The organism is Nitrospirales bacterium, assembly GCA_031315865.1.
Lineage (GTDB): Bacteria > Nitrospirota > Nitrospiria > Nitrospirales > UBA8639 > JAGQKC01.
Window position 1 is genome coordinate 1320686 of record JALDRJ010000002.1, and the last position, 57671, is coordinate 1378356.

The 57671-nt window shown below is 50.5% G+C and carries 53 protein-coding genes, 2 tRNA genes and 1 other RNA gene (1 of these 56 cut by a window edge); 24 read left to right on the forward strand and 32 right to left on the reverse strand.

The window, feature by feature from the left end:
• Positions 1-39: 39 nt before the first annotated feature.
• Positions 40-357 carry an RNA-binding protein gene (locus tag MRJ96_06130; GenBank protein ID MDR4501013.1) on the forward strand — a complete coding sequence of 106 codons (318 nt, stop codon included), beginning with the start codon at positions 40-42 and terminating at the stop codon, positions 355-357.
• A gap of 158 nt (positions 358-515) precedes the next feature.
• Here the strand turns inward: MRJ96_06130 and typA are convergent, their stop codons facing one another.
• Both typA and MRJ96_06140 read right to left on the reverse strand, forming a co-directional pair.
• Complete coding sequence (typA, locus tag MRJ96_06135; protein MDR4501014.1) at positions 516-2351, reverse strand: translational GTPase TypA; 1836 nt, start codon at positions 2349-2351, stop codon at positions 516-518.
• A gap of 336 nt (positions 2352-2687) precedes the next feature.
• Positions 2688-3047 (reverse strand): hypothetical protein, encoded by a 360-nt coding sequence (locus MRJ96_06140; GenBank protein MDR4501015.1) that lies wholly within the window; start codon positions 3045-3047, stop codon positions 2688-2690.
• A gap of 404 nt (positions 3048-3451) precedes the next feature.
• Between MRJ96_06140 and MRJ96_06145 the strand changes: the two genes are divergently transcribed.
• Positions 3452-4738 (forward strand): DEAD/DEAH box helicase, encoded by a 1287-nt coding sequence (locus MRJ96_06145; GenBank protein ID MDR4501016.1) that lies wholly within the window; start codon positions 3452-3454, stop codon positions 4736-4738.
• A 50-nt stretch (positions 4739-4788) separates the two neighbouring features.
• Positions 4789-6132 carry a hypothetical protein gene (locus MRJ96_06150; protein ID MDR4501017.1) on the forward strand — a complete coding sequence of 448 codons (1344 nt, stop codon included), beginning with the start codon at positions 4789-4791 and terminating at the stop codon, positions 6130-6132.
• Positions 6133-6184: 52 nt separating this feature from the next.
• Here the strand turns inward: MRJ96_06150 and MRJ96_06155 are convergent, their stop codons facing one another.
• The 8 genes from MRJ96_06155 to MRJ96_06190 form a co-directional block, all read right to left on the reverse strand.
• Positions 6185-6547 carry a hypothetical protein gene (locus MRJ96_06155; GenBank protein ID MDR4501018.1) on the reverse strand — a complete coding sequence of 121 codons (363 nt, stop codon included), beginning with the start codon at positions 6545-6547 and terminating at the stop codon, positions 6185-6187.
• A gap of 182 nt (positions 6548-6729) precedes the next feature.
• Positions 6730-7164 carry a c-type cytochrome gene (locus MRJ96_06160; GenBank protein ID MDR4501019.1) on the reverse strand — a complete coding sequence of 145 codons (435 nt, stop codon included), beginning with the start codon at positions 7162-7164 and terminating at the stop codon, positions 6730-6732.
• An 86-nt stretch (positions 7165-7250) separates the two neighbouring features.
• Positions 7251-7769 carry an OBAP family protein gene (locus MRJ96_06165; GenBank protein MDR4501020.1) on the reverse strand — a complete coding sequence of 173 codons (519 nt, stop codon included), beginning with the start codon at positions 7767-7769 and terminating at the stop codon, positions 7251-7253.
• Positions 7770-7854: 85 nt separating this feature from the next.
• Positions 7855-8037, reverse strand: coding sequence for a hypothetical protein (locus tag MRJ96_06170; protein MDR4501021.1), 183 nt, complete (start codon positions 8035-8037; stop codon positions 7855-7857).
• Positions 8038-8111: 74 nt separating this feature from the next.
• The gene (locus tag MRJ96_06175) at positions 8112-8672 is read right to left on the reverse strand and encodes a rhodanese-like domain-containing protein (protein ID MDR4501022.1); all 561 of its coding nucleotides are present in this window, start codon (positions 8670-8672) and stop codon (positions 8112-8114) included.
• 249 nt (positions 8673-8921) lie between these two features.
• Positions 8922-10322, reverse strand: a complete 1401-nt coding sequence (locus MRJ96_06180; GenBank protein ID MDR4501023.1) for a sigma 54-interacting transcriptional regulator — start codon at positions 10320-10322, stop codon at positions 8922-8924.
• Positions 10323-10469: 147 nt separating this feature from the next.
• Positions 10470-12149, reverse strand: coding sequence for a hypothetical protein (locus tag MRJ96_06185; GenBank protein MDR4501024.1), 1680 nt, complete (start codon positions 12147-12149; stop codon positions 10470-10472).
• A 136-nt stretch (positions 12150-12285) separates the two neighbouring features.
• Positions 12286-12699 carry a cupredoxin domain-containing protein gene (locus MRJ96_06190; protein ID MDR4501025.1) on the reverse strand — a complete coding sequence of 138 codons (414 nt, stop codon included), beginning with the start codon at positions 12697-12699 and terminating at the stop codon, positions 12286-12288.
• A 433-nt stretch (positions 12700-13132) separates the two neighbouring features.
• Here MRJ96_06190 and MRJ96_06195 point away from each other — a divergent pair, with 433 nt between their 5' ends.
• The 3 genes from MRJ96_06195 to MRJ96_06205 all read left to right on the forward strand — a co-directional run bounded on the left by MRJ96_06195 (position 13133) and on the right by MRJ96_06205 (position 14780).
• On the forward strand, positions 13133-13306 hold the full coding sequence (locus tag MRJ96_06195) for a hypothetical protein (GenBank protein ID MDR4501026.1): 174 nt from the start codon (positions 13133-13135) through the stop codon (positions 13304-13306).
• A gap of 866 nt (positions 13307-14172) precedes the next feature.
• Positions 14173-14517 carry a hypothetical protein gene (locus tag MRJ96_06200; GenBank protein ID MDR4501027.1) on the forward strand — a complete coding sequence of 115 codons (345 nt, stop codon included), beginning with the start codon at positions 14173-14175 and terminating at the stop codon, positions 14515-14517.
• An 80-nt stretch (positions 14518-14597) separates the two neighbouring features.
• A complete protein-coding gene (locus MRJ96_06205; protein MDR4501028.1) occupies positions 14598-14780 on the forward strand; it encodes a hypothetical protein in 183 nt (60 codons plus the stop codon).
• A gap of 41 nt (positions 14781-14821) precedes the next feature.
• On the opposite strand, the gene uvrA is transcribed toward MRJ96_06205, so the two are convergent.
• Positions 14822-17341, reverse strand: coding sequence for an excinuclease ABC subunit UvrA (gene uvrA / locus MRJ96_06210; protein ID MDR4501029.1), 2520 nt, complete (start codon positions 17339-17341; stop codon positions 14822-14824).
• A 209-nt stretch (positions 17342-17550) separates the two neighbouring features.
• On the opposite strand from uvrA, the gene MRJ96_06215 reads away from it, so the two are divergent.
• On the forward strand, positions 17551-18102 hold the full coding sequence (locus MRJ96_06215) for a hypothetical protein (protein MDR4501030.1): 552 nt from the start codon (positions 17551-17553) through the stop codon (positions 18100-18102).
• Positions 18103-18254: 152 nt separating this feature from the next.
• On the forward strand, positions 18255-19277 hold the full coding sequence (gene ruvB / locus MRJ96_06220; GenBank protein MDR4501031.1) for a Holliday junction branch migration DNA helicase RuvB: 1023 nt from the start codon (positions 18255-18257) through the stop codon (positions 19275-19277).
• 4 nt (positions 19278-19281) lie between these two features.
• On the opposite strand, the gene MRJ96_06225 is transcribed toward ruvB, so the two are convergent.
• The 4 genes from MRJ96_06225 to leuC form a co-directional block, all read right to left on the reverse strand.
• On the reverse strand, positions 19282-19818 hold the full coding sequence (locus MRJ96_06225; GenBank protein MDR4501032.1) for a heme-binding protein: 537 nt from the start codon (positions 19816-19818) through the stop codon (positions 19282-19284).
• A gap of 47 nt (positions 19819-19865) precedes the next feature.
• Positions 19866-21866, reverse strand: coding sequence for a cation:proton antiporter (locus tag MRJ96_06230; GenBank protein MDR4501033.1), 2001 nt, complete (start codon positions 21864-21866; stop codon positions 19866-19868).
• Positions 21867-22106: 240 nt separating this feature from the next.
• On the reverse strand, positions 22107-22727 hold the full coding sequence (gene leuD / locus MRJ96_06235; protein MDR4501034.1) for a 3-isopropylmalate dehydratase small subunit: 621 nt from the start codon (positions 22725-22727) through the stop codon (positions 22107-22109).
• Positions 22728-22781: 54 nt separating this feature from the next.
• Positions 22782-24185, reverse strand: coding sequence for a 3-isopropylmalate dehydratase large subunit (gene leuC, locus MRJ96_06240; protein MDR4501035.1), 1404 nt, complete (start codon positions 24183-24185; stop codon positions 22782-22784).
• Between the two features lie 555 nt (positions 24186-24740).
• Between leuC and MRJ96_06245 the strand changes: the two genes are divergently transcribed.
• From MRJ96_06245 to MRJ96_06285, 9 genes are all read left to right on the forward strand, one after another.
• Complete coding sequence (locus tag MRJ96_06245) at positions 24741-25784, forward strand: rod shape-determining protein (protein MDR4501036.1); 1044 nt, start codon at positions 24741-24743, stop codon at positions 25782-25784.
• Positions 25785-26004: 220 nt separating this feature from the next.
• The gene (gene mreC, locus MRJ96_06250) at positions 26005-26889 is read left to right on the forward strand and encodes a rod shape-determining protein MreC (protein ID MDR4501037.1); all 885 of its coding nucleotides are present in this window, start codon (positions 26005-26007) and stop codon (positions 26887-26889) included.
• Positions 26889-27398 carry a rod shape-determining protein MreD gene (mreD, locus tag MRJ96_06255; GenBank protein ID MDR4501038.1) on the forward strand — a complete coding sequence of 170 codons (510 nt, stop codon included), beginning with the start codon at positions 26889-26891 and terminating at the stop codon, positions 27396-27398. The genes mreC and mreD overlap by 1 nt, the downstream gene beginning before the upstream one ends.
• A 97-nt stretch (positions 27399-27495) precedes the next feature.
• Complete coding sequence (gene mrdA / locus MRJ96_06260) at positions 27496-29406, forward strand: penicillin-binding protein 2 (protein MDR4501039.1); 1911 nt, start codon at positions 27496-27498, stop codon at positions 29404-29406.
• Positions 29399-30517, forward strand: a complete 1119-nt coding sequence (gene rodA, locus MRJ96_06265; protein ID MDR4501040.1) for a rod shape-determining protein RodA — start codon at positions 29399-29401, stop codon at positions 30515-30517. Before mrdA ends, rodA begins: the two co-directional genes overlap by 8 nt.
• A 116-nt stretch (positions 30518-30633) precedes the next feature.
• Positions 30634-32199: an Rne/Rng family ribonuclease gene (locus MRJ96_06270; protein MDR4501041.1), complete on the forward strand. Its 1566-nt coding sequence runs from the start codon at positions 30634-30636 to the stop codon at positions 32197-32199.
• 6 nt (positions 32200-32205) lie between these two features.
• Entirely contained in the window at positions 32206-33342 is a 1137-nt protein-coding gene (dprA, locus tag MRJ96_06275) for a DNA-processing protein DprA (GenBank protein MDR4501042.1), read from the forward strand.
• 36 nt (positions 33343-33378) lie between these two features.
• On the forward strand, positions 33379-35724 hold the full coding sequence (gene topA, locus MRJ96_06280) for a type I DNA topoisomerase (GenBank protein MDR4501043.1): 2346 nt from the start codon (positions 33379-33381) through the stop codon (positions 35722-35724).
• 500 nt (positions 35725-36224) lie between these two features.
• The gene (locus MRJ96_06285; GenBank protein MDR4501044.1) at positions 36225-36941 is read left to right on the forward strand and encodes a PEP-CTERM sorting domain-containing protein; all 717 of its coding nucleotides are present in this window, start codon (positions 36225-36227) and stop codon (positions 36939-36941) included.
• 134 nt (positions 36942-37075) lie between these two features.
• On the opposite strand, the gene clpX is transcribed toward MRJ96_06285, so the two are convergent.
• The 4 genes from clpX to MRJ96_06305 all read right to left on the reverse strand — a co-directional run bounded on the left by clpX (position 37076) and on the right by MRJ96_06305 (position 40839).
• Positions 37076-38338 carry an ATP-dependent Clp protease ATP-binding subunit ClpX gene (gene clpX / locus MRJ96_06290; GenBank protein MDR4501045.1) on the reverse strand — a complete coding sequence of 421 codons (1263 nt, stop codon included), beginning with the start codon at positions 38336-38338 and terminating at the stop codon, positions 37076-37078.
• 29 nt (positions 38339-38367) lie between these two features.
• Positions 38368-38994 (reverse strand): ATP-dependent Clp endopeptidase proteolytic subunit ClpP, encoded by a 627-nt coding sequence (gene clpP / locus MRJ96_06295; GenBank protein ID MDR4501046.1) that lies wholly within the window; start codon positions 38992-38994, stop codon positions 38368-38370.
• A 216-nt stretch (positions 38995-39210) separates the two neighbouring features.
• Entirely contained in the window at positions 39211-40530 is a 1320-nt protein-coding gene (gene tig / locus MRJ96_06300; protein ID MDR4501047.1) for a trigger factor, read from the reverse strand.
• 226 nt (positions 40531-40756) lie between these two features.
• Positions 40757-40839: transfer RNA gene (locus MRJ96_06305), tRNA-Leu, on the reverse strand.
• Between the two features lie 182 nt (positions 40840-41021).
• Here MRJ96_06305 and MRJ96_06310 point away from each other — a divergent pair.
• The 7 genes from MRJ96_06310 (at position 41022) to recR (ending at position 45360) form a co-directional block, all read left to right on the forward strand.
• Positions 41022-41282: a hypothetical protein gene (locus MRJ96_06310; protein MDR4501048.1), complete on the forward strand. Its 261-nt coding sequence runs from the start codon at positions 41022-41024 to the stop codon at positions 41280-41282.
• 17 nt (positions 41283-41299) lie between these two features.
• Complete coding sequence (locus tag MRJ96_06315) at positions 41300-42112, forward strand: hypothetical protein (protein MDR4501049.1); 813 nt, start codon at positions 41300-41302, stop codon at positions 42110-42112.
• A 154-nt stretch (positions 42113-42266) separates the two neighbouring features.
• Positions 42267-42356 (forward strand) — tRNA-Ser (locus MRJ96_06320).
• Between the two features lie 56 nt (positions 42357-42412).
• Positions 42413-42512, forward strand: an RNA gene (gene ffs / locus MRJ96_06325) — signal recognition particle sRNA small type.
• Between the two features lie 33 nt (positions 42513-42545).
• A complete protein-coding gene (dnaX, locus tag MRJ96_06330; GenBank protein ID MDR4501050.1) occupies positions 42546-44381 on the forward strand; it encodes a DNA polymerase III subunit gamma/tau in 1836 nt (611 codons plus the stop codon).
• Entirely contained in the window at positions 44381-44710 is a 330-nt protein-coding gene (locus MRJ96_06335; protein MDR4501051.1) for a YbaB/EbfC family nucleoid-associated protein, read from the forward strand. The genes dnaX and MRJ96_06335 overlap by 1 nt, the downstream gene beginning before the upstream one ends.
• Before the next feature lie 11 nt (positions 44711-44721).
• Complete coding sequence (gene recR, locus MRJ96_06340) at positions 44722-45360, forward strand: recombination mediator RecR (GenBank protein ID MDR4501052.1); 639 nt, start codon at positions 44722-44724, stop codon at positions 45358-45360.
• Positions 45361-45445: 85 nt separating this feature from the next.
• Here recR and MRJ96_06345 read toward each other — a convergent pair whose 3' ends face one another.
• The 13 genes from MRJ96_06345 to pyrF form a co-directional block, all read right to left on the reverse strand.
• Complete coding sequence (locus MRJ96_06345) at positions 45446-46174, reverse strand: hypothetical protein (GenBank protein ID MDR4501053.1); 729 nt, start codon at positions 46172-46174, stop codon at positions 45446-45448.
• A 154-nt stretch (positions 46175-46328) separates the two neighbouring features.
• Positions 46329-46925 carry a class II aldolase/adducin family protein gene (locus MRJ96_06350; protein ID MDR4501054.1) on the reverse strand — a complete coding sequence of 199 codons (597 nt, stop codon included), beginning with the start codon at positions 46923-46925 and terminating at the stop codon, positions 46329-46331.
• A 374-nt stretch (positions 46926-47299) separates the two neighbouring features.
• The gene (locus MRJ96_06355; GenBank protein ID MDR4501055.1) at positions 47300-47692 is read right to left on the reverse strand and encodes a PIN domain nuclease; all 393 of its coding nucleotides are present in this window, start codon (positions 47690-47692) and stop codon (positions 47300-47302) included.
• Positions 47689-47889, reverse strand: a complete 201-nt coding sequence (locus MRJ96_06360) for a type II toxin-antitoxin system VapB family antitoxin (GenBank protein MDR4501056.1) — start codon at positions 47887-47889, stop codon at positions 47689-47691. Before MRJ96_06360 ends, MRJ96_06355 begins: the two co-directional genes overlap by 4 nt.
• 177 nt (positions 47890-48066) lie before the next feature.
• Positions 48067-48957, reverse strand: coding sequence for a TraB/GumN family protein (locus MRJ96_06365; GenBank protein MDR4501057.1), 891 nt, complete (start codon positions 48955-48957; stop codon positions 48067-48069).
• 200 nt (positions 48958-49157) lie between these two features.
• Entirely contained in the window at positions 49158-49760 is a 603-nt protein-coding gene (locus MRJ96_06370) for a nitroreductase family protein (GenBank protein MDR4501058.1), read from the reverse strand.
• A gap of 103 nt (positions 49761-49863) precedes the next feature.
• Positions 49864-50241, reverse strand: coding sequence for a response regulator (locus MRJ96_06375; protein ID MDR4501059.1), 378 nt, complete (start codon positions 50239-50241; stop codon positions 49864-49866).
• A 150-nt stretch (positions 50242-50391) separates the two neighbouring features.
• Positions 50392-52395 (reverse strand): response regulator, encoded by a 2004-nt coding sequence (locus MRJ96_06380; GenBank protein ID MDR4501060.1) that lies wholly within the window; start codon positions 52393-52395, stop codon positions 50392-50394.
• Positions 52396-52735: 340 nt separating this feature from the next.
• Positions 52736-53938 carry an ABC transporter permease gene (locus MRJ96_06385; GenBank protein MDR4501061.1) on the reverse strand — a complete coding sequence of 401 codons (1203 nt, stop codon included), beginning with the start codon at positions 53936-53938 and terminating at the stop codon, positions 52736-52738.
• Positions 53935-55143, reverse strand: coding sequence for an ABC transporter permease (locus MRJ96_06390; GenBank protein MDR4501062.1), 1209 nt, complete (start codon positions 55141-55143; stop codon positions 53935-53937). Before MRJ96_06390 ends, MRJ96_06385 begins: the two co-directional genes overlap by 4 nt.
• 21 nt (positions 55144-55164) lie before the next feature.
• Complete coding sequence (locus tag MRJ96_06395; protein ID MDR4501063.1) at positions 55165-55884, reverse strand: ABC transporter ATP-binding protein; 720 nt, start codon at positions 55882-55884, stop codon at positions 55165-55167.
• The gene (locus tag MRJ96_06400) at positions 55881-57032 is read right to left on the reverse strand and encodes an efflux RND transporter periplasmic adaptor subunit (protein MDR4501064.1); all 1152 of its coding nucleotides are present in this window, start codon (positions 57030-57032) and stop codon (positions 55881-55883) included. Before MRJ96_06400 ends, MRJ96_06395 begins: the two co-directional genes overlap by 4 nt.
• Before the next feature lie 151 nt (positions 57033-57183).
• Positions 57184-57671: the 3' portion of an orotidine-5'-phosphate decarboxylase gene (gene pyrF / locus MRJ96_06405; GenBank protein MDR4501065.1), read on the reverse strand. Its footprint extends 241 nt past the window's final position; only the last 488 of its 729 coding nucleotides appear in the window; the start codon falls outside the window, past its right edge — the gene reads right to left on this strand; its stop codon occupies positions 57184-57186.

Below are 57671 nucleotides of genomic sequence, written 5' to 3' on the forward strand. Positions count from 1 at the left end.
CGAGTCCAACACACATCATGTTTCAAAAGGAGATTTTCTATGAGTTTGAAGATTTATGTGGGCGGCTTGCCGTATTCCACGAGTGAAGCGGAGCTAAGCGATCTTTTTGCCGCTCACGGGGCTGTTGATTCCGTTAAAATCATTACGGACAAATTTACGGGGCAGTCGCGCGGATTTGGGTTCGTTGAAATGTCGAGTGGAGAAGAAGGGAATGCGGCCATTGCGGCGTTGAATGGTTCTGAATTAGGCGGAAGAACGTTGACCGTTAACGAGGCACGGCCACAAGAACCACGATCTTCTGGAGGACGTCGAGGGTTTGGTGGAGGAGGCGGAGGTAATCGGCGAGACCGATGGTAAGGTCCTCTCAACCCTTGTTTATGACATAAGAATCTCAGAATTACCGAAACATGCACGAGCCTCTCGTTTCTGAACAGAGGTTCGCGCATGTTTTACCTGCTCGAAGTTACTCACCCGGCAGATACCCTTCATCACGACTCGATACGTAAGATACGCCATCACGCCTTCTTGGCAGCATTCCGTACAGCGCGGCGTTCGTTATCAGTCAAATGGCGTTTCCTGAGACGAATGTGTTTAGGCGTTACTTCTACGAGTTCATCATCCTCGATGAATTCCAGGGCAAACTCTAGTGTGAGCTCCCGTGGGGGGATAAGATTGATGGCTTCATCAGAGCCCGCCGCTCTAATGTTGGTCAACTTTTTTTCACGAATGGCGTTGACCACCAGGTCTTGTCCTTTGTTGTTCACGCCAAGGATCATACCTTCATACAGTGCCTCGCCAGGATGAATGAAAATTTCCCCACGATCCTGCAGACCCCAGAGTGCATACGCGACTGCATTGCCAGGGCCATGTGAAATCTGAACTCCTGCGGCGCGGTGGGGTACTTCTCCTTTATATGGCTGATATTCGTAAAAAATTTGAGACATGACTCCCGTGCCCCTGGTCATCATCAACAGTTCACTGCGAAAGCCCATTAAGGCTCGAGAGGCAATCCGGAACACCATCCGGATCGTCCCGACCGTACTCTGTTGCAGGTCTTTCAGTTCGGCCCGTCTGGTCCCAAGAGCCTCGATCACCGAACCTTGATATCCAGGGTCAACTTCAATCACGACTTCTTCAATAGGTTCCAACAGGTCGCCATCGACTTCTTTGAAGATCACTTTGGGGGGGGAGACCTCTAATTCGTACCCTTCCCGTCGCATGGTCTCGATGAGAATGGATAAATGTAATTCGCCCCGTCCCGAGACAGTAAATCGTTCACCGCCATCTGCTTCTTCCACTTTAATCCCGACATTCATCATGGCTTCATGAGCCAACCGCTCTCGAATGTGACGAGAGGTCAGAAACCGTCCTCCGTCTTTCCCCGAGAGCGGACTCGTGTTGTGCGAGAAATTCATGGAGATGGTGGGCTCATCGATATTCACGGTTGGTAGAGCAATTGGACGTTCGGGAGAAGCCAATGTTTCCCCAACACGGACATCATCAACACCCGCGAGCGAAATAATGTCACCGGCTTGAGCCTGCTCACGTTCAACCCGAACCAGTCCTTGGTAGGCGAGAAGCTTGGTCACTTTATTTTTTCTCACCGTCCCGTCCCGTTTCACTAACGCGACCTGTTCGCCGGTACGAATAGTGCCATGGACGATACGTCCGACCGCAATTCGCCCGATATAGGTATCGTAGTCCAGGATCGTGACGAGCATTTGAAAAGGCAGTTCAGGATCGGCCACTGGCGGAAGGACTCGATGGACGATGGTATCCAGCAATGGCTTCATGTCTTGCGGTTCTTCGTCTAATTCGGTGGTGGCGAGCCCATCTTTGCCAGAGGCATAGACGATGGGGAAGTCTAATTGCTCGTCTGTGGCGTTCAATTCACAGAATAAATCGAAGGTTTGATTCACGACTTCGGTTGGTCGAGCATTGGGACGGTCTATTTTGTTGATCACGACAATCGGTTTCAGGTGCAGCTCGAGTGATTTCTTCAGTACAAATTTGGTCTGTGGCATCGGCCCTTCAAAGGCATCAACCAGGAGCAAGACGCCGTCGACCATCCGGAGAATCCGTTCGACTTCACTCCCAAAGTCCGCGTGTCCAGGTGTATCCACGAGATTAATCTGAGTCTCTTTGTACCGAAGCGACGCGTTTTTCGAGAAGATCGTGATCCCTCGTTCTTTTTCGAGCGGATTGGAGTCCATGATGACGGCTTCGCCTTCCTTGAAGACATAGGCACCTGTTTGTTGAAGCAGCGCATCGACGAGCGTCGTCTTTCCGTGATCCACATGCGCAATAATGGCGACATTCCGCATGTCCTTGCGTCGTTTTTGTTGAGGCATACTCGTTACTCCGGACTTAACGTTTTGTACATGAAAGAAGGACTGCCAAACTTTCGTGCTGGCCAGCGTGTGTTAGACGATGATGTCCGAGGGACTCTAAAAACCGTTCAATGTCGTCTGTGAAGAATCATTCGGCATGCAACCAGCAAGACTCGCTGGAGGAGGGTTCGTTCCATACAGGACAATGACTACCTCAACATATCCTATGAGAAGCGCTCATGCAACTCGTCGCGCAAGCTTCGTCCACTTCAGAGCCATGCGCCCCTTAGTGGGCAAACTCTGAGTAAATGAAACACGCCAGATACGTGTGTCAGCGATGTGAGGAGCCTAGGATTTCTATTTTTTCTCGGATTGGCTGGCCTTGTAGGCCTTATCTTGAGCTTCCCAGTCAAGTCGAAGCCGTTCGGACATGGCTTTTGTTTTGTCCAATCGCTCGTTCATCAGATCCAACGTCCGATCATGAGCGACCGCCGCTTCGGTCAGAGCGGAAGAGTAGTACTTATCACAGAGGACGCGAATGGCCTCAGCATTCGGCGAGGCGATTCGGCGAGCCTTGCAGTAGGCCAGACCCGCTTCTGTCAGCGTTGCGCCATCGGCCTCAATGAGCGGGCTGAAGCCGACAGGGACATCCTCTCCTGTAAATTTATGCACTGTGCCAAATTCACCAATAGCATACCGAGCCTTCTCGCTACTCATCGTGTCTGCTCCTTTATATGTGTATGATTTTGAGGTAACAACGGTCCATGAATCCCTTCTCTTTACCATCCCCTCTAAGACCATGTCGGTCTTTGGACGAGGTCCCCAACGATAAACGCGAGGCGTAGTGTACTCGTTTTGCCAGCAATGTCTCAATGCTTCAAGATTATTACTCCAAAAACACGTATACTGGTTTGACATTACGGGTATGCTCTTGTAATGTCTAAGGTATTCGATATTGAATCGGTCCGGCGATATTGATGCCAGTAACAACTTCGGGCCCCGCGATCGTATCGCGACCAGATCCTGCTCGGAGCGGACTTCCTTCCAAAATTCTGACTCCCTCGGTTTTCTGACCCCGTGTAAATACGATCCTCTTCTTTAATCAAGCGAGGAATACCGCTATGTCTAGTTCTGAGTCTACGTCTGAGTTATCATCATTTGAAACTCTTGGTTTATCCCAGTCTCTGCTACGAGATCTTGCAAAAGCTGAATTTCGGGAACCGACACCGATACAGGCAAAAGCCATCCCGCCGGCCCTTGAGGGCCGTGACGTGCTTGGATGTGCCCAAACCGGTACTGGCAAAACGGCAGCCTTCATCATTCCCATGATTGAAAGGCTTGCCAAAGGCCAGAAAGGCGCACCGCGCGGATTAGTCCTGGCGCCGACCAGAGAATTAGCGATTCAAATTCAACAAACCGTGGATCGTCTGGGGCGATCGTGCCGAATTTTCGCGACCACTATCGTGGGCGGAAGCGATATGAATGCACAGATACGAGGGCTACGGCAACGCCCGGATATCATCGTTGCGACTCCGGGTCGACTTCTTGATCACATGTGGCAAGGGACCATTCGATTCACTCAACTTCAAATCGTGGTGTTAGATGAAGCGGATCGTATGCTCGACATGGGGTTTGCCCCTCAGCTTAATCAAATCATGGAAGCGGTGCCGGAGGAACGGCAGACACTGCTCTTTTCTGCGACGATGCCCTCCAATCTTGGAGATCTGGCCCGGATGTCGTTAAAGGATCCGGTTCGCGCCATGGTCTCAAAGCCGGCTACGCTAGCGAGTGGTGTCACGCAAACCCTGCATCATACGACTTCCTCTGATAAAACACCACTGTTGCTTTCGCTCTTGAAGGGAAAAGGGGAGTCTGTTCTAGTGTTTACAAGGACAAAGCACCGGGCTGACCGGTTGGGCGAAACGTTGGAACGTGATGGCCATCGTGTTGCCGTGCTGCATGGCGGGCGCCGGCTCGGACAGCGACGTGCTGCTTTAGAGGGGTTTCGCCGGGGAAGGTTTAAAGTGCTTGTCGCGACAGATATCGCCGCTCGTGGGTTGGATGTCGCGAACATCGCCCATGTTATCAATTATGATCTGCCCAATGTGCCGGAAGACTATGTGCATCGCCTCGGCCGTACGGCACGCATGAAAGCCGTAGGAAGCGCCACTAGTTTCGTCACCGTTGAGGACTCGCGACATATCCGTGAGATCGAGAGGCTCTTGGGCCAGACGGTTCCTTCCGCGCCGGGGAGCCGGCCTCGATTCAAACCTGTACTCCAGAACAAGGAACAGCGCACTCGTTCTGGTTTTAGCCGAAGCGGGTCTCGTCATGAGCACGATCAATTCCGTCGTTTCGGCTCAACCCGACGACATGGTGGTCAAAGACCGGCGTCATCCGCACGGTAGACAAATCTCGTTATCCCTATGCTCAATCTTGACTCTGCTTCTTCACTGTCATGAAGAAGTGGAGTCTTGTCAAACCACGCCTCAAACATTATTCGGTCTTTTCCCTGCACTCTCAATCTTTTCATCGAATACTCACACGGGTGGTTGATGTTAATACGCGGGAAATCCCTGCACTTCTCTGGTCTTTTGCCTATTTCTTCTGTGTCTTAGCGGCTTACTATATTGTTCGCCCCGTACGTGATGAAATGGGTGTCTTGGCCGGAATTCACAAGCTCCCTGGGTTTTTTTTCATGGTCTTTCTCACCATGCTTGCTGTCGTGCCTCTCTTTGGCTGGGCAGCCAGTCGTCTGACGATTCGACGGCTTCTCCCGACCATTTATGGGTTTTTTGTCCTCAATCTTGTTGGATTTTTTATCGCTCTTCAGGCTGGATCAAATCTGACGACACTTGCCCCGGTCTTTTTTGTCTGGGTCAGCGTGTTCAATCTATTCGTCGTATCGGTCTTTTGGAGCTTCATGGCGGATATTTTTTCCACCGACGGGGCACGAAGGCTCTTTGGTTTCATCTCTGCCGGAGGAAGTCTTGGAGCTATTAGCGGCCCATTGTTTACGGCAATAGCGGTAAAAGGACTCGGAGTGACGAGTTTGTTGCTAGTCTCTTCGGCATTATTGCTTATGGCGGTGGTCTGTATCTTCGCGTTACTCGTCTGGTATCGCACGTGTCATGGAGAGGATCTCGGTGCGAAACATCTCGCGTCTTCGGCTTCTTCCGATTCACCGGCAAGTCTCTGGGTCGGACTGGTCCGAATTGCCCACTCCCGCTACCTCCAGGCGATTTGTGTCTATTTGGTGTGTTACTCCATCCTTTCAACCTTTCTCTATTCCCAACAAACGATCCTGATTCCGCAAGTCGTTCCGGACTCAGAAGACCGGTTGCGACTCTTCGCCTCATTTGATTTGGTGGTAAACACACTGACCATTTGCATCCAATTGTTCGTGACCGGGCGATTACTTCCCTCTCTTGGGGTCACGGTCATGCTCATGGCGATGCCGATATTGAACTTCGTGGGGTTTGGAGTGTTTGGAATACTGACGATTTTACCGGTGCTGCTCGGCTTCGGGATTTTGCGAAGAGCGGGGGAGTTTTCAATCGCCAAACCTGCGCGGGAAACGCTTTTTACGGTGGTGCCTCGTGTGGAGAAATATCAAGCGAAAAATGTCATCGATACGGTGGTTCATCGTGGAGGAGATGTGACTGGTACGTGGGTGGGCTCTGCTCTTCACAATCTTGGTCTATCGATCTCGCAGATGTCGTTTGTCGCGCTCCCCATTGTTCTCGTGTGGTTGTTGACTGGAAGGTTCTTAGGCCGGCGGCATGAGAAATACCAAGTCTGACGTATCCCCATCCGCTCCAGCGGACGAAAAGCCGAATCACAACCGGGGCCGGTCATAATTTTATCGTCGGGTCAGACTCATGCACAACGAGGAGGCCACGCATGATTGGATGAAACGTACAGTGGTAGGGATACATCCCCGGAGATAATTCTTCCAAGAGGAAAGTTTGGCTGGGACCAACGGGACCTGAATCAAACGCACATCGTTCTCCAGCTTTACAACCATCATGGGTAATCGAGTGGATAGTGGCCGTGGGGTTTTCCCAGGATATGGAGATTCCATTCGGAACTTGAGCCACGGCAGGGGAATAATATGGCGAAAAAGTGCCCATGACGATTCGTTGGGCTGGAGGTACGCCCGAGGCCAAGGCGCTAACGAATGTCAAACACACCAATAGGGGAACGATTGTCGACATTCTCCGATGGAGATAAGACGAAGCGATGTTTCTCATATTTCATGCCCTGTTTATCGAATTGTTTGTCTTTCACTTCCATCATACACCCTAGGGGGTGTGGAATGTCGAACCATCAAGCAATACTCTTATCGATGCCTTTCTTCTCATGTTTTCATCACGGGAGATTGGGGTAGGGATATTCGTTACGGGGTCCTAAACGATCGAACATAGAGCAATACATGCCAGGCTTCCTCTTCTGTCAGCACTAACGGCACGAATGAAGCCATGTCTGTCCCTGGGCTTCCATTTTTTAGAATCCAAAACAATTCGCCATCGGTTCGAGCAGCTTGCCAGACTGTATCCGTAAAATCTCTAGGAAGCTTTCCGCGCAACCCGGGAATATGTCCGAGGCCTTTCCCATCTTTTCCATGACAGGTGACGCAAAACGCTTTGCCATGAAAAATCTTCCTTCCAATCTCAATATGCTCAGGAGTCGAGGGAAACGGATTTTCCCAGGACTTGGCTTGCTCGATCTGGTCAGCCGGCACGCGAGGTTTGAGTACGGCCTGATCTGCAGCCCAGGTGGTGGTGGTACTGATAATCACTCCGATGACAACAGCTTGCCCTATTCGCTTCACGGTACGAATCCTCCCTACAGTAAGATTGTCGATTCGTATAAGAACTGGGAAGGGAGGCATTCGCCTCCCTTCGTTATGACCGCAGATTATTTGGGCTGATTGAAGATATGGCCTAAGGATTGTGGATAGGTGACCGTCCCATCAGGAAACTCTTTGCCCTTCTGCCAGAGATGAAAAATGACCCCATCTGTCTTGGCGGCGGCGTCGGCGATGGCTTTTACTTTCTCTGGGTCTTCAATGTCTAAAATTTGGACGCGTCCCGTGGCGATTTCTTGCTCATGATCATGGAAATAACGATGCCATTGGATCAATGGGAGCTGTCGTGAAAGATCCTTGGCGACAAAATACTCAATAGCTACCAGAGGAGCTTGGGCATCTGTCGTCTCGAACAAGAGACATTGTAAAATCTTATCCGAGATGCCTTTGCAATAGTGATGAAATGGGCCACCAGGGGTTCCGTCAGGCATGAGGTGTGGAGCCTGTACATGGATATCATATCCAGTAGCAGGGCCAGGCTCGCTACTTACGGCTGGTGTGGTCATACAGCCCATCGCCACAAAACTTAGCGCACAGACAAACATGAGTGACCGAATTGAACGTCGCATTGCAACCTCCTTAGTGTAATGAATAAAAAACACCCGGCATCCGCGTCATCCGCCAATTATACGTGACTGACTCTCTGACCTGAAGTTACGCGACATTTTCTTCCGTTGGGATTGTCTGCTGATCCTTGGCGACTCGTTTTTGCAAAATTAACGGATCAACGGTCGCGCCACAATTCAAACACCGCCAAATTGGAAGATCAAAGATTGCCTCATCCGGACCATATATTCGGTCAAAGACCATTAAACCTTCACATCGTTTACATTTCATCCTTCACCTCTCTTTTCTCTCCTCATGCGAGGAGCGACCTTACTGACGCCCTATGCGCCAGTCTATATTTCGATTCATACAACGTAGCCTCTCTGATTAAAGGGAAGCCTGGAGAGCAGCATGCCCATGAGACAAGAATCCTTCCAACCGGCATGAATCAACCCGGCGCCGACAACTGCAGGGATCATGAGAAGCCAGGGACTGAAGAACGCGCCTAAGGCCGTTCCTCCTATGATCAGGGTTCCTGCTGCCATTCTTACTTGACCCTCCAGTGAAATGCTCCTTCGTCCACGGGTCACAGGCCTACCGTCAGCGATCCATTTTGTGACTCCTCCCTCGAGAATACGAACATTCGTGATTCCATGGATCACAAACTCATCATACGCTAGCTTCACTCTATTCTGAGTGCGACAGACCAAAATCAAACGCTGATGTCTTGAGAGCTCTCTTAATTCAGGTAAGAACGTTTCGAGATCAGTCAAGGGGATATTGCGTGATCCGGGAATATGAACTTCTTCGAATTCACGTGGAGTTCGCACATCGATCATCAGTTGAGCAATTGTATCGTGTCCGAAATCTCTGTCTAATCGATCAATATTTTGAATGGCGCTATTCCTATTTACGATTGTTTCCATCGTGAACCCCTTACCGTGCGGAGGTTGTTATTTTTGTCCACTGAAGCGTATCTGAATTCACCGTAATTGACAGAAGACCACAATATCACTTTACCAGAGCATTCCTATGTTAAAGCATGAACCATGCCAATATTTTCCATGTGATTCTATTTTAAAACATAATAGTATCAATTATTTATGTATAGGTGATGTATGAGAAATCAGGAAGGATTAATAGGAAATGTTAAGTGTTAACTTAACGTTTAACGATTACTGTAAAGGGAGAGGGAGGGTTAAGGCTTGAATTCCAAACTTCTGGAGTTTTTTCCAGAGCGTGACACGGCTCATTCCGAGTAGCCTGGCGGCTTCGAGTTTGCGGCCATGTGTTTCTCTTAAGGCGGAGAGGATACGATCCCGTTCTTCTTTATGGTCAGAAACGTCAGAAGGGTGAGATGATTGAGTGTTTGGTTTGGCATCCAGAGTGCGAATTTCCGGAGGCAGGTCCAGTAGGGTTAGACAGTCCCCTTCAACGGTTACAAAAGCATGTTCAATCGCATTGCGTAATTCCCTCACGTTGCCGGGCCAAGAGTATTTCACGAGATGGTGCATGGCATCCTGTGAGATTTCATCGACAGAGCGCTGGTACACCTTGGCGTATTCTTCGATGAAGTGTTTGACGAGTAATGGAATATCTTCTCTTCTCTCGCTTAAGGGAGGAATCGTGATTTCGAACACGCGAATGCGATAATAAAAATCCTCGCGTATTTCCCCGCTCGATAGCGCCGACTTTAATTTTTTATTCGTGGCCGTGATCAAACGGACATTCACTTTTACGACCCGTTCATCTCCGACCCGTCGGATTTCTCCTTCTTGCAAGACACGCAGAAGTTTGAGTTGAAGGACTGGGCTGGTATCACCGATTTCGTCCAAAAACAGCGTACCCCCATCTGCCGCTTGAAAAACTCCGACTTTGTCGCGGATAGCTCCCGTGAATGCGCCTTTGACATGTCCAAAGAGCTCGCTTTCCAGCAATGTTTCAGGGATGGCTGAACAATTAATGGCAAAGAATGGCTGATCTTTTCGACAGCTTAGAGCGTGAATCGCTCGAGCGGCCAATTCCTTTCCAGTTCCTGATTCTCCGGTGAGCAACACAGAGACGTCGCTCTGCGCCGCTAGACGAAGCCGGCGAAAGACTTCTTGCATGACCTGGCTTTTCCCGACAAGCTGTTGGAAGGCATCGCGGGACTTTGTCTGTTCCTCGAGCACAGCAATTTTTTCGTTGCTCAAGATAAATGAGGTGAGGTCGGTAAACGTGCCGATCGCGCCCATGACTTTCCCTTGCTCATCCCGAAGCACGGAGACATTTCCATACAGGTAGAGCTCTCGGCCGTTTTTGCCCAAGACTTTGCATTCTTGGTTACAAATTCCCCACGGATAGGGGGTGGGATTATCCAAAAATTCGGTAAGTTTGCTAAAGCCTTTACAGTTTTGCCCCTCGAGTAAATGGCAGGATTGTCCGACGACATCTTGGCTGGAATACCCGGTGATTCGTGCAGCCCCGGCACTCCATGCGACAATGTGACCGCTCGAGTCCACGGTGAATACTCCATCTGCCATGACATCGACCATATTGCTGAGAATGCCAGGATTCTTCCTGAAATCGAGTTCCATGACTTTCTTATCTCACTTTGGAATCTTTGGGGCCTGATCTAAGCAAAATTTCTGGTTTAGAGAGATGGTTCTCCAGAAAAAACGGCCCCGACTTGTGAAGAAGGGGCCGTTACGACAACGTCAAAATATTAATCCCAAGCACGGAATTTATTTGGCAGCGACTAAGGCTTGAAATGAGGGATCCGTGTTCACAAAACCTTTCAATGTATCGTTATTCAGCATATAAGCCCAAGCTTCCGGAGTGGCACCTGGCACCTGTTCAAACCAGCCTCGTGATTGTTTCAACAGCTCAAGCATGGCTTGTTTATCGAGTGGAACGCGAAATGCCAGACTGTAGGCCATGGCGTAGGTCGCGGTAAATTTATCGAGAGGATCTTCCATCATTCCAAGAGCGGTTTTTGCTTCTTCGTAGCCTTTAGGGAGGTCTGGATCATCTAGGTGCCGAGTCCATGCCACTTTGCCAATCCGTGACCATGCGAGCTCCAACAACAATCGAGCTCGCAGTTCATGTTGGTCTGATGGTACCTCTGAGAGTAATTCTTGTGGCGATGAAATGGCGGCCCTTTGATCATTGATCCATTGATAGGCAAGCCCCAAACGACGACGATTTTCAAAGTCTCCGGGCTGGAGAGAGGACAGCATTTCCATCACAGGGATCATTCTATATAAGTAATCGGCTGCTTGAGGCTCGGATTTCCCTCCCATTTCCATCGGAAGAGTTAAGTCCATTCGATCAGTTTGTGCCTGGACAGTCCAGTACAATTCGTTAAACCGTTGGGCCAATGGTTTCTGTTCAAGGTGCACACCATGGATTCGTTCCCCATATTTGAGAAGTCCAACGAACAAATGATCTGCAAAGACTTGTAGTGCATCTTGATATCGTGGGTCCACGAGTAAAATGCGATTGAGCAACATTAGGGACACATAATCATCAGAAGCTGATTTTGCTCGTTCAAGCCCTTCTTGTAATGAGCTGGTTGCATCACCAGGCCCCCACCACTCTGTTGAGTGTTGTACAAACCCCCCCGCCTCAATGACGAAGGGGATGGTTGTTCCGTGTGGTCCTTCAAGTGGGATATCTAAGACTGCGTGATCAACCGGAAATCCAAATTGTTTGAGGTCCGATAAGACTACCCATTTGACTTTGACCGATTTGACGATTCCTTGTGGTTTTTTATAGGGAACAGCCCAGTCCTTCGATCCAGACGCATTTGAAACTGGTGCAGTCATGGGATTCGGGTAGTTAATTTTCACCGTGACCAAGTTCGTCGGGGCGGCGACGACAGGGCCGTCTTCTTGAACCTTGAATGAGGCATGCGGTATGGGGCCTACACGTAATTTTTCAATGGTATAGGGATCCTCGGGTTGCAGGACAGCTATTTGCTTCATGACGAAAAATGATGGAGCTAACTGTCGACTTCCGGTTTCAGCAATGTAAAACCGTTGGAAATCGGCAAAGTCTACGAGTTGTCCTTTCCCTGGCCATACCGCATCGAGTGCTCGATCACGCTGTTGGATAGCGCGAGCATGGGCCTCATCTCGTCGCTTCGTACACCAATCATAAATCTGATCTGTGTCTGGTGGGAAACTGCCATCAGATAATTTTGACTCCTGTTTCATCCTCAAAAGACAAACAAAGTCTCCCTGCCCGGCAGCGACAGAATTTCCTGTTGAGACCGACTCGGCATATGCCTTTACCGTATCGAAGAGGACAGTTTCGTTAACGTGAGAATTGCCTGCCGCAATGGCGGGTTGAAGGTGAGCGATAAGGCTTCCCATCAAGAGGCCTACGATGACCATGGCATATCGGCTAGATTTTTGTAACACGGTGCTGTTAACTCTATTTGAATGAATTGAATTCAATGACTCTCTCATTACCCACGACTCCTTCCAGGATATAACACTAAAAAACGTTATAAACGCTCGCTTCTTACCTGCAAACCGCAAACCTTACCACACCATTCTATTCCCGCACCACTATGTCTCCACGCATGACGTGACCTGGTAAATCGCAAAAAAATGGGTACTTCCCCGGTTTTTTCGGCGTGAACAGGATTTCCGTTTGTCCGGTTGAAGGAAGGAGGACACGTACAAGACCTTCCTTGCCGAACTGAGGGGCGCCATTGCCACTGACGTTGTGAGCGGTCCCGGCAAAAAGTCCTATTGGAACAAATGCGTGGAGCTCGGCATCTTTATTTCTCAGAATGAACCGCGTTTTTTCTCCGACGTTCAGGGAAATCAAATCAGGGAGAAATTTTCGAGTCTTAACGTCTATGACAACTTCATGAATTCGTGTCTCCTCGAACCCAGATGCCAGGACCGGGGTTATTCCAGTCCAGACGAAAAGAAACACAGCAATTATTATTCGAATTGGCATGTGACTAGAGTGCCGTCGATACATGATATGATTTCAAAACTCATTGATTTTAAGTGAAATTTCAATTGTTGCTGTATTGATAATGATATGGAGCATGAAATGCTCTTAGTCTGTCGATATTTATTCAGTATACATCGTGCTCGTTACGTTGGGAAAGCAACCTGCTTCTTGAATATTCGATCGATTGAGAGGCTGTATACGAAGCCTTTGTTTGATTTACTTTTGAAGCCGGGAGGGGGATGTTACCCGCAGCGCTAAATGTTTTATTTATACAAGGGAGAGGTGCGAGCAGAGCTTAAACAAGGGGATGGTGGAAAAGGCCTTTTCCCGAAATGTCTCAAGAATCCAAGTAAGGAACCGATAAGCCTTAAATATGCGATGAAATTGACATTTTTTTCATACTATTCAACAATATACAGGAAAATGTCATAATATGCTCGGGTATTCCATTGAGTTGGTCATTGTGGGGATCATGCTATTTATTGGCATTGCTTTGTATGGGTGGTTGGACTATCGTCGCACCGTTCGTATCGGAAATTTTGGGTTGGCCATGGTTAAGAGCCGCCTTGACGAAGCTCGTCACTCAAAGAGCATTCACCCCCGTTGACTGTGATTCACAAAACCCAGAATCGTCTAGGCCATAGAGTCCTGTTGGTAGCGGGGCGAGCTATAGAATCCAGAGGGTTCTGATCTTCTAGGAGTTAATGAAACTTCCGAACGTAATTGGACAAGGTGTCCTTCGCAAATCGCATGGCTCACGCGAGGATCGGATTCCGATCCTCTGACTCCTAAGTAAGCGATCCTTCCTTCACTCGCACACCATGAACACATAATCTTCATCTAGAGACTCCTTCTCCGTCCATCACAAGCTTGGGATAGAAGCAAGATTCAGTCCACGCCAGGGTATTTTGAAAACTCCCGATGTTTTCATGCTTTATTCATGTTCGTCGAACCGTCGCGCAGAATAGTTCAAACACAAGTTGTACATATTGATACAGAGTGAATCGATTTCGATACGCTGAATGTATCCTCATGAACCGGGCGGTAGGGCTGCCACCACACTAGGCAGATAGCAAGCTTGTTAAAACTTTTAAATACGTTCCAGGAGCTAATGATTGCGTAGTTTGGCTGGAAGAAGAGAGGACGAATCCTTGATTGTATTCAGGAGAAGAGCCCAGTATACTTGGGGGTCATGAGTATTCGAAATCGAGCGGGTGAGTGGCAACCACTTACATTGGACATCACTCCAGAATTATGCGGGGTTTGTGGAGAAGGATTATCGCGAAACTTTACCCTGCTACGTGGTGGTTGGGAGAGGTGTAGCATTTGTGAACGATTCGTGCATCATAGTTGCTTGGTAAGTGGAAAAGTTTCGTTTTTAAAAAAACGGCCTCGAGTATGCCTTACATGCGAACCACAGGTTAGAGAACCTGAAGCTGTTCTTCATGACGCGCGTTCCACCGCCCTTAAGTCATGAAGTCTTCAGCACGGACGTTACCGCTGACGGTATCCCGCCAGGGTTATAGCTCTCTCTTGATTCGATTTGTCATAGCTCCGCTGCTGTGCCTGTTTAGTGGGTTTCATACCATGGATTTTATCGTTGGTGGCCTCTATTCCTGGCCGCAAATGAGCCGGGTGATGGCCTTGACGCTCGCCGTGGTTATTCTTTCCTATGAATTTGTTTATAAGGAAGCGGGGCGCTGGTCCACTGGTCACTCTGACGTTCAACATGGGTTGAAGGCTATTCTCTACTCATGTCTGCTTCCATACATTCTGGGTGTCGTGGTTCTCTTATCCCTTGTGATCAAATCTCAGTAACAACCTGACATCGGCTGTTTTCGTTTTTGTTTGCACATCAGGTCTTCATTGTCCAACTTTATCTTCGAAGGAGTAGGGGTATGAAAAATGTTGAAATGAAAGTGGACGGGAACATGTTGACGATTACGGTCGATCTTTCTCAGGAGTTCGGCCCTTCTTCTTCCGGGAAAACGACGATTATTGCGACGACGGAAGGCAATGTGACGATACCGGGACGGGAAGAAAAGATTGGATTGAATATTTATACCAAGAGAACTCCGTAGTTGAAGACTGGACGCCAGGAAATGTGATCGTACCCCAAGGGCTAAGCGGTCGCAGGATGCAGTTCGTCCATCAGGGCTTTTCCAGTCCAACTCTCAGGGGCCTTCATGATTTGAGATGGAGGGCCTTCTGCGACAATATGGCCTCCATGGTGGCCGCCTTCCGGACCGAGATCGATCACCCAATCCGCGTTTCGAATGACGTCCAGATTATGTTCGATGATGAGGACGGTATTGCCCGATTCGACCAATCGATCGAGGACTTCCAGGAGTTTTTGAATGTCCGCAAAATGTAATCCAGTCGTCGGTTCATCAAGAATATACAGGGTCCGCCCCGTTGCCCGTTTGGAGAGCTCCTTCGACAACTTCACGCGCTGAGCCTCTCCGCCTGAGAGTGTTGTGGCCGATTGACCGAGTTTAATGTAATGCAACCCGACATCGGCCAACGTTTGTAGCTTCCCTCGGATGGAGGGAAAAGCGTCGAAAAACTCCAGGGCTTCAGCGACCGTCATGTCCAGGATGTCGGCGATCGTGTTGCCCTTGTACAATATATCCAGCGTCTCTCGGTTGTACCGCTTGCCTTTGCAGGCTTCGCACGTAACATAGACGTCGGGTAAAAAGTGCATTTCGATCTTGATCAACCCATCTCCCTGACAGGCTTCACATCGTCCACCTTTGACGTTAAAGCTGTATCGCCCCGGTTTGTACCCACGGACCCTGGATTCTGGTAGATTCGCGAATAAATCGCGGATAAAACCAAACAGTCCGGTATACGTGGCGGGGTTTGAGCGTGGCGTCCTTCCGATCGGGGATTGATCGATATCGATGACTTTATCGAGCGCGTTGGCTCCGTTGAGTCGTGAACATCCATCCATTCGTGGTTTTTTTTGGTATAAAATCTGAGACAGACTGTGATAGAGGACTTCGACGACCAAGGTGCTTTTGCCGGAGCCCGAAACGCCTGTTACACATGTTAAAAGTCCTAGGGGGAAATTAACGGTGATGTTTTGTAAGTTGAATTTTTGGGCTCCTACGACCGTCAGCAGGCCTTTGGCAGAGCGATGACGGGGGGGAAGGCCAACACGCTGAGTCCCTCGCAAATATTGGCCGGTTAAGGACTGGGGATGTTTCATGATGACGTTTGGCGGGCCTTCGGCGATGAGATGCCCGCCTTCGATTCCGGCGCCGGGCCCCAGGTCTACGAGGTGATCGGCATTCAACATGGTGTCGGCATCGTGTTCGACAACGACGACGGTGTTTCCCATGTCTCGAAGTCGGAGCAATGTGTTCAGTAGTCGCTGGTTATCCCGTTGATGAAGGCCGATACTGGGTTCATCGAGGATGTACAACACCCCGACGAGTCCAGAACCGATTTGCGTAGCGAGACGAATCCGTTGCCCTTCTCCTCCCGAAAGCGTACCGGCTGACCGGTCAAGCGTCAGGTATTCCAGGCCGACATTTCTTAAAAAATCCAATCGTTCCCGAATTTCTTTGAGAATTCGTTGTCCAATGATGCGCTCGCGGTCGTTCAAAGACAGCGTGTTGACGAATGAAGCCGCGTCTTGAATCGAGAGTTTCGTCACGTCCGCGATGGAGTGTTCGGCAATCTTGATGGCTAAACTTTCTGGTTTGAGTCGGGCTCCATCGCAAGCTTCGCAAGGAGAATGTTGCGTGGCGTCATCATAGCTCGGGCAACCTTGCGGAAGATGCACTCCAATTCCATCGCAGGCAGGGCAAGCTCCCTGTGGGCTATTGAATGAAAAAATTCTTGGAGTGATTTCCGGATAACTGATGCCACAACGAATACAAGCGGAATGTTCACTGTATAGAGTCGGATGATTATCGTCCGTGAGCAGCCCCACCAACCCATCAGACAACTTGAGCGCGCCTTCAATGGACTCGGCTAATCGCCGGGAAAATGCCTGATCAGCCTTCATGATTACACGGTCAACGACGATTTCAATCGTATGTTTCTGCTGTTTTTTAAGCGTGAGATTTGAAGAAAGTTCTGTCATCTCTCCATCAATGCGTGCCCGAATGTAGCCGGCTCGACGGGCTTGTAGGAGCTCTTTTTTGTACTCGCCTTTTCTGCCTCGGACGATCGGCGCTAAAATTTGACATTTGGTGCCGACCGGTAAGGATTGCATAGACTCGACCATCTGTTGCACGGTTTGGGCGGTGATAGGGTCACCGCACTGATAGCAAAATGGACGACCTATGCGAGCAAAAAGGAGACGAAAGTAATCATAGATTTCAGTGACGGTTCCAACAGTGGAACGGGGGTTTCGGCTGGTGTTCTTCTGTTCAATGGAAATGGCGGGCGAGAGCCCCTCGATCGAGTCGACGTCCGGTTTTCCCATTTGCTCCAGGAATTGGCGAGCATAGGCTGACAACGACTCCACGTATCGACGCTGCCCTTCCGCATAAATCGTGTCGAATGCGAGCGAGGACTTTCCCGAGCCACTCAACCCGGTGATCACGACGAACTGATCACGTGGAATCTCGAGGTCCAGGTTTTTGAGGTTGTGCTCGCGTGCACCCTTGATCTGAATATTCTGGCTCATAGATGGGGTAGTCAGTATAGCATAAAAGAGAACATTGGCCCGGGAGGCAGCCATTTGACAGGAGAATATCCTTCATTGACCGAGCCTGGGGCGTTCGATACAATCGTGACAGTTTGTTGAGTTCATCGCCCGAATACGGGGCGTCCCCGCGTCACGATGTTTGAGGCTTCATTCGCATATTCTTTTATCTATTTCTCCGGGAGTGACTCATGAATCATGGAATTTGCCGGTACGTCAGAATTACCCTGATCATTGCATTGGTCCTTCAGAGCTCTCTGGCGGTTGCTGCGCGGTATGAGCTGACTCGCAATAGTATCCAAGACCCCAAAGTTCTCGATGCCGCTGATATTTCTCTCTACCAAGTGAAGTTGGGTGACCCTGAAGCGAAAGCTGTCGAATTGCTCATCGAAGAGAAAATTGCGGGGATTCGCGCTGAGCAAGAAGGAACGTTCATCCTGCTTTGGGATAAAAGCAAGCCCACGGGTGCGATGGCTGGTGTGCGCATTGTTGATGGGAAGGTTGACCTTATTTTTATGAATGACCGGTTCAGTCACAAAGTTCGCGGTATTTTCCGAACCGTTCTCACGGCGAAAACCGCTAAAGAAATTCGTGACTTACTGGGGAACGAAGACTTTCAGAACGAAACCTTAATGGGGGCCAAGCTCTTGTATGAAGAAAAAGGGTTTCTCGTCAACTTTCTCGATAGCAGCGTCAATGTGGAATTTTGTCTAGGCTGCTCTGATCTCTACAGTACATTCTGAAAAACACGCCCAACGACTCCTATACGGAATTGGTCTGACGGCTCTTTGACTTAGCGGTGACGGGGAGTCGTCATCCTTTCTCTATGCCCTAGAGTTCTTCGCATGACCGGCTGTAGGTACACAGATCGAGTGACCTTTCTCTAGAGCCAATCATGAATGACCGGCTCCTCTCAAATCTAGAACATACAGAAGAACAAAGTCTCGAGGGGGCATTGCGGCCGAAGCGCTTGGGCGAGTATATCGGCCAGCCACGCATGAAAGAGTCCCTGCGAATCTGTATCGAGGCGGCCACCCGGCGAGGAGAAGCCCTTGATCACGCTATATTTTATGGCCCGCCAGGATTGGGAAAGACCACCATCGCCCATGTTATCGCCAATGAAATGGGAGGAAATATCCGTTCCACTTCTGGCCTGGTTCTGGCGCATGCGGGAGACTTGGCGGCTATCTTGGCTAATCTTCAGCCTAACGATGTTCTCTTTATCGACGAAATTCACCGTCTTCCTCCAGCCGTCGAAGAAGCTTTGTACCCTGCCATGGAAGATTTTCAGATGGACCTGGTGATCGGCCAAGGGCCATCGATCCGAACGATGAAACTGGACCTTCCCCCGTTCACGCTCATCGGGGCGACGACCCGGGCTGGATCGCTGACTTCCCCTCTTCGTGACCGGTTTGGATTGGTGTACCGGCTTGACTTTTATTCGGCGGCGGAACTGCAACTCATCGTGACGCGAACAGCCGGGCTGCTTGACCTGGAGATTTATCCAGAAGCGGCGAATGAAGTGGCGCGGCGATCAAGGGGAACGCCTCGAATCGCGAATCGACTGATCAAACGGGCGCGGGATTTCGCCCAGGTGGAGGCGCAGGGAGTGCTTACTCGAGACGTTGCGGAAAAAGCCTTGGCTTGGCTCGGGGTTGATGCCGCAGGTTTCGATGATATGGACCGTCAAATTTTATTGACGATCATCGAAAAATTTAACGGAGGGCCTGTTGGAATCGACGCCCTTTCAGCTTCGGTTCAGGAAGAGAAGAGCACGATCGAGGATGTGTACGAACCATTCTTGATTCAATCCGGTTACCTTGCTCGAACCGCTCGGGGTCGGCAAGTCACAACACTGGCGAGAGAACATTTTGGGCGGTCTGCCGGCCTGTTTTCATCATCTGACGGAAAAGCATAATGGGTTATTTATGTTTCGAGATATCCTTCATATCGTGTTGCAGGGCGGTGAGTCCGGCCTTGGCGCAATTCTCATCTAAGTCAGCCCCTGGAGCTCCACCGACGCCTATGCCGCCCACCACGGTTTCCCCCAATCGTATCGGTAATCCACCGCCCAGGATCAGGATATTGTCGTTCATGTCACGGAGTGCTTGAAGTGACGGTATCTTCGTGATCAATGCTGCCAGTTCATTCGTGGATCGTCCGATGCTTGCCGATGTGTACGCCTTTTTAAAACTGCTGTCTTGGGTGTGGGGGCCAGCACCATCGCCCCTGATCAGCACCTTCAAGTTCCCACCTTGATCCACCACGGCGACGCTGACTCTGTAGCCCTTTGCTTCACACTCGACCAGGGCTGCAGCGGCAGCCTTTTGAGAGAGCGATAAAGGCAACGGAACATCAACGTGATCTTGGGGCCCTGCTATGAGCCAAGAGGGAGCCAGCAGGCTACCCACGAGCCAAGTCAACAAACCACAGATTGTGACCCTATTTTTGCCGTTCATCGTTTTCCTCCTCGTGCTAGATGATTGTATGTGAAGAAGTGAGTAGGTTAAAGGGATTTTTTATCAGAAATCAGCGCAATGGCATGATGAATCTGATCTCGAGAGCCGAGCAGGACCAGAATGTCACCAACTTCAAAGATTTCCTCACTCGATGGTTTGGAACGGGTGACTCCATCTCGGGTCAAGGCTACTACGACGGCCCCGGTCTTGCGTTGTATTCCCACAGTTGCGAACGTTTGCTCAATGATGGGTGAATCACCGTCGATCCTCCATGTCTCAACCTCGACATCGGCAAACACCCCTTTGCGGAAACGATGGGCCAAGGCTGGCAGTTCTTCTCGGCGTAACAGCGCATAACCTTCACGTCGAATTTCCTCAGCTTTTTGAAAGATCACAGGCTTGGGAATATTGTAACACTGAAGCACCAGCGTGAATATTTCAATGGACGTTTCAAATTCTTCTGGGACGACTTCATTCGCGCCTAAATCATGGAGTTCCGGCAATTCTTTAATGTATCGCGTGCGCACGACAATATGAAGGTTTGGGTTGAGTTCACGTGAGAGCTGGACGATTCGTCGAACAGCGAACGGGTCCGAGACCGCGATCACGATCGCTCGGGCATCTTCAATGCGCCCGTGTTTTAAGACTGTCGGATTGGTGGCATCCCCGTACTGAATGGGAATGCCTTTTTGGTTGGCTGTTTGAACGGTATCGGCGTCGATGTCCAGGACCAGGTACGGGATTTCTATATCGAGGAGTACGCGGGCAAGATTACGGCCATTGAGTCCATACCCGACGATGATGACATGATCCCGGATTTTCAAATGCGGCATGTGAGAAGTTTCAGTCGATCCTCGGTACCCAAACCAATGATGAATCCGTTGGAGGGCCTCCGCACGTTTGGCGAGTCTAGGGGCCCATTGAATGAGGAAGGGAGTAATGATCATGGACAGGACGCAGACCGAGAGAAAAATATTATAGGTTTGTGCTTCAAGAAGATGAGCCTGTTGTCCTTCTTGCGCAAGAATAAAGGCAAACTCTCCCACCTGCGCGAGCGCTACTCCCGTTAAAATCCCCGAGCGTAACGGGGCTCCTGCAGCAAGAGATGCTCCGGCCCCTGTCAAAAACTTTCCGATCAATACAAGCGTGATAAGAGTCAGGATGAGTGCAGGATGAGTCGCCAACACTCGTAGGTCGATCAACATGCCGATCGAGACGAAAAATAAGCTGTTGAAACTGTCCCGAAACGGAAGGACTTCCGCTAAGGCCTGATGGCTGTATTTGGATTCGGAAATCAGCAAGCCCGCAAGAAACGCTCCTAAGGCTAAAGAAAGACCGGTGAGCGAGGTGAGCCACGCGGTTCCCAGGCCCAGGACGATAATCGTAAGGAGGAAGAGTTCCCGGTTCTTGGTCCGTACGATATGCTCTAATAATGGTGGAGTCAGCAGGCGAGCGGCCACCACGATCGCCATGACGACGGCCGCAGACTTGGCCAGAATGAATCCGATAGAACCGATGTTCCCGCCCTCGACGTTTCCTAGCAGGGGAGTGATTAAAATCATGGGAACGACGGCAAGATCTTGAAACAGTAATACCCCGACCGTGGATCGACCATGGTGAGTGTCCATTTCTCCGCGCTCTCCCAGGGCTTTGAGGACAATGGCCGTACTGCTCAAGGAGAGGAGCATTCCCCAAAACACCGTTTCACGAACGGAAAGACCGATAATCATGCCGCCTATGGCCACACAGACCACGACGCCAAGAATTTGAAGCGGTCCACTGATGAGCAATATACGACGTGAGGCTTTGAGTTGAGCGAGTGAGAACTCAATGCCGATGGTAAAGAGGAGAAGGATGACTCCGATTTCTGCGAGAACTTCGATTTGCTCGTGGTCTGAGATTAAATTCAAGCCATATGGCCCCACGAGGGTTCCCGCGACCAAAAATCCGGCGATGGATGGCAGTCGGGCTTTTTGGAACAAAAACACGACACCAACCGAGACGGAGAAAATGATCAGGACATCTTGAAGTATCGAATGGTCTGGCATGTCCTAGCCACATGTCGCTCGCGATTCATCCCTCATGGAGTGCGAAGAGCGTGTTAAGACGACGGGATGGTACGATCGATACTGCATAAATAAGGTGACAAGACCCAGTGGTCGCCCCGGATCAGCGTTTTTTTACATGTATCGAATTTGTATCAAAAGAAACGGCCTGAGGAAAGCGGCGCTGACACAAAAGTCAAAGCGTATTGTGTTCTGTTCTCAGGAAGGGAGGAATGCTGAGTGTCATGCCAAGTCCTGAAAGAGCCAAGGCGATTCTTTGAGGCGGCGCACTTCGTAGGCCTGGATGGCCTCTTCTTTTTGTAAGGTGAGTCCGATCGCATCAAGCCCTTGGATGAGGCAATCTTTTCGAAAGGGGTCAATCGTGAATGAAAGGCGTTCGCCTTCAGGCAGGATGACGGCTTGTTGTTGAAGGTCAACGGTCAGCGAGTAGGGGCTATGCTCTTGTTCTCGTGTAAAGAGCATGTGAATTTCTTGGGGTTGTAAGACGACCGGCAAAATTCCGTTTTGAAAACAATTATTGTAAAAAATGTCCGCGAAACTGGGAGCGAGCAGACAGCGGAATCCGTAATCCAAGAGTGCCCATGGTGCATGTTCGCGTGAAGATCCGCATCCAAAGTTTTCGCCAGTTAATAGAATCGTGGCACTTTGGTACATGGGTTGATTGCTGAAAAACTCAGGGTCCGGCGTTCCGTCCGGCGTTTCTCGCCAATCTGCGAAGAGCCCTTCTTTTAAGCCGGTTCGATGAATGGTTTTCAAATATTGTTTCGGGATGATTTGGTCCGTGTCGACATTCACTCGATTGAGTGGAGCCACGACGCCCGAATGAGTAGTAAAAGGTTGCATGGGAATGTCCAGGTTAGCGGGTGATAAGGTTTCTTACCATTGTGCGGGAAAGGGTCAACTCCACTGCCGAATATCCGTAAAATGTCCTTCTATTGCCGCCACGGCTGCCATGGCTGGTGAGACAAGATGCGTTCGGGATCCCTTTCCTTGTCGACCTTCGAAGTTTCGATTGCTTGTCGAGGCGCACCGTTCACCGGGCTTGAGAACATCGGCATTCATCGCAAGACACATACTGCAACCAGCTTCACGCCATTCTGCACCCGCTTCAAGGAATATTCGATCAAGGCCTTCTTCTTCCGCCTGTTGTTTGACCAACCCCGAGCCTGGAACAACCATGGCGTGCACACCCTTGGCCACTCGTTTTCCGTTGAAGTATTTCGCGGCAATTCGAAGATCCTCGATTCGTGAATTGGTGCATGAACCGATGAACACACGGTTGATCGAGATCTCCTGAATTGGGGTGCCGGGTTTAAGATCCATGTAGGCCAGGGCTTTTTCCGTCGCATGTCGAGACTTTTCATCGGGCTGGTTCTGAGGGTCGGGAACTGTTTCATCGATACCGGCAACCATACCAGGGTTGGTTCCCCATGTGACTTGCGGCGCGATGCGTTCGCCTTCCATTTCGATAACCTGGTCATAGTGAGCTCCCGTATCAGTCGCCAGGGACTTCCAGTCTTCGATCGCCTGATCGAGCAGTTTCCCGTGGGGCGCCAGGGGCCTTCCTTGAATGTAGGAAATCGTCTTATCGTCCGGAGCCACAAGCCCGGCTCGTGCCCCGCCTTCGATGGACATATTGCACAGCGTCATGCGTCCTTCCATGGAGAATGACCGGATCACAGACCCTGTATATTCAATGACATGGCCAGTGCCGCCACCGATCCCAATCTTGCCAATGATGGCCAAGATCACGTCCTTGGGTGAACAGCAGTCTGCCAATGTTCCATTGACTCGAACTTCCATGGTCTTGGGTTTTTTTTGGACAAGGCATTGAGTCGCCAACACATGTTCGACTTCAGACGTCCCGATGCCGAACGCTAAAGCGCCGAATGCGCCATGTGTTGAAGTATGGGAATCACCACAAACAATCGTCATTCCAGGCAGGGTCAATCCTTGCTCGGGGCCGATAACATGAACGATGCCTTGTCGAATATCATTCATGTCAAACAGGGTGATGCCAAATTCGTGACAATTGTCCGTCAGGGTCTCAACTTGCCTGGCACTCATCGGGTCGACGATACCTAAGCGCCGGTCAGTGGTCGGAATATTATGATCCGGAACCGCTAGCGAGGCTGCGGGACGTCGAGGCTGACGGTTCGACATTCGTAGCCCTTCAAAGGCTTGAGGGGAAGTGACTTCATGGACGAGATGGCGATCAATATAGAGTAAGGTTGTTCCGTCGGCATCTTCATGAACTACATGCTGATCCCAAATTTTTTGAAATAGTGTTTTCGCAGGCATGGTTATTTCCTATTGTGCAACAGATTGCCCTCCTATGTACCCCAAACTCCTTATTCCTGGCAAGTCGATCGCCTCTACTCTCATCTCTAGACCGCATTCATTGTCAACCCATCAAGAGGGACCATTCAGAAGATGTGACTGACGTGCTACCCGAATCCAAGCAGGCTAAAAAATCAATCTTTGTGCTAACTTAAGAGATTTGGTATAGTTAAATTTACGTTGTATCATGGACGTGTAAGCGGAGGTTTCTCCTCAGCCTACAAACGAATGCCTTGAGTCCAATCCGTTTGTCAGCCACATCCATCCTAATGGTTTATCCACAGCCCCGAATTTCATAAAGATTGATACTTCATCAATCCTTCAATCGCAACTGCGAGCATCCCTCTTGGCAAGTGGGGTGGAATGGATGAACTCTTGAGCTCAATCGGTTCACAGAATCAGAGATTGCCCCCATTCCTGAGAGCTATCTGGATGCTGGTGAATGGACTCATGCATGTGAATGACCGAATCATTTCATCTTGTATTCATGGGTTAGATTGTTAAGGGAACCTGAGCATGGGACTCTTCAGTAATTTTCTGAGTTTGTTGTCCAATGACATGGCCATCGACTTGGGCACAGCGTCGACGTTGGTGTACATGAAAAAAAAGGGGATTGTGCTGAATGAGCCTTCTGTCGTCACGGTCGAAACTTCCAGCAATCGGATTTTAGCGGTCGGGGAGGAAGCCAAACGGATGATCGGTCGAACGCCGGGCAACATCAAAGCCGTTCGACCGATGCGCGAAGGCGTGATTGCCGACTTTGATATGACGGAAAGAATGCTTCGATATTTCATCCATAAAGTCCATACGCGTCATACCTTGGTCCGTCCACGAATCGTGATTGGTGTGCCGTCACGGATCACCCAAGTTGAGCAGCGGGCCGTCAAGGAGTCGGCTGAACTGGCCGGGGCTCGTGAAGTCTATTTGATCGAAGAGCCAGTGGCCGCGGCCATTGGCGCAGGACTGCCGATTACTGAACCTTCAGGAAACATGGTTGTCGATATTGGCGGAGGTACGACGGACATTGCCGTTATCTCCTTGGGCGGGATCGTGTATAGCGAGTCGGTTCGCGTCGCGGGTGATCAGGTGGATTCATCGATCATCAATTACCTCAAGAAAGAGTACAGTTTGTTGATCGGCGAACATATGGCGGAGCGTATAAAAATGGAGATCGGTTCTGCTCATCCATTTCCCGAAAAAAAACAAATGGCGGTCAAAGGAAGAGATTTGATTTCTGGAATACCCAGGACCATTCTCGTTAACGATTCCGAAATACGAGAAGCGTTGCAAGATTTGATCGCGACGATCGTTGGGGCCATTCGTCTGGCATTGGAAAATACTCCTCCTGAACTCGCTGGAGATATCATTGATCGTGGCATTGTCCTGACGGGGGGAGGCTCCTTGTTGCAAGGGCTTGATGCGCGACTTCGTGAGGAAACTGCGCTTCCCATCGTGACGGTCGATGACCCACTCACCTCGGTCGTGTTGGGTGTCGGAAAAATTTTGGAGGAGCTTGCTCTGTTGAGGAACGTCGCGTCGATGTCGTCTGTTCAGCGGTAGAAGCCTCTGATGCCGTATCGTGAGATTTTTTCATGCGCGCGCGGTGGTGAACGGTCAATCGGGTGTACCGAACAACGTCACGACGCGAAGAGAAAGCAGATCGTGTGAGGAGCACGCATACGTTGGGTCGCAACCGTTCCATTTTCATCTTGCATTCTCGTGGCCTTTGATAAGCGAGGATACGGCTACTTGAAAAGCCTCAAGGGACTTGAGGAATGTCATGGGTAAGCTTGGTCTTTCTGGCATGTTGGGCTCTGGGGTCAAGCGAGTCTTTGCGGTTGTCTTCGTCATCGCCCTGATCGCGATCCTCCTTTTGCCCCGTCAAACGCAAGGACTGCTCGAAGGCATTAGCCATCCGGTCGCTCAGTTTGTGGCGATTCCCATTCAGGGTTTCGCGTCATTAGACATGAGCATTCGTGAATCTTGGAATCACTACATTGCCTTACAGGGCGTGTATGAGCAAAATCTTGAGCTTCAACAAGAGGTGGACAGATTGAATGCTCGCATCAGCCAATTGCACGAGCAAATCATCGTGTCTGAGCAATTGGCGAGCTTGATGAATTTCCAGGAACAGGCTGGGATGAAAACCGTGGCGGCGCGAGTGATTGGTCGCAACGCGACCAATTGGTATCAAGCGATTATCATTGATAAAGGGCTTGAAGATGGGATCAGGAATCAAATGGGAGTCGTGACGACGGCTGGAGTCGTCGGCAGGGTCGTGAATGTCAATCCTTCCACGGCGGTCGTCCTCTTGTTGACGGACCCCAATATTGCAGTGGCAGGCATGATTCAGCGGAGTCGTGACGAGGGTATTGCACAAGGCACGGCTCAAGGAGCGGTCAGGATGAAATACGTACCGCCCCTGTCAACGGTCGAGGTCGGTGATATGGTCGTGACATCAGGGCTAACGGGAGATTATCCGAGAGGTCTTCCGATCGGGCGTGTCGGTCGGTTAGAAAAAGGCGATGCCGATCTATTTCTGGCGGCAGAAATTCATCCCATGGTCGATTTCGCAAAACTTGAAGGGGTTTTGGTGGTGACGGAATCCGGACAGTCAGCAAATTTGACCGTTCTTCCAACGACTGTGACGGCGCAACAGCCCTGATGATGTACCTCATTTTTTATGTAAGTCTTCTCTTATTACTCGTGCCGATTCAAGTCACGCTTTTGGCTCATGTCGGTCCTTGGGGAATCAGGCCTGACTTATGTTTGGTCGCGACTTGTTTGATAGGATTTCTAGGTGGAAAGCAAAAAGGCTGCATATCGGGAATCGGTATCGGGTTTGTTCAAGATTTATTCTCTGGAGGAGCAGGGATCGTCAATCTCTTCACGAAAGGCCTTGTTGGCTTTCTGTCTGGAGTCATTGCCAAAACATTATCCAATACGACGGCACAAGCTATTTTTCTCCCGACTTTTCTTTTTTCGTGTGCGAGCAGTCTCATCGCGCTCTTTTCGGCGAGACCTCAGACCGATTGGTTCTTAATGTTGCATGAAACTCGAACCATTCTTCTGCCGCAAGCCCTTTTCGATGCGTTGTTAGCATTTGGGGTTTATTGGGTTTTGAGTAAACTTGACCTTGTCGATCCCGGGGTAGAGCCGACGAGTCTTCGATAGTCCGAAAGGATCAAGATGTGACGGTCTTAACAATTGCTGTCGCTGTTCTCAAGCGTCTAGTCCCGAGCGTTGACGATGCCATGCCGCGGTTACACACATGGCCACGGTTACACACAGGTCTATCATGCTAGAAAGCGATCGTCAGGCCAATGAATTGGTGGATATTCAGGGGCGGTTGATCCTCATTAAGGTTGGGCTGCTCCTGCTGATTGCTTTACTCGGGTTACGGTTGTGGCAATTACAGATCCGCGATGGCCATGAATACCAGAGAATGGCCAAAGATAATCGAACTCGAACGATCACGTTAGAACCAGCGAGAGGGTTATTGTATGATCGCCACGGAGAACTGCTCGCGAACAATGTCCCGAGTTTTAACCTGTACGTCAGTCTTGAGGATGTGAAAGATCCTGATGCGTTGATTCAGGAATTGACGAGGCTTTTGCCCTTCAAGCGAGAAGACTTACAGGACAAACTCGCTGGTAGACGACGGAATGCCAGGATTAAGGTAAAAGGCGGTCTCTCTTTACGCGAAGCTGCCATCGTCGAGTCGAATCGGTTAAGCCTTCCTGGAACCTTTATTCATCCAGAATATCAGAGAAATTATCTCTTGGGGCATTATGCGTCACATGTCATTGGGTATGTGGGAGAAATATCAGAGGCGAAACTCAAGGAAGATGAATATCAAGGGCTACATCAAGGAAGTATCATTGGACAGTATGGGGTTGAACGGACGTATGACCAGGAATTGCGAGGCGTGTCAGGCCAAGAGCTGCTTGAAGTCGATGCCCTGGGACACAAGAAACAGACGATTTCCGTTCGCAAGCCTGTTGCCGGAGATGATCTGTACCTGACCATCGATATCCGTCTCCAACGACTGGCGGAAGATTTGTTGGGGGACGAGGCTGGAGCGATTGTGGCGCTTGACCCACGAAATGGCGAGGTCTTGGTCTTGGCCAGTCGGCCAAGTTTTAATCCGACCGCGCTATCAGGTGGTTTGCCACTGGCCGAATGGAAGGCCCTTCTTAACGACGCCAGACACCCCCTCACGAATCGAGTGATTCAAGGACAATATCCTCCCGGGTCTACGTTTAAAATTGTCATGGCGGCGGCGGTCTTGGATTCCAATGCCGCTCAATCTTCGGACCATGTTTTTTGTTCTGGCGGATTTAAGTTTGGACGGCGAACCTATCGCGATTGGAAACGGGGCGGTCATGGATCGGTTGAGCTGGTTGATGCTCTTGCCCAATCCTGTGATGTCTATTTTTATAAGTTAGGCAACCGCATGGGAATCGATACCATAGCCTCCTATTCAGAACAGTTTGGCCTCGGCCAGAAGACAGGCATTGACCTTCCTTCTGAACGATCAGGGCTTTTGCCGTCGGCTGAATGGAAACAGCGTGTGAAGGGAGAGCCTTGGTATCCGGGTGAGACCATCTCGGTTTCCATCGGACAGGGGTTTATGACCGTTACGCCGATGCAAATGGTTCAGGTGGTCGCGGCTACCGCGATGAACGGACGTGTCACACAGCCACGGTTGGTTCATGCGATCAGAAAGCGAGGGACTGGATTGATGGAAGAAGTCGTGCCGGTTTCAACCAAGCAAATCCCCATCCCTCAAACGGTTTTTACAGACATTCAAAAAGGTCTGGAAGCTGTTGTCACGAAAGGCACGGCGAAGCAGTCACGGTCTTCTCTCGTGTCGATCGCAGGAAAAACCGGCACGGCTCAAGTTGTGGCCTTGCGTTCAGGACCCGAAAAAGATATTCCGAAAGAGTTCCGAGACCATGCGTGGTTCGTCGCCTATGCCCCTGTTGAAGAGCCCACGATTGTCGTGGTGGTGTTGGCCGAACATATGGGACATGGCGGGTCAGCGGCAGCTCCCTTGGCTAAACAGTTGATCGAGGCCTATGTGGGGAATCAAATCGATGCCAAGGGCCAAGATGGAATCTCTGATGAAGATCTCGCCGATACTCCCCATGTCGCGCATGAAATCGCAGATCATGATTGATCAAGCCATGCTTCGCCGGAGTTTCGATGGGTTTGACTGGTGTTTTTTGGGGATTATCCTCGGAATTATCTCAATCGGCATGCTCTCCATTTATAGCGTGACCCCTGCCAATCCTGTCTCGGGTCTTCCCATCTATTTGAAGCAAAGTATGTGGCTATTGATCGGAGCGTTGGTGTTTATCGCCTCGGCTGGTATTGACTACCATAAACTCTCACGATTCTCATATGTCTTTTATGGCATCGGACTCATTCTCCTGGTCATCGTATTAGTCGCGGGAAAGAGTAGTCGCGGGTCTCAGCGCTGGATTCCACTCGGGCCGGTGGCGGTTCAGCCCTCGGAGCTGGTGAAAATCCCACTAATTATGGCTTTGGCGACGTATTATGGAGTAAAGCATCGTGTGGGCTGGTTGCAGCGGCTGGTTGTGCCTGGCCTGATCGTACTCCCCGGGTTTTTGTTAATTCTAAAACAACCTGATCTAGGGAGTAGTTTAAGTTTTCTCTCGATTTATATCGTTCTGCTCTTATCCGTCGGTGTGAAATCTCGCGCGTTTGGTCTCGTGGTTTTGTCGGCTTTGTTACTCTTCCCTTTCGCGTGGGGAGGGGTATGGGGATCGTTGCATGGGTACCAACAAGAGCGGATTCTCAGTTTTGTCGACCCGAATTATGACCCTGGTGGGAAAGGGTATCACGGGTTACAATCGAGGATTGCGATTGGTTCTGGCCAGTTATTGGGAAAAGGACTGTACGGAGGAACCCAGACTCAGTTTAAGTTTTTGCCTGAAGGCCACACGGATTTTGTGTTTGCGGTCTTCGCCGAGGAATGGGGGTTTTTAGGAGTGGTTATTTTGTTGGTCATGTATGGCGGACTCTTTTTAATGGGATTAGAAATTGCCTCCAAGGCCAGAGATACACTCGGTGCGCTTATAGCCGTGGGAGTTGTCAGTATGATTGCCTTTGGTTTTCTGGTCAATCTTGCGATGACCATCGGCTTGGCCCCGATCGTGGGCATACCACTGCCTTTGATGAGTTATGGCGGGAGTGCGACGATTATGACGATGGCGGCACTGGGATTGCTCTTTAACGTGAAACGCCACCGATTGACTCTCCTGTGAAAAGCACAGGCAGAGCAGTGGTTGGCAAAATGTGTGAAAGCGGGTATTGTGGATCTATGAATGCGGAGAAAAGCTGGAAATAATATCTCTCCCTTTGTTGGAGAGAGGAGGTGTGGATGGGTGTCGAGATAGCGATTAATGTGACCCGTGAAGAAACACGGGTAGCTGTTTTAGATAACAAAGTCGTCACGGAACTCTACGTTGATCGTGTCAAAAAGAAGGACTTTGTCGGAGATATTTATGCGGGAAAAGTGGTGAAAGTATTGCCGGGCATGCAGGCTGCCTTCGTCGACATTGGGTTGGACCGGGCTGCGTTTATGCACGTGTCAGATCTCTCTGTTGGAACTGAGCCAGGTGATACGCTTGTCGATAGTGAAGAAGTAGAGGATGACAAGGGACCTGATATGCCGAGACCCCGCCGGCAAACCGCTCGTCCGATTGAACAATTATTGGAAGAAGGGCAAGAGCTCTTGGTGCAGATTTCCAAAGGTCCGATCGGAACCAAGGGTCCCAGAGTCACAACCTATGTCTCATTACCCGGGCGATTTCTCGTTTTCATGCCAAATGTGGATCATATCGGCGTTTCTCGTCGGATTGCCGACGAAGAGGAGCGGGCGCGATTGAAGGAAATCATGAAACGAATTCGAACGCCGGATTATGGTTACATCGTTCGTACGGTGTGTGAGGGAGTTGCCGAAGAAGACCTTGTCTCCGACGTTAAATTTCTCAGCGCGTTATGGGAGGATGTGCTGAAAAAATATGAGCAAGAGGCCGCTCCGGCACTCCTGCATACTGATCTTACGCTCACCCTTCGAGTGGTTCGAGATCTTTTTACCAAAAAAGTCGATCGCTTGCTCATTGACTCCGAACCCGACTTTGAAGAAGTCAAAGACTTTGTCCGAAAATACCTTCCCGAACAAGCGTCGCGTGTGCATCATTATGAAAAGAAAGCCGAAGGTCTGTTTGATTATCTGGGAATCGAACTCGAAATTGCCCGAGCGCTGAGCCGAAAAGTATGGCTAAAGTCCGGTGGGCATATTGTCATCGATCATACGGAAGCGATGACGGTGGTTGACGTCAACACCGGACGGTTTGTCGGGAAGCGGGACCAAGAAGAAACAATCTTGAAAAACAATCTCGAAGCGGCACGGGAAATCGCCTATCAAATCAAGCTCCGTGGTATTGGGGGCATTATCATCATTGATTTTATCGATATGGAACGTGAACGAAACCGGGACAAGGTGTATCAGGCATTCGTGGATGCGATGGCCTCAGATAAGGCGCAAACACGGATTTCTCGAATCTCAGATTTAGGTCTTATCGAAATTTCCAGGGAACGCGTTCGAGAAGATTTATTACGAACACTGTCCGAAGTCTGCAATGATTGTGAAGGGCGAGGGTATACCAAGTCGGCCATGACCGTGATCTACGATATTTTTCGGGATCTTCGCCGAGTGGGGAGTGCGAAAGGCCAACAGCGTATCATCGTCGGAGCCAATCCACGGGTCGTGGAATTACTCTTCGATGCTGAACATGTCGGGATTGAACAGCTGGAGAAGCATTGCAATTGTCAAATACTCGTCAAGGCAGATCCCCTGCTGAATCTCGAGCAGTACGACGTGATTGTCGTGGGCGGGAGTCTTGATCGTGTTGATGCAAAGATGGCGAGTCGATCGGCGTGAACGGTCATGAACGAGGACCTGTCGTCATGGCTCGAACTACGATCGGTCAAAGGAGTGGGCCCATCAACACTTTCTCGATTAGTGCTGGAATTTGGATCTCCTCGAGCGGTTCAAGCGGCGACGGCAACAGCATTGGTCGAACAAGGTGGAGTGAGTCTGGCCGTTGCAGAACGAATTCATCAACGACCAGACCCCCAGACGAGATTAGCAATAGACCAAGAGCTACAGGCATTAGAAAATCACAAAGCTATTTCGATCTGTACGATTCTTGATGCTGACTATCCGTCTCGGTTAAGGACTATTCCCGATCCTCCGCCCCTTCTCTACGTGACCGGACAACTTGAAAAAGTTGATGATCACGCGATTGCGGTCGTGGGTTCACGAAATGCGACTCCAGGTGGGCAAGTCTTCACGCGAGCACTCAGCCGAGAATTAGCCTCGGCCGGGTTCACGGTTGTGAGTGGACTTGCCAGAGGCGTGGATCAAGCCGCTCATCGTGGAGCGCTCGACTCTTCGTCTGGAAGGACTCTGGCCGTGTTGGGATGTGGCATTGATCGAACGTATCCGATGGAGCATAAAGCTTTGCGTGAGCATATCGAATGCCGAGGCGCTATCATTTCAGAATTGTCTCTGGGGGCTGAACCGCATGGCTACCATTTTCCTCAGCGAAATCGGATCATCAGTGGATTAAGCCTTGGCGTCGTCGTGACGGAAGCGACTGAAAACAGCGGGTCGTTGATCACGACGCGTTTTGCGCTTGAATACAATCGTGAAGTGTTTGCCGTTCCAGGGGCTGTGACGAACAAAATGGCTCGAGGCGCTCATCAACTCATTAAACAGGGAGCGAAGTTGGTCGAAAGCATTGATGATATTCTTGTCGAAATACTGCCCCTGCTTGAAAAGCCGTTCGTTGAGGGGGTGACGACCCGTCGGCTGACCGAAGAGCAACCAACCTGTGCTCTCAGTGAGCAAGAGCAGGCTGTCTACACACAGATATCACTAGAGCCAATTACCCTGGAAGATCTGCTCTCTCAAGATTGTGGTCTCACGTCAGAGGTGATGGGGGTCCTGCTGTCATTAGAAATGAAAGGTCTGATTCAGCGCATAGCCGGGGCGCAATATATTCGTTCTTCCGTGCAATAAGGTCGTGAAGTACTCTAGGGATAGGAGAAAGTTTCAGTGGCGAAAACAGCCGTAAAAAAGCCTTCAACGAAAAAACCGCAAGCAAAACCGTCTCAGAAGAAGTCTTTGGTGATCGTGGAATCTCCAACAAAGGCAAAGACTTTGACGAAATACCTGGGACGAAGCTATCAAGTCGTGGCTTCAGTCGGACATATCAAGGATTTGCCAAAGAGCAAACTCGGGATCGACCTCGATCATAATTTTGAGCCGCAGTATGTGGTCATTCGAGGCAAGAGCAAGGTTTTGACCGAGATTAAATCTCTCGCGAAAAACGCCAAAAATATTTACCTCGCCCCGGATCCGGATCGAGAAGGCGAAGCTATTGCCTGGCACATCGCGGAAGAGCTCACCGCCAAGGGACATCAGGTCTACCGTGTGTTGTTTAACGAGATTACGGAGTCGGCGGTCAAGCGAGCTCTGGAGTCTCCTGGCGCGATTGATATGAAGAAGGTGAATGCCCAACAGGCTCGACGGGTGCTCGACCGGATCGTGGGGTACATGCTCAGTCCCTTGCTCTGGAAAAAAATCCGTCGAGGGTTAAGTGCCGGTCGAGTGCAATCGGTGGCCGTGCGTGTCATCTGTGAACGGGAGGCTGAGCGGGAGGCCTTTCAACCCGAGGAATATTGGACTGTGACGGCTACGTTACAAGGAGAGCAGCCGCCTCCGTTTGTCGCGAGATTGCAAGAATATCGTGGAGAAAAGATTGAAGTCAGAACGGCTGAAGAGGCCCATACCATCACTCGAGCACTGGAGTCAGCCACCTTTCGAGTGGCGAAGATTGAGCAGAAGGATCGTCGTCGGAATCCTTCGGCCCCCTTTATCACCAGTCGTCTTCAACAAGAAGCGGCCAGAAAGCTCAGGTTTTCGGCGAAAAAGACCATGATGCTCGCGCAAAAACTGTATGAAGGTCTTGAGGTAGGCGAGGAAGGCCAAGTCGGGTTGATCACCTACATGCGAACGGATTCGACAAGAATTGCTCCTGAAGCGCAAGCTGAATTGAGGGAGTATATTCAGGGAACGTATGGGGATCGCTATCTTCCCGAAAAGCCTCATGTCTATAAAACGCAAAAAGCGGCGCAAGAAGCGCACGAAGCCATACGTCCAACGGCCGTCAGGCGTGACCCTGAAAGTCTTCGCGCGTTCCTTGAACCTGATTTATACAAGCTGTATCGGTTGATTTGGAATCGATTCGTCGCTTCGCAAATGACTCAAGGATTGGATGTTGTGACGAAAGTGGATATCCAAGCCAATGACTATGTCTTTCGGGCGACGGGCACGGTCGAAAAGTTTGATGGGTTTCGCCGTGTCTATATAGAGGGTGTCGACCAGGTGTCATCTTCAACATCCAAGGATACCGAAGTCGTGAGTGACGAGGAGATTCGATTGCCGGACCTGTCGCAAGACGAAGCACTTACCTTGGTGCAAGGTGATGACCAAGGCCTTCAATCCAAACAACATTTCACTCAACCCGCCCCGCGTTACAATGAAGCCCTGTTAATCCGGGAACTGGAGGAGAAGGGAATTGGACGGCCGTCGACCTACGCGACGATCATCTCAACGATTCAAGATCGACAATATGTTGAAAAAGAAGACGCGCGATTTAAACCTACTGAATTGGGCCGAATCGTCAATGATCGGTTAGTCGGTCACTTCCCCGATGTGTTTGACGTCAAGTTTACGGCCAAGATGGAGAACGAACTTGATGAAATCGAGGAAGGCGGCAAGGATTGGGTGTCCACGGTCAAGGAGTTTTATTCTCCATTTTCTAAAAATTTGGGCGTCGCCGAAGACAAGATGGAGGGACTGAAGGGGAAAGAAGAACCCACGGACATTATTTGCGAAAAATGCGGAAAAAATATGGTGATTAAATGGGGACGGCGTGGCTATTTTCTGGCCTGTCCCGGCTACCCCGAGTGTAAGTCAACCAAGCAATTTACGAAAGACGAACAGGGAGTCATACAAATCGTCGAGGAAGTCGCAGAAGTCACGGATGAAGTCTGCGATAAATGTCAAAGCCCCATGGTGGTCAAACGCGGTCGTTTCGGGGTGTTCCTGGCTTGTTCCCGGTACCCGGAATGCAAGAGTACGAAACCGATGAAACTCGGCGTCAAATGTCCCGTCGAGGAATGCCAAGGGGATCTCGTGCAGAAGCGAACGAAAAAAGGGCGAACCTTCTACTCATGCAGTCGATATCCAAACTGTAATTACGCGTTATGGGACAAACCTGTAAAACGCGAGTGCCCGAAGTGTCGAGCCCCGTTCCTGGTCGAAAAAATCAGCAAGCAAGCTGGAAGTCGAATCTACTGTCAGAATGAAGGGTGCGGGTATGAAGAAACAGGGTAGTGCGTATCACAATCCCACGTTTATCTCTTTGTCAGAAATCCTGCCGTCGATCATACGTACAAAATCCTGCCGAAATTACAAAACAAATTACAAAACGAAAAGCAATGTAGATCAACAGTCATGATCATGTGTCCCTGCGTCATGTTCACATGTGTACACCTGTCGGAAGTTTTGTCTTCTTCGGTAAAGATACGAACATGAACAAATGAGGCGTAACACACATCAATAGCTTCAGAGTTTTCAAAACCTCGAGTAAGCAGCCGGATTTCTTGAGAGCAGCGGCCATAATTTCATGACACAATTGGCGTTCTGTCGCTGTCATTCCCCCCTCGCAACAGCTTGATCAAGCCTCCTTGTATCGTTCGAAGTAAAACGCATCTGGGTTTTCAATGACTTCGACGTCATCAGGTGTTTGGCATTTGCTTTGCTAGTCAGCCTGCACAAGAAGAATTATTCCAGAAATTTTCCTAGGTTCTCCTAGGTCTAATAAGGAGGTTGTTATGGGTACCTGTATGAATCCAGTTCGTGTTACAAGAGGGCTGACGGCTATGTTGGCTGCATTGGCGTTCTGCGGTGGGGTAGGTTCCACGGCGTCTGCCGGTTCTATAATCTTTGAAGACAACTTTGATCGCGGCCATTATGGCTCTAGCGCCACCGTGGGTAATGGATGGGGTGAAATCCAACGCGATTACAATGATGTGGCTATTGATCATTCCCATCTTCTATTACGGGATACTCGTCCTGGAGGAGGCGTTGATGCGGGAGCCACTCACGAAATCGACACGACCGGTTATCAGAATGTGTATGTAATGTATGATTTTAAACCACTTAAGGATTCCGACCCTAATGACTATCTCTATGTAGATTTCCGTACGCTTGGAAGCCAGACCTGGACGACTCTTGCCAGTCATTCGTTAGGAGGGAACCAATGGGCATGGAACACGGCATATTTTGGATCGTCAGGAGACAACACACTTCTGCAATTACGATTCTGGACTGATGTGACTGAAGATTCTTGGTTTTATGGAAGTTACCGAGCAGGTGAGAAAGAAGGGGCGTATATTGATGCCCTGAAAGTCTGGGGTGATCCAAAGCCCATGGCTGCCACTCCCGAGCCCAGCACCATGGCCTTATTCGCGACGGGCATGGTGGGCATGGGCCTGTGGCGTATGCGAAAAAACAAAGCGGACGGGAAGTCTGCGCCGTGTTCTGACTGATAAATTCTTATCGCTTCAATGCGGTGAGATTATAAGTGAATGCCGGAAGAGCGTATGTTCTTCCGGCATTTTTTTTGAATCAGCTTAGAGTGGGGGGGAAATCTCTCAGAGAGATGACGTAGACAAACGATGAGTTACGATCCGACGGCCGACTTGACCCCCTTGGGGCGTTGCAAGACTTTCATCGGCTCTCCCGTCCCTCGAATCACTTCTTCCGTGATGAGGACTTCTTCGATTTCCGGATGAGAAGGGATGTCATACATCACCTCGAGCATTTTGGATTCAAGAACCGCGCGAAGACCGCGAGCCCCCGTTTTTTGCGCAAGGGCTTTTTTCGCGATCGCATCCAAGGCTCCATCTGAGAACTTCAATTTGACTTTATCGAGCGACAACAATTTTTGATATTGTTTGACCAATGCATTTTTCGGCTCAGTAAGGATTCGGACGAGCGCTTGTTCATCCAGGTCGTCCAGAGTGGAAATCACCGGCAGACGCCCGATGAATTCGGGAATGAGCCCATATTGAAGGAGATCCTCTGGCTCAATGTAGGGCAAGAGCGATGTTGAGGCTTTTGGCGCCTCAGGCTCATTGACTTTGGTTCGAAACCCCATTCGTTTTTGATTGAGTCGTTGTTCAATAATCGCTTCGAGTCCAACGAACGCCCCACCACAGATAAAGAGGATGTTGCTGGTGTTGACCTGGATAAATTCCTGATGAGGATGCTTCCGTCCTCCTTGAGGCGGGACATTCGCGACCGTGCCTTCGATTAATTTTAGGAGGGCTTGTTGGACGCCTTCTCCCGACACGTCGCGGGTAATCGAGGGGCTATCGGATTTTCGGGTGATCTTGTCGATTTCGTCGATGTAGACGATGCCGTGCTCGGCCCGGTCGACTTCATAGTCAGCGGCCTGGAGGAGTTTTAAGATGATATTTTCAACGTCTTCTCCGACATAGCCGGCTTCGGTGAGCGTCGTGGCGTCAGCGATCGTAAACGGTACGTCCAGGTATTGTGCCAGGGTTTGCGCAAAGAGAGTTTTCCCAGTCCCTGTTGGGCCGATGATGAGAATATTCCCTTTCTGCAATTCGATATCATCGAATTCATTGGCCGCGATACGTTTGTAGTGGTTATAGACTGCGACGGAAAGGATTTTTTTTGCGCGTTCCTGACCGATGAGGTATTGTCCCAGGTATTCCTTAATTTCTACCGGCTTGCGAAGTTTGGATGAAATCTCTTCTTTGGCCTCTTGCCAATCTTCCGAAATGATGTCGTTGCAGAGTCCGACACACTCATCGCAGATATAGACTGTTGGTCCGGCGATGAGCTTCCGGACCTGGTCCCGGCTCTTCCCGCAGAACGAACAGCGAAGATTGGCGTCAGATTTCGATTGTTTGGCCATGGCCGATCCTCATGAAAGAAAAAAGACGATTATGCTGGCGCTCCATTGGCGGCGTCCTGGTCTGACTTACCTTGCTCGGGACTGCGTATGATCACTTCGTCGATCAGGCCGTAGACCTTGGTTTCTTCTGCCGACATGAAATAGTCGCGTTCGGTATCGCGTTCGATTTTTTCTAACGCCTGTCCGGTATGCTTGACAAGGATATCGTTTAACCGTTCTCGAATTTTGAGGATTTCTCGTGCGTGAATGTCTATTTCCGTGGCTTGCCCTTGAAAGCCGCCCATGGGTTGGTGAATCATGACCCGGGCATTTGGCAGCGCGTAACGTTTGCCTTTGCTGCCCGCACACAAGAGGAGAGCTCCCATGCTGGCAGCCTGCCCCAAACAAATTGTCGTGATCGGGGATCGGACGTATTGCATGGTGTCATAGATACCTAACCCGGCCGTCACGCTTCCTCCCGGAGAGTTAATGTAGAGATTGATATCCTTTTCAGGGTCTTCAGCCTCCAGGAATAAGAGCTGGGCAATGACGACGTTGGCAAACACATCATCGATGGGAGCTCCTAAAAAAATGATACGGTCTTTCAAAAGGCGCGAATAGATATCGTAGGATCGTTCCCCACGAGTCGTTTGTTCGATTACCATTGGGATAAGCATACGGTCGATTCCTCCTCAGAGTTCTTATCGGTTTTCACATAAGTGTTTCTTAACGATCCGTGGAATTGGCCCATGCGACTCATTAATGAGCAATAGTGCTGGCTTGCCTAGCACTGTTTTTGCTGACCGACATCGTTGACAGCCTTGTTTTTCTAATGTGCCGAACGACAGTTGGCCAAATTCGTCATTCAAGGTTACGTGGTTCGAGTCTTTTCGTTACCCTTGGACGACAGAAAATTCATAGACCAATTGCAGGGCTTTTTCCGCGAGAAGGCGTTCACGAAATTCTTCTCGAGATTGTTGCCCTCCAGCCTCGACCATCTTTCGTACTTCCTCCAGGGGAAGCTTGACCTGTTGCGCCAGTCGAGCCATTTCCGCCTCGATATCATCATCTTCAACCGTGAGTCCCTCCTTCTCGGAAATGCTTTCCAGGATGAGACCGAGCTTGACGCGCTTCTTGGCCTCTGGCTGAAGTTCTTGTTGAAGACGCTTGACTTCTTCTTGAAGTTTCAAGGGGTCGTCGATGCTCCCCTTACTTTTTTGCTGTTCCCGAAGCATTTTTTGGCGAACCATGGTTTGAAGTTCGCGGTCAATGAGGGGTTCAGGGATGTCGAAATGGTGCATCTGAACGAGCCGGTCGATAACCTGTTCTTTATACCCGTCTTCGATGTCGCGTTTGAGCAGGGTCTCGAATTGTTCTCTGATCGAATTGCGTAATTGCTCAAGAGTTTCATACTCTCCGCAATCTTTGGCAAACTCATCATCGAGCTCAGGCAACGTTTCCTGTTTGATGGCATCAATCGTGAAGGAAAACGTAACGGTTTTGCCCGCTAACCGTTCGTCGGGATGATTGGCCGGGTATTCTTGTTTGATATCGACTCGCGAACCGGCAGTTTGTCCGATCAAGTGCTCTTCGGCTTCGACGCCAAGGATTGGAGTTTTTGAGCCAATCTTGTGGGAATATCCGGTTTTTTTGGTGCCTTCAACCGGCTGACCATCGAGTAACCCCTCTAGCGTCATGATCGCGTGCATTCCTTCTTCCAGTTTGGCGCCTTCTGGTGCGGCGTCAAGCTGAGCATGTTGCTCCCGTAGATTCGCTAAGGCCTGGTCGACTTGTTCGTCGGTTACGGTTCGTGTATCGGGTTTGAGCGATATCGGATTTGGTGGCCGGTAATCACCGAGGGTGATCGTCGGCTTAATTTCGACGGTGGCGGTAAATGTGAAAGGGGAATTTCGTTGTATTTTCAGACGTTCAAACGGCGGAATTTCGACGACAACGGGTACCACTCCGGCTTCTTTGACCGCTCGTTGATAATAATCCGGGACGATCCGTTGTACGACATCTTGAGCAACCATCTTGGAGTAGCGTTTTTCTAAGATAGCCACTGGGGCTTTGCCAGGCCGAAATCCTGGGACTCGGACCTGCCGTTTCAGTTCCCCATACACCTTTTGGAATTCGTTATTGACGGCATCTTCCGGGACTTCAATCTTTAATGCTCGTTTGACTGGTCCTAATTCGGTCATTTCCATTTTCATGGAACGGTTACTCCTCTACAGCTAACGTGACCCCGTGGTAAATAATGAGTGTATAGTAAAAAAAAGCTTATGGCTAAGCCTCGATAAATTTCATGGATATTCCGATGCCCACATTGACGACTGGAGCAGAGGGCTCGTAAAAATGTGGATAAAAGCCGTTGAACATTCTGAAACATCCTGAAAGGTTTCCACTCCGTTCTCTAGATGAGATCATCAACGAGTCTGGTGGTGCGAGAGGGGGGACTTGAACCCCCACGGTTGCCCACAAGATCCTAAGTCTTGCGCGTCTGCCAGTTCCGCCACTCTCGCATACCGTCCGTTGTCCGCTTATTCTCAAAAGCGCAAGTGCGTATTCTAAAGGAAAATGAGAGGTAGAGGAAAGCCGGAAAACGACGAGTTTGCAGGCTTCTCGAATGTGGAGAATAGCAGAGTTGAATGAGTTTAGACGAGTCTGGTGTTCTTCTTCTTGCCAGAAATCGCCGAGTTAGAGTATGGTAGCATCTCATATGGCACTGAAACGTCTCTACCAAGATATTTATCGCTCGTTTCGGGAATCCCGGAAAAATTATAAGGGATACGACTTTCACCAATCCCCGAATGAAAGCGTTCCCCCACATCAAGTGACATTCAAGGAAAAACTTAAATGGTGGACGATCAACCGTCCCAGCCGGCTCAAATCGATTGAACAAGAACGCGACCGGCTTCAGCAAGAAATCGTCGGGCTGAAGCACCCTTCCCAAACTTCTCAGTAGATTGCAGCGTCTGTTTCGTGTCAGAGTTCATTCACGCGACGATCCAACTCTATACACAAGCCTTTGCCGCCACGATCCAATCGTTTCGCCGGGGTTGGATGTTAGTCGTCGTGGTCCTGGGGTGTGCCCTGTTGATGTTCATGGCCACTCTCATGGTTTCCTCACTCGGCATGATAGGAGGATTGATCCTTGGCGCTGCGAATGCCTTTCTGATTGGCGTGATATTGCAGTTACTCGAACTTGTCGTGTTGGGTGCCCGGAAGATTAAATGGAACGATGTTCCACAGAGCGCAGGCCAGTATTTCTGGGATGTGATTTCTGTCGGCTTTCTCGTGTGGTTTCCGCTCATGTTTCTCCAAATGGCCTTGCAGGCCAATCCTTACCGTGCGGTCTTGACGACGGCTGTCTTTTTTCTGGTGTTCGTGATTTTGAATCCCGTGCCTGAAATCATCTATCAACGCCGGCAGGGATCGGCTCTTGAAGTGGTTCGAGAGAGTTACGAATTTGTGCTCGAAAACTGGATCGAGTGGTTTTTGCCGGTGGCGGTACTGTTGGCCCCGTTCGGCCTGACGTTTTTTTTCGAGTTTTCCAGCCAGGCAGGGATGAGAGGGGGACTTGATTTCTTTAACATTTTATCCGTGCCTTTTCAGTTGTTATCAGGTTGGTTACAGTATTTTGGCGTTTCGGATACCGTCAGTTTCGTCCTGACTCTCCTCTGTACGCCCTTACTGGGAGTGCTGATACTGATTTTTCGCGGCCATTTGTTCAAAGCCCTGCATGGGTCGACCCGTCGTCAACGACGTTTTCAAGCACGAATGCAATCAAAGTGAGGCACTTGGCCATATCGGTTAGGCTTCCGTCAGGTTTTGTCTGATTGCCGGCTATGTGGGAGATATTCCGGAGATATCACTTGGTGTCTCGCTTGTCGCCCCGTTGACCCCATGGTAAGATCGCTCGTTTTTGTCGCTCAATATGTTATATCACGGAGAGGTGCGAGAGTGGCCGAATCGGCGTGACTGGAAATCACGTGTGCCGGCAACGGTACCGAGGGTTCGAATCCCTCCCTCTCCGCCATGTAGTTTGTTAAGAATAGACTTACAGTAACAACTTGATGTGTTCTTAGAGAAAGGGGCTGGGCCCTGTGCAACAGAATCCTGTGAACCCCGCCAGGTCCGGAAGGAAGCAACGGTAAGCAGGCTAGTCTGGGTGCCGCAGGATCACCTGGCCCCGGTTTTTTTAGGGAACGTTTCACGTTGATTTGAGATGTCTACGGAATATCAAGTTTCAGCGAGAAAGTACCGTCCCGGGAGCTTTGCCCAGGTTGTGGGGCAACCTCACGTGGTCCAAACCATCAAGAACGCGATTGGTCGTGACCGTATCGCTCATGCCTACGTATTTTCTGGAATGCGGGGAGTTGGGAAAACGACGGTCGCGCGTATTGTCGCCAAAGCCCTGAACTGTGAAAAAGGGCCCACGAGCGAACCCTGCGAGAGCTGTGATAGTTGCGATGAGATCACGCGAGGGCAATCAGTCGATGTGATTGAAATCGATGGGGCATCGAACACAGGGGTGGATGATGTTCGTGAATTACGCGAGAACGTCAAGTTTTCGCCTTTCCGCGGGAAATACCGGGTGTACATCATCGATGAAGTGCACATGCTCTCAAACTCCGCCTTCAATGCGCTGCTGAAAACCCTGGAAGAACCGCCGAATCATGCCGTGTTTATCTTTGCCACCACCGAAGTCCACAAGATTCCGGCGACCATCTTGTCCCGTTGCCAGCATTTCACGTTTCGCCGGATTTCACGGTTAGAGATTATTCGTCAATTACAGCATGTGGCCTCCCAAACCGGAACGGCCATCGAAGAGAAAAGCCTTGCTGTAATTGCCCGGGCAAGCGATGGAAGTATGCGAGATGCTCTGAGTTTATTGGATCAAGCGATCGCGTTTGGAGGCGAGCAGGTCAGACATGAAGATCTTGAGGCCTTGTTGGGGTCCGTCCCTGATGAGTTGGTGCGGAGTCTCGTGCAGGCCGTGATTTCCCAGGATGCGGCGGCTGGTATCGACAGTGTGGGGCAGGCCTTCGCTCAGGGCTATGATCTTCGCCTCTATTGCCGGGAAGTCGTTGAACGGCTTCGTAACGTGTTGGTCGCCGCGGTGGTCTCGTCACCAGAACAGGTCCAAAGCTTGATCGAGCTGCCGGCCGAAGAGGTCGAAACCACGATAGCTCAAGCCCGGGAGGTTAGCGAAGCTTTTCTGCAAGGCGCATTCGACGTGTTTACCAAAGCTGAAGATCGCATGCGAATGAGCGCCCATCCACGCTTTTTGTTAGAAGCCGCTGTGGTGCAGGCTACGCTTTTCGATCAAGGCGCACAACGTGTAGAACCACAGTCCCAGCCAGCTGGGACCGGGGAGGCCGCGGGAATCTCAAAATTTCAGCAGACGCCTTCAACCATTTCAGACAAACCCAAAGCCATATCCAGCCAGAAACCTGAACGCACTCAGCCCGTTCGCCAACACATTCAGACCTCGCCGAATTCTCCTGCTCGTGACAGTCTTCAGGTGGACCGTAAGATGGCAGCGCGGCCGATGGAACAGCGTAAGCAAGAACCTCAAAAACCTCCGTCGCAAATCCCGAGACAAGAAGTGTCCAGCCTGGCCGCCTCACCGACTTCAGAAAAATCATCGGTTGATTGGGGCAAGGTCATGGATCGATTAATGGAAGATCACCCCAATATCGGGACATTCGTCGAAATGGGGACATTGGTTCAAGTCGATCCAGAGCAGGTCGTCATCGGCTACCCCAAGCATGCGTCGGTGGCACGATGGCGTACGGATAAACCGGAGAATCGAGCGTTGGTGGCCAAGGTCTGCCAACAGGTCGCGGGGCACGCGATAAACGTCCGTGTGGTTGAACTCGAAAGCTCACAAGCCACAGCCATGACGATCGGGCAAACGCGGGCGCAAGAACAAAATAAGGAAGATCAAAGTCTGATTGACGAAGCGCGTACGAATCCCATCGTGAAACAAACCCTTGAGATGTTTGGCGGAGAAGTGGTGTCTGCCCGCCGTCTTTCGCCAAAAGAGGAGAATGTGTAATGTCCAAAAACCCATTCGGCAATATGAGCAATCTGTTGAAACAAGCCCAGGCGATGCAAGAGCAAATGGGGAAAATTCAGGCTGAAGCGGCCACGAAAGAAGTTGAAGCCTCCGCCGGCGGCGGTATGGTCACCGTCCGGGTGACCGGAGCCATGCAGGTTGCCAAGGTGATGATTGATCCGGAGGTGATGAAGTCGGAAGATCGGGATATGCTGCAAGACTTGCTGGTGGCGGCGACGAATGAAGCATTGCGAAAAGCCAAGGATATGATGGCGGAAGAGATGAAGTCCTTGACCGGCGGTATTGGGATCCCGGGGCTCTCATTATAAAGAAAGGGATTATGGCCACCCATCTTGCAGAAAAAGGTCCTGGGACAAGCGGACAGCGGAGTGGATTTCTTGCACGCTTAGCCAAAGAATTTGTGCGGCTTCCTGGCATCGGTCAAAAGACGGCCCAACGCTTAGCCTTTCACATCATGAAAGCTGAAAAGAACGAGGCACTTCGCCTCGCCGATGCGATTCGTGATGTCAAAGAACGCGTGACGTTTTGCACGCAATGCCGGAACATTGCGGAAGATGCACTCTGTGAAATTTGTCTCAACCCCAAGAGAGACCGGACCAAAATTCTCGTAGTCGAGGAGCCGAGCACTCTTCACGCCATTGAACACAGCAAGGCCTTTCACGGTCTGTACCATGTGCTGTTTGGGTCGCTGTCTCCGTTAGATGGAGTGGGCCCTGCAGACATTCGGGCGCATGAATTAGAGGAACGCGTTAAATCGGGCGAGATCCAAGAGGTCGTCATTGCTACGAACCCGACGATAGAAGGGGAAGCCACTGCGATTTATCTCACCAAGCTGTTAAGACCGCATGGCGTCCGCGTGTCGCGGATTGCCTATGGCATTCCCGTGGGTATGGACATCGAATATGCAGACGAAGTGACATTGCTCAAATCCATTGAAGGCCGACGCGAGCTCACGTAGTCGCCTTTGTCGGTAGGGAATGGGCTTTCGTGTCGATCGTATATGACGAGCCCCTTGAAGCGACTCACTTGAAGTTAGGGCTGGGCTACATTTCTACTCCTAGTAAAGATGCGAATTGGGTAAGGTCGGCTTTCCAATCTCGCTCAAAATTCCCTTCGGCTTTCGCGAACACAACCAATTCTTTTACCGCCAGTTTACGAGTTGTCTCGTTCTTGATCTCGTCTGCAAAAAGTTTGGGGAACATAAATCCCTGAGTGATGCGAACGAGGTTTTCCTGCTCTGTCGCAGAAAGCCCGAGATGCTTCAAGGCCTTGGTGAATCTTTTCAACCCGGGGTCTCTTGTTTGATCGATGGCACAGGCCAACAGTCCTCCTATATTGTATCGATCGAAATCGGAGAATTCCTCACGTTTTGTGGCCTTCGGCTGAGGAGAAGCTTTGGGCGTTGATGCACGGTCTTGGGAAGATGTTCGCCGAGCCGGCGCTGGGGCTTTGGGGGATTTTTTAAGAGATTTCTTGGCAGAAGCCGTTGGCTGTGCTTGAGCGGCGGTTTTCTTCGGTTTCGCGGCTTTGCTTGGCTGAGTTGCGGACGTTTTCTTCTCTGAAGATGCGCTCGACTTCTTGGCGGGTTTTTTCGCGGGTGAAGGTCTCTTCGGGGATTTAGAGGGCTTTGGCTTTGCCGTTGCGACCGTTTTCTTTTTTACTGTCGAGACGGCTGACTTTTTAGGGCCGGCAGCCTTTGTCTTGGCCTTTGCCTTGCTTGTTGTTGCAGCTATCTTCTTGCTCGACGCGCCGGCGACTTTCTTCTTTGCCATGAACACTCCTTTCCGTGGAGACAGGTTGCTATTGAAGGACCATGCACTCGCATACATACCCCAGCACGCTCGGAACTATAACGGGACATCCTTTATCGAGCAAGTGGTCTATCATGCTTGATAAGAAAAACGAGACCAATGCCTCATCGCCTCATCAGGGTGATACGCCGCTGCGGAGTACGATCTCGCAGATATGATCCAAACGTTCGATGTGTTCATACGCGGACCAAGGATCTTGGGCCATAGAACACACGCCGTGGTTAGCCTGTCCGACGATATCGTATTTGCCGGCTGGATCATCTTGGCTTACCCCTAGCGCCTGGGCCGTAGCTTCTCCTAATTCTGCGCTGATGGCCGGCAATGCGGGGACGGTAGGACCGATCCGCGTATAACGGTAGATTTCCGGAAAGTCCTGACAGATTTTCTGGAGATCGAACCCGCGATACATGGCCGCGACTACGTGGGTAGGATGGACATGGACAACCGCACGCGTTCGCGTCATTCCCCTCAGCAGCAGATAGTGCATATGGAGTTCACCCGAAGGGCTCGTGCCTTTGGGGATCTGCATATGGCCGTCAGCGAGTTTAATTTTGATCATGTGTTCCGGGTGCACAATGGTTTTTCGCCATCCAGACGGGGTGATGTAAATATAGATGCTTTTTGCGCGGCGCAGGCTGCAGTTGCCGTCTCGCGAGGTAATCCATCCTCGTTCATAACATCGCCGTAGTACATCGCCTATTGCCGTGATCATAAGGGAAGTCTCCTTTTAGGTAATGAGGGCAAGTCTTTTGTTGTTGCATTCTTGATCGATCGTTTCAAGGCATTGTCCTCCTCAGGCTTGAACGAGGGCACCGTTCCGAGAATAAGCACATCTTCACCTTGGAGCCACATTAACTTGTTATAGCGAATCCAAATACGTGCCAATCGATACAAACAACACACCCCGCGAGGTACGACGTTGAACCATCCAGTAATTATTGGAAACGGCTATAACTTATCAGTGTCTCTCATTCCATCAAAGGGGCCGAGCTTCAACTGTCAAGGAAGAATACAGCAACAAAAGACTTGATCTATGCTTGTGTGTGGAGCCGTCAAAGCATATCCCTTTTTTCTTAATGAGCAATCTCAAAGGACTGCACGAAGTCCTAAGTAGCGAACCATTGGGTCGAAATCTCGATCGGAGTAGAGAAGAGGGAGATCTTGAGCAATACAAAAGGTCCCAATCATGACATCGATAGTTTTGCGGACCGTGACGCCACGTTTGCGGAGGGTTCGGTAGTGTTGTGCGCTCTGAAGGGCAAGAGATGGGCCCACCATTGGCACGACGGGAAATACACGGAGAAGTTTTCGCGCAGTATCGAAATGAGAATCTTGCTGAAACCCTTGTAAAACTTCAGTCAGAATAAGGTCTCCTAGCAAGATCTCTTGACTACCCAACAGGTCATCAAAGGCTTCGGTTTCTTGCGTGGAGATGTCGTTGAAGTAATCAATCCACACGGAGGTATCCACAACGGTCATAATTTAGTATCACGTCTCATAGCTTCAAGGTTTCCGGTCCACCTAAGCTTGCCGCGATACTTCCTGACCATCTGTTGCCGTTGAAGGCGAAGCAAGACCTTGAGCCCTTCTTCCACAACCCCCTTCTTGGTCTTAATGCCCGTGATGCGTTGTGCCTCTGAGAGCAATTGGTCGTCTATAACGATATTGGTACGCATGGTAAACCCCTGAAATGTGTATGTTTATATGCTATTATACACATTGTGGTTTTGCAAGGCATGTGGTTACCTTGAATTCAACTTGATTCCGCGCTGACCACGTTGTTAGCCGGGCCTGTTGAATATTGAAGTTCCCAACGGCCATTTGCCAGAAAAACGTTGTCCGCTCCGATTATTTTACAGTTGTTGTATCGCGTACCCTTTTTCCTTCAGTATCGCCAGCAAGCCTTCGTTTCCCAATAGATGCAAGGTTCCCACCACGATCATGTAGGGTTCGTCGTGCTGTAGGTACGTTTCAATGCGTGGGAGCCAGTTTTGGTTTCGTCGGGTAATTAACGCTTCATAGACTTCAGGAAATGCTTGCATGCCCGTGAGCAAGACTTCCAAACCCTGAATTTTTCCATGTGTCCAGGAGTCGACGAGTTGCTGTGTCTGTTGTTCCAGGAGTGTGATTTCTTCTAATGTCTGGAGGAGAAATGATTCCTGAGTCGTGTCCGATAACTGATCGAATAAATCGAGTTGATATTCGACTGTTTCCAATCCTTCTGTCGTCTTCCCCTCTCTCTTGGCCTTTTGAAAAAAGTGCTGATCGACGCCGAATTCTGTCCCAAATCCCAATTTCTGCAACTCTAGGATGGTGATCGTGCTCGCCAGCATCCAGGGCTTCATGAGATTGAACATGGTCATCGAGTACCCACGTCGCTCGAGTTGTGTTTTGGCTACGGCATAGTTCCCGGGCGATAGTGTTTTTTGAAGCGTTCGTCCATCCGTATACAGGCCTTTCGACAACGCGTTGGCTTGAGTGGCGGGAGAGGACATGTCGTCAAGATTCGCTTCAAACACTAGGTGAGCGACAGAGTCATACGCAGCGTAGATCGTATCGTTCAAAGGATAGTTTTCTTGTTTTAAAACATGCACGGAGCCAAGGAGATAGACGGTATTGGATGGTGAGGAGACTTTCCAGAGGCAGCTTGTCGCGGTTGCATGAGCGTTGTCAGGTAGCAGAAGATATATCAGGATAAGGAAAAGGAGGCTCTTTGTTTTTGGAGTATTGGGTCGTTGTGACATGTGAAATTCCTTGTGAGGTCGTTGGGTTAGAGGCTGATACGAGTTCCCGATAGAGCGTCAGGCGGCACGTCTAGCTATATGGTACTCGACCTAACGATTAAGACAAATGGCTAAGAGGAAAGATCTGATCAGGAAAAATGTCGAAGGAAATGACGGGAGGACTGTTGATTGAATTATTTAAAGAAGCCCAAAAACCGCGGTTACGGTTCCCAGTGGATCGATTGTCCCCATGAGCCTTGAAAAGCGAATGTGGATACCGGATTCCGCGTTCTTTCTGCCAATTCTCGCTCACGGAGTGCGTCAGGTAAGCTGTGGGGATCACCGATGTAGCCGATGGCTACTCCAGTGACTGCTTCATAATGTTCAGGGATACCGTAAGTTGATCTGGCCTTATCTGGAAAAATCCCTGCCATTTGATGAACGGCAAGTCCAAGGGCTGTAGCTTGAACCACCAGATTTCCTACTGCCAGCCCAATATCATGATACGCATGCGGATTGGGTTTTCCATTGTGTGCAAACCTGAGTTTCGCCACCGTGAGCATGAGAACAGGGGCCTGTTTTGCCCAGATTTGATTGGCTTCAGCCAGGCATGACAGCATTCTGTCATATTCGGCTTGTTGTCGCTTTGTGGCGATAAGAAAATTCCAGGGTTGTTCATTGAAGCATGACGCGGCCCATCGGGCGGCCTCCAGAAGGCTCTGCAGTTTCGTCTCTTCAACCAGAGCCTCTGAGAATGCTCGAGGGCTCCAGCGTTCTTGTAACAGGGGATGGATGGGAAATTGCGTTTTGGCGGTTTTTGACATCCGTCTTCTCTAGGCGAACCGGTCAGGAGTCGATGACAGCCTCCGAACGGCTCATCTTAATATACCCGTCACGGATGAACAAGTCAGCGGGGTACCGGAAGCGTCAGGTTGAGGGCTCAGCGAGTAATGACTTGGCGAGATCGACGACTTCTTGCATTTTGAAGGGTTTTTTGACGGTATGATGCGCGCCAAGGCGATGCGCAAGATCCAGCAGATTCACGTGCGCGCGCTCACTCCCTCCCGATATGGCGATGATTTTAATAGTGGGAAATTCACGACGTAATTCAAGAATGGTTTCCAACCCCTCTTTTTCCGGCATGAGAATATCCAGGATCACGACGTCGGTTGGTGAGGACGTATAGTAGCTCGTGCCTTCTTCGCCATTATGGGCAACTCGGGCGTCAAAGCCAGCCACTTCGAAGGCTTCACGGAGAACCCCGCAGACCTGTTCATCGTCGTCAATGATTAAGACAGATGGCATAATCTTCACAAAGGGCGTTCCGGCCTTGCCCGACCCTGAATATCTGATGAAATTGTAACGTGTTCCGGGTTAAATAGAAACTGTTTCTGCTTATTTAATGGAACAATTTATAACCTCGAACGAAGACCATGGATCGGCCTGCCAACCTGTTTAGACGGTTGGGACCTTCTCCGCCTGTTGAGTATAGAACGGTTGTTCATCGAGAACATGACGAACGATAGGGGCCAAGTCCCTGATGGCCAACGGTTTCATCAAATAGCCACGAATGCCAATGGCTTTGGCCTTTTCAGCAGAGACAATGTGGCTAAAGCCGGTGCACAAGATAATCGGGAGTTCTGGACGAATCCGCAACAATTCACGGGCGAGGGCATCTCCAGGCATGGTGGGCATTGTTTGGTCTGTAATGACCAAATCAAACTGCTGCGGATCGCTTCGAAATAAATCTAACGCGTCAACGCTATTCGTTCGAACGGTCACGGTATATCCCAGGTGCGTGAGAAGCTCTTGCCCTAGGCGAACGATGGTTTCTTCATCGTCAACGAAGAGGATGCTCTCCTTGCCATTTGGGATAGACGCTTTCGTTGAGAACACATCCCAGATGGCGGTGTGAATGGTCGGAAGATAAATGTCGATTTTGGTACCGATCCCCGGAGCGCTTTCCACCTGAATCGTGCCACCATGTGTCGTGACTATACCATGCACGACAGCTAGCCCCATTCCGGATCCTTCTCCTGTGGGCTTGGTCGTGAAGAATGGATCAAACATCCGTTCCACGACATCCGGAGGCATACCGGGCCCGCTGTCTTTTACCGTGAGCCGTACGTAAGGACCAGGCTTGATATCAAACCGTTCAGCCATTGGCTCTTTCACTTCCATATCTTCTAGCGTCAGGTCTAAAAGCCCACCGGATTCCCGCATTGCATACTCAGCGTTCGTGCAGAGATTGACGATCACTTGGTGAATTTGGGTGGAGTCGGCCATAATTGTGGCTTGTGAGAAGATGTTCTGACGAATCTCAATGGTAGAAGGAATGGTGGCTCGAAGCAGTTTGAGGGCTTCGAGAGCGACCAGGTGAATGTCGATGGATTTTTGTTCCTGGCCGGATTGTCGACTGAACGTTAAAATTTGTTGCACAAGATGCTTGGCACGATGTCCTGCCGTCAGGACTTCCTGAAGATTGCGATTGGTCCGACTTTCTTTCGGGACCGTGGCTAATGCTAATTCGGTGTACCCAAGGATGGCCGTCAAAATATTATTGAAGTCATGGGCAATTCCTCCGGCCAGGGTCCCAATGGCTTCCATTTTACTGGACTGGCGAAATGTTGGCTCTGTCTTTTGCAGGGCTTCTTCGGCTCGTTTCCGGTTTGTGATGTCTTCTTCGATGCCCGCGATACGATAGACTTCTCCCTTTTCATTCTTGATAGGAAATGCCCGAGATTCGATCCATCGTACTGAGCCGTCTGGCCGAATAATCCGGTAGGTTTCGTGGTACGATCCCTCGATTTGCTTGGGGATGGCCAATTGGAGACATTCTTGATCATCTGGGTGAACGGCCTGGAGGAAACTTGCAGGGTCTTCGCAAAGACTGGCGCAGCTTCTTCCCCATATGGATTCATAGGCAGGACTCACATAATACATTTGAGTCTTGTCAGCGGAAGATAGCCAGAACACCTCATGAATATGCTCGGCTAACTGCCGGAATCGCTCTTCCCGTTCTTGAAGTATGGCTGTGCGTTCGGCTACCGCTTCTTCGAGCTCGCGGGCGTATTGGCTTAACTGGCTTCGCATCGCACGGTCAACTTGACGAACAAGTTCTCCCTGGCGTTGCTCTTTCTCAATGTAGGCAAAGGCCCCGAGATTGACTGCATCCTTGGCTGAATCCAAGGAGCTGTAGGCGGTATGGATAATGACTCGAATGTCTCTTGTCGCGTTCTGTAAATCTTCCAAAAGTTGGATGCCGTTCATGTCTGGAAGCCGTAACTCAATGATGGCAAGTCCAAAGCTTTCGCGTTTTACGTAATCTAACGCTTCCCGTGCAGTTCCCACACCCATCACTTCATACCCCTCATTCCTCAATTCGTTCATGAGTTTATCCTGTTGTCCGAAATCTGGCTCGACGATAAGGATACGAGACAATCGTGTGGGTTTCGTCATAGAGTTCATCCTTTCCTAGGTTTCTAGGACTGGCGTACAATGCAATCGAAAAACCATAGCAGCTTATAGCCGTTTCCAATAACTTCCGCATGGCTCAACGTCGTACCGTGCGGAGTTGGTCGTCTGTATCGATTGGAACGTATTTGGATTCGCTATAATCTGAGAATCATAGCAGTCTTGCCATATTGAGTCACCAATTTTCTCTGGCGAGTGCGAATTCCAACACGCTCCAGTAGGCGCAAATCAACGAACTCTATAGGATCACACATTTCAAACGTGCAGAAGGTACTGAAACGGCACTAGAAAAATTGAATGTTTACTGATGTTTATGAGGCAGAGCCTATTGGGTATGAAGAGCGATAACTGGATCAATCGAGGCCGCATATCGGGCGGGAATGAAGCCAGAGCATATTCCGGCCAAGCTACTCACGGTGAGTGCCGCCACAATATAGGTTGGATGAGGATGAACTGGGAGTTGGGGGATCCAAATCGTGAGGATCTGCACGATGCCTAGTCCGCATACTAATCCACTCGCACCCCCGATCATCGCGAGCACGACAGATTCGCAGAGAAAAAGCTGGTAAATCTGCGTGGAGGTGGCCCCTGTAGCTTTCAAAAGCCCTATTTCACCGGTTCGTTCGCGTACGACCATCCACATGACGGTCATGATTCCGATGGCCCCAACGACCAGGGAAATTCCCCCGATGATAGCTACCGCCACCGTAATCACCTTCATGATGCCATCCATGGTATCGAGCATCGCCGCCTGTGTGACAATCGTGAAATCTTCTTCCCCACGATGACGTTCGACTAACAAGTCTCGGATCTGGCGCAGGATGGTTTCGAGCCGACTTCCAAACCCAAACGCGACTTGAATTTCATTGAGTTCATCCATGTTGAAGAGAGACATGGCTGAAGCCACGGGCACATAGACGGCATCGTCGATGTTGAAGCCCAGCAGGGTCCCTTTGCGTGCCATGACGCCGATGACTCGAAACCGATGGCCAGCGATCCGCACAAACGATCCCAGGGGTGAGGCGTCCCCAAATAACTCGGTCTTCAGCTTTGGGCCTAAGACGGCTATGGGTTGTCGGCGAAAGGGATCCCCTGATGGCAGGAAACTGCCGGATCGTACATTGAATTTCCAATGTTCCGGCATCTCCGCTGTGACGCCAAACACTGAGACGCTCCGTCCTCGTCCTTCTGACTCGACTCTGGCGTTGCCGACGGACACAGGAACGACCCGAATGACGCCATCAAGTTGTCGAATGGCTTCGGCGTCTTCTAGCGTGAGCGGGTGAGTGGTCCCGCCCAAGACGCCTGGAATTCCGATGGTTTTGGTTTTCCCTCGTGTGATCGTGAGGAGATTGGTGCCGAATTGAGTAAATTGAGAAAGCACATACCGGCGGGTTCCTTCGCCGACGGAGGTCAGCAATATGACGGACAGCACTCCGATTGCAATGCCCAGCAGGGATAAGCCGGCTCGCGCCGGCCGCGCCGTGATAGCTCCCCAGGAAAGAGCCAAGACGTCCATCGATCTCATGTGACGCGATGCTCCAATGCTTGAATGGGATCGAGCTGTCCCGCACGACGCGCGGGAATCAGTCCAAAGACGATCCCTACGAAGATGGACATCGCCACGGCCGAGATGGAGGCCCAGGCGGGAGTCGAAGCCGGAATCGCAGGGTATAGCGTGACCAGTCCTTGTACGAGGCTCCAACCGACAGCGAGCCCGATTATGCCTCCTGCCAATGACAAGACTACGGCTTCTGTCAGGAAAACCAGTAGGATCTGACCGTTTCTGGCGCCCAGAGCCTTCAGGAGACCGATCTCTTCCGTTCGGTCCGACACGGCGACCAGCATGACATTCATGACGCCAATCCCCGCCACAGTTAAGGAAATGATGCCGATCGCCGCTAAGGCAAGAGTCAAGGCATTCAAAATAGAAGAAAAGGTGCTGACGACGGCATCTTGCGTGATGCAGGTGATGTCGTCTTCGCCATGCCGTTGAGTCATGAGCGTGCGGATGCGATCGCAGGTGGTTTTCATGTCGGATAGCGAACGGACTCGAAGCAGAATGCGAAATAAGGAATGACGGTTCAGAAGCTGCATGCCTGTCGCTACCGGGACGATGACGAGATCGTCCATGTCCATGCCCAGTTGAGTGCCGCGTGGCGCCAGTACCCCGATGACTCGCATGCGCCAGTCGGCGACACGGATTAATTGTCCTAAGGGGGAAACGCTGGGAAACAGTTCCTGCGCTACACGATGGCCTAACACGACGACCGGAGATCCTCGTTGAGGATCTCCGGCTGGAAGAAAGTGTCCAAGGGCGATTTCAAGGTTGCGAACATCGAGAAAATCTGACGTCGTCCCAACGATGGGAACTTGTCGCCGTCTTTCACCATAATGAACCGTTTCCGTTCCCATTGAAATGGGTGCGAGGTATTGAATGGCGCGAACGTTTCGACGAATGATCTGACTATCGGCGATCGTTAAGTCATGGGGAGCCCCGACGAACCCCGGAAACGCGCCAGTCGTCTCCGTTTTGCCAGGGATAATAATGAGTAAATTGTTACCGATCGACATGAATTGATTGACGACATATCGTCTGGCGCCTTCTCCTAGCGCAGTTAAAACGACGATGGCCATGATTCCTATGCCGATGCCCGTTACACACAAACCGACTCGAATGGGATGACCTTTGAGCGCAGCACAGGCGAAGCTGAATAAGTCTTTAGAAGACATGGCTCTTCGGGCAGCACAAATTTAGTAAAAAGATGGGGGCACGACGGATGCAGATCTCTTTAGATCGTCGTCGGCTGTTCGCTGGACGATACGTCCATCGCTGATCACCAACACACGTTCAGCTCGCTGAGCGACGTGGATGTCGTGAGTGACCACGATGAGTGTCTGTCCTTGCTCATGGAGATGGTCGAGAAGACCAAGAATCTGTTTCCCCGATTCACTGTCCAGGTTTCCGGTCGGCTCGTCGGCCAGGATGAGTCGGGGGTTCATGATCGTCGCTCTAGCGATGACGACCCGTTGACGTTGACCGACGGATAGTTGATCCGGTCGATGATGCGCGCGAGATGACAGTCCGACGGCATTGAGAGCGGTCGTGACACGTTGCTGCCGCTCCCGTGGGGCGATGCCGGCGAAGATCATCGGCAGCTCAACATTTCCAGCAGCGGTCAGGCGCGAGATCAGATGGAACGATTGGAAAATAAAGCCAATAACCGATTGACGCAGATGTGATAATTCCGTGTCGCTCAACTGATTGATCTCTTGCCCGTCGAGTTGGTACCTCCCCTCACTTGGCCGAAGAAGACAGCCCAGCAGATTGAGCAATGTTGACTTACCCGACCCGGAAGCTCCCATGATAGCGACGTATTCACCGGCCCTGACCTGCTCTGTGACGTCTGCTAGTGCATAAACCGGTTGATCACCGACTTGGTAAGTCTTGGAGACATTGTCGAGCCGGATCATTGGGCTATTTCATCGGCTATCCGTACGGGATGTCCGGGTTGAAGGTCAGCTTGATCCAAAGAGGTGACAACGACTTCTCCCTCTGCAAGCCCATTCAGGACTTCAACGTAATCCCAGTTTTTGAGCCCAGTCTGGATGGAACGTTCTTCGATATGGCCTTGATCGACGAGCCAAACCTTGTCGCCTTCGAGCAACGACGTCCTGGGAATTCTCAAGACATGCTCGTGTTGTGAAAGAATGATTTCGACATCCGCCGAGGTCCCCGGTAAAAGAGTGGTGGCCAGATCCTGATCCGTAAGTTCTACTTCAATCTCAACCGTCCGGTTTTGTTCTTCAATATCTTCCACGTAAGGCGAGACCTTCACGACGCGGCCAGCGAAGGAACGCTTGGGGTACGGATCCATGGTGACTCGCGCGGTTTGGTCTGTGTGAACCCTGGCCGAATCGACTTCATCCATCGGGGCGCTGATAAAAATGGAGGTTGGATCGAGGAGGTCCAGCACGGCAGGAATCGGGACGCCGGGAGGAGCCGGGGTGGTCCACTCGCCAAGCTCGACTTTCACGTCGGCGAGAATCCCATCGAACGGTGCACGCAACGTCATTTTTTCCAACTGCGCCCGAGCTTCCTTGATGCGAGTTTTGGCGCGTTCAACACTGGCGTACCCTGCTTGACAGGCCGCGGCGCTGGTTTGCGCCGTGCTGTGCACCTTGTCGAGTTCATCCGTCGAAACGAGTTCTTTACGTGAGAGATCCTGAAACCGTGCATACTCTCGATTCGCGCGGCTGGCCTCTAAGCATGATCGCTTACGATTGGCTTTGCTGACGACCAATTCCCGTTGAGCCATCTCGAGGTTGGAGACTTCGGCGGCGTCATTGAGTCGTAAGAGCAGATCGCCTTTCCTCACGAAATCGCCCTTCTCAAATGGCACAGAAATCACCCGTCCGCCGACCTCTGAGGACAGATGAGCCCGTCGTCTTGCCTTGACCGTCCCGGCGCGTGAATTGGTGATTGTTTCTTCCACGAGTCCCTTTTGTACTCGCGCGACCTTCACCGTGACGGGTTCAGGCACCCATACCCACGTCTTAAGGACTACGATGACGATAAGGGTGCCGGTCAGCGTCATGGCGAAGGAAAGCCATGGTTTCATACACAGAAATATATCATATCGTCATCAGGCTTCTTGGCCCCAACGTTTTTCTGACGAAGTGTGACCTTTGACAACTTCTTTGTTCAACACTTCCTATTGAATGGATCGGGTATAGGAATGGTCGCGATTGAGGCAAAGAGGGCGGAGCAGCTTAAATAGCGGAGTCTATTTCTTCGATAATTCGCTGGGCCATCGCTTTCCTGTCCATGGCGTCGCGGATGGGGCGACCCACCACGATGTAATCGGCTCCGTCCTGAATGGCTTTCCGGGGTGTGAGGGAACGTTTATGTTCATCGGTTGACAAGCCAGAAGGACGGATGCCAGGGGAAACGAGCAGCACGTTCTTCCCGAAGCGTTCTCGAAGCCTTCCGACGTAGGCTCCGGAGGCGATCAATCCGTCACAGCCTTGAGCGATGGCCTGATCGGCTCGCCAGAAGACATACTCGTCAAGCGTGTCAAATCTTGGGATGAATCCCTCGGCCGGCCCAACCAGGAATAATTCTTGTAAATCTTTTTCATTCCAGCTTGATAAAAGCGGGACGGCCAAGAGTCGTAATCGGTGATTTGTTTTTCCAGAGCAAGCGGCTTGGAGGGTGGCGCTGTTTCCGTGAATAGTCAAAAAATCGACCTCCAAAGACG

Coding starts and splice junctions, on each gene's coding strand:
- dnaX (MDR4501050.1), top strand. CDS start 42,546: ATGTCTACGGAATATCAAGTTTCAGCGAGAAAGTACCGTCCCGGGAGC.
- typA (MDR4501014.1), bottom strand. CDS start 2,351: ATGCCTCAACAAAAACGACGCAAGGACATGCGGAATGTCGCCATTATT.
- mrdA (MDR4501039.1), top strand. CDS start 27,496: ATGGCCACGGTTACACACAGGTCTATCATGCTAGAAAGCGATCGTCAG.
- clpP (MDR4501046.1), bottom strand. CDS start 38,994: ATGCTTATCCCAATGGTAATCGAACAAACGACTCGTGGGGAACGATCC.
- leuD (MDR4501034.1), bottom strand. CDS start 22,727: ATGCAACCTTTTACTACTCATTCGGGCGTCGTGGCTCCACTCAATCGA.
- clpX (MDR4501045.1), bottom strand. CDS start 38,338: ATGGCCAAACAATCGAAATCTGACGCCAATCTTCGCTGTTCGTTCTGC.
- MRJ96_06150 (MDR4501017.1), top strand. CDS start 4,789: ATGAAGAAGTGGAGTCTTGTCAAACCACGCCTCAAACATTATTCGGTC.
- uvrA (MDR4501029.1), bottom strand. CDS start 17,341: ATGAGCCAGAATATTCAGATCAAGGGTGCACGCGAGCACAACCTCAAA.
- recR (MDR4501052.1), top strand. CDS start 44,722: ATGGCCACCCATCTTGCAGAAAAAGGTCCTGGGACAAGCGGACAGCGG.
- MRJ96_06355 (MDR4501055.1), bottom strand. CDS start 47,692: ATGACCGTTGTGGATACCTCCGTGTGGATTGATTACTTCAACGACATC.
- MRJ96_06345 (MDR4501053.1), bottom strand. CDS start 46,174: ATGGCAAAGAAGAAAGTCGCCGGCGCGTCGAGCAAGAAGATAGCTGCA.
- leuC (MDR4501035.1), bottom strand. CDS start 24,185: ATGCCTGCGAAAACACTATTTCAAAAAATTTGGGATCAGCATGTAGTT.
- MRJ96_06395 (MDR4501063.1), bottom strand. CDS start 55,884: ATGATCCGGCTCGACAATGTCTCCAAGACTTACCAAGTCGGTGATCAA.
- MRJ96_06310 (MDR4501048.1), top strand. CDS start 41,022: ATGGTAGCATCTCATATGGCACTGAAACGTCTCTACCAAGATATTTAT.
- MRJ96_06230 (MDR4501033.1), bottom strand. CDS start 21,866: ATGCCAGACCATTCGATACTTCAAGATGTCCTGATCATTTTCTCCGTC.
- MRJ96_06130 (MDR4501013.1), top strand. CDS start 40: ATGAGTTTGAAGATTTATGTGGGCGGCTTGCCGTATTCCACGAGTGAA.
- MRJ96_06195 (MDR4501026.1), top strand. CDS start 13,133: ATGCTCGGGTATTCCATTGAGTTGGTCATTGTGGGGATCATGCTATTT.
- MRJ96_06180 (MDR4501023.1), bottom strand. CDS start 10,322: ATGGAACTCGATTTCAGGAAGAATCCTGGCATTCTCAGCAATATGGTC.
- MRJ96_06155 (MDR4501018.1), bottom strand. CDS start 6,547: ATGTCGACAATCGTTCCCCTATTGGTGTGTTTGACATTCGTTAGCGCC.
- mreC (MDR4501037.1), top strand. CDS start 26,005: ATGGGTAAGCTTGGTCTTTCTGGCATGTTGGGCTCTGGGGTCAAGCGA.
- MRJ96_06390 (MDR4501062.1), bottom strand. CDS start 55,143: ATGTCTTCTAAAGACTTATTCAGCTTCGCCTGTGCTGCGCTCAAAGGT.
- MRJ96_06335 (MDR4501051.1), top strand. CDS start 44,381: ATGTCCAAAAACCCATTCGGCAATATGAGCAATCTGTTGAAACAAGCC.
- MRJ96_06385 (MDR4501061.1), bottom strand. CDS start 53,938: ATGAGATCGATGGACGTCTTGGCTCTTTCCTGGGGAGCTATCACGGCG.
- rodA (MDR4501040.1), top strand. CDS start 29,399: ATGATTGATCAAGCCATGCTTCGCCGGAGTTTCGATGGGTTTGACTGG.
- MRJ96_06205 (MDR4501028.1), top strand. CDS start 14,598: ATGAAAAATGTTGAAATGAAAGTGGACGGGAACATGTTGACGATTACG.
- MRJ96_06375 (MDR4501059.1), bottom strand. CDS start 50,241: ATGCCATCTGTCTTAATCATTGACGACGATGAACAGGTCTGCGGGGTT.
- MRJ96_06380 (MDR4501060.1), bottom strand. CDS start 52,395: ATGACGAAACCCACACGATTGTCTCGTATCCTTATCGTCGAGCCAGAT.
- MRJ96_06270 (MDR4501041.1), top strand. CDS start 30,634: ATGGGTGTCGAGATAGCGATTAATGTGACCCGTGAAGAAACACGGGTA.
- dprA (MDR4501042.1), top strand. CDS start 32,206: ATGAACGAGGACCTGTCGTCATGGCTCGAACTACGATCGGTCAAAGGA.
- MRJ96_06225 (MDR4501032.1), bottom strand. CDS start 19,818: ATGAACGGCAAAAATAGGGTCACAATCTGTGGTTTGTTGACTTGGCTC.
- MRJ96_06190 (MDR4501025.1), bottom strand. CDS start 12,699: ATGCCAATTCGAATAATAATTGCTGTGTTTCTTTTCGTCTGGACTGGA.
- MRJ96_06165 (MDR4501020.1), bottom strand. CDS start 7,769: ATGCGACGTTCAATTCGGTCACTCATGTTTGTCTGTGCGCTAAGTTTT.
- MRJ96_06245 (MDR4501036.1), top strand. CDS start 24,741: ATGGGACTCTTCAGTAATTTTCTGAGTTTGTTGTCCAATGACATGGCC.
- MRJ96_06370 (MDR4501058.1), bottom strand. CDS start 49,760: ATGTCAAAAACCGCCAAAACGCAATTTCCCATCCATCCCCTGTTACAA.
- MRJ96_06175 (MDR4501022.1), bottom strand. CDS start 8,672: ATGGAAACAATCGTAAATAGGAATAGCGCCATTCAAAATATTGATCGA.
- MRJ96_06200 (MDR4501027.1), top strand. CDS start 14,173: ATGAAGTCTTCAGCACGGACGTTACCGCTGACGGTATCCCGCCAGGGT.
- MRJ96_06360 (MDR4501056.1), bottom strand. CDS start 47,889: ATGCGTACCAATATCGTTATAGACGACCAATTGCTCTCAGAGGCACAA.
- mreD (MDR4501038.1), top strand. CDS start 26,889: ATGATGTACCTCATTTTTTATGTAAGTCTTCTCTTATTACTCGTGCCG.
- tig (MDR4501047.1), bottom strand. CDS start 40,530: ATGAAAATGGAAATGACCGAATTAGGACCAGTCAAACGAGCATTAAAG.
- MRJ96_06145 (MDR4501016.1), top strand. CDS start 3,452: ATGTCTAGTTCTGAGTCTACGTCTGAGTTATCATCATTTGAAACTCTT.
- MRJ96_06365 (MDR4501057.1), bottom strand. CDS start 48,957: ATGTCACAACGACCCAATACTCCAAAAACAAAGAGCCTCCTTTTCCTT.
- MRJ96_06350 (MDR4501054.1), bottom strand. CDS start 46,925: ATGATCACGGCAATAGGCGATGTACTACGGCGATGTTATGAACGAGGA.
- MRJ96_06170 (MDR4501021.1), bottom strand. CDS start 8,037: ATGAAATGTAAACGATGTGAAGGTTTAATGGTCTTTGACCGAATATAT.
- MRJ96_06285 (MDR4501044.1), top strand. CDS start 36,225: ATGGGTACCTGTATGAATCCAGTTCGTGTTACAAGAGGGCTGACGGCT.
- ruvB (MDR4501031.1), top strand. CDS start 18,255: ATGAATGACCGGCTCCTCTCAAATCTAGAACATACAGAAGAACAAAGT.
- MRJ96_06400 (MDR4501064.1), bottom strand. CDS start 57,032: ATGAAACCATGGCTTTCCTTCGCCATGACGCTGACCGGCACCCTTATC.
- MRJ96_06215 (MDR4501030.1), top strand. CDS start 17,551: ATGAATCATGGAATTTGCCGGTACGTCAGAATTACCCTGATCATTGCA.
- MRJ96_06140 (MDR4501015.1), bottom strand. CDS start 3,047: ATGAGTAGCGAGAAGGCTCGGTATGCTATTGGTGAATTTGGCACAGTG.